Raw genomic sequence first — 56497 nt, forward strand, 5'->3', positions numbered from 1 at the left:
TTGAGGTTGGACTCGGGGCAATGCACCACGCTGACGCCGCGCTCGGCGCACAGGTGGATCTCGCCCTCGGTCAGCTGGGTCATGTGCACCGCGATCAGGCGGTCGTTGACCAGTCCCAGCCGGTCCAGCCGCGCCAGCGGGCGCTGGCCGTGCAGCCTGATCGAATCCTCGATCTCCTGCGCGGTCTCGTGGGTGTGCAGGTGCACCGGGATGTCCAGCTGGTCGGACAGCATCCGCACCCGCTCGAAATTGGCGTCGTTGACCGTGTACGGCGCATGCGGCGCGAACGCGGTGCCGATCAGCGGGTCGCCGCGCCACTGGTCGTGCAGCTCGCCGGCGCGGGCGAAGTATTCGTCGTCGCTCTTGGCCCAGGCGGTCGGGAAATCGATGATGACCGCGCCGACCAGGGCGCGGAAGCCGTGCTGCTTGTAGACCGCGGCCTGCACGTCCGGGAAGAAGTAGTTCTCGTTGGCGCAGGTGGTGCCGCCGCGCAGCATCTCGGCGATGGCCAGGGTGGTGCCGTCGGCCACGAACTCCGGCCCGATCACCGCCGCCTCCACCGGCCAGATGTGCTGCTGCAGCCACACCATCAGCGGCAGGTCGTCGGCCACGCCGCGCAGCAGCGTCATCGGGTTGTGGGTATGGGCGTTGACCAGGCCCGGCATCAGCGCCGCCTCCGGGCGCGACACGGTCTCCCGCGGCGCGAAGCGCGCGCGCGCCTCGGCGGTGGGCAGCAGCGCCACGATTTCACCGCCGCGCACGGCCACGGCATGGTCTTCCAGCACCACCGCATGCGGCTCGACCGGGACGACGCAACCGGCTTCGATCAGCAGGTCGACGGATTCCAGCACTGCCTCAGTCATGCATCACCACGGGTTGGAGGACCAGAAGAACAGAGTATCGAACGGATCGGTGGCGTAGGCATGTCCGTCGTAGCGGAGCACGCGCCTGGCACGGCGCTGGCTGGTCTCCGGATCGCCGTCGGCGTCGCTGGCCTCGCGCGTGACCGACGCGGTCAGCGCCAGATCGGCGAAACCGTGGCTGGCGCTGCGCTCGACCCCGATCGTCACCTGCGCACGCTCGGACACGGCACGCTGCGGCGCCCACGCACAGGCCGAGCCTTCGACCATTTCCCAGGTATCGAGCCAGGTCGCGAATACCGGGCGCAGCCCCTGGCCATCGCGGACCAGCAGGGTCAGTTCGCGGTCGAAGCCACGGTCCGGGCAACTCGGGCCACGCGCCGAGTTCGCCAGCACCACGCCGAAGGCGCGGGTGCCTGGCGCCAGGTCGTAGCGGGCGGTGTCCAGGCGAATGCCGCCCTCGCCCAGGGCGAAGGCCGCATCCTGCTCGAGCGTGCGCTCATGCCGGGCCAGCACCTGTCCCGTGGCGCGATCGAGCATCGCCGTCACCAGCAACAGCGGGTCGTCCTCCGCTCCATCCGCACCCTCGCCCGGCCAGGCTGCCGCGACCAGGCGGATCGCCGGATCGTAGGGCCAGTCGCGGCAGGCCGCGGCGATGGGCTCGTCCACGGCACCGCTCCCCAGCACGGCCAGGTTCGCCGCATCGCAGGGCTGCGGGGCGTCCTGTGCCTGTGCCGCCAAGGCGAAAGCCGAGACGGACAGCAGCCCGGACACGACCAACCCCCGCCATCCGCCTCCCTTCCGGAACACGGACCACGGGGCGCTGGAGACAACCGCCATCGGTTTACTTGACCCGGCTGACGTATTCGCCCGAGCGGGTATCGACCTTGATCACTTCGTCCTGGTTGACGAACAGCGGCACGCGCACCACTGCGCCGGTTTCCAGGGTGGCCGGCTTGCCGCCGCCGCCGGACGTGTCGCCGCGCACGCCCGGGTCGGTCTCGACGATCTTCAGCTCGACGAAGTTCGGCGGGGTCACCTGGATCGGGGTGCCGTTCCACAGCGTCACCACGCAGTCCTCCTCGCCCTTGAGCCACTTCTCGGCGCCGCCCATGCCGGTCTTGTCGGCCTGCACCTGCTCGAAGGTCTCCTGCTGCATGAAGTGCCAGTACTCGCCGTCGCTGTACAGGTACTGCATGTCGGTATCGACCACGTCGGCGGCATCGACCGAGTCGGTGGACTTCATGGTGATTTCCTGCACCCGGCCGGACTTGATCAGGCGGTAGCGCACGCGGGTGAAGGCCTGGCCCTTGCCCGGCTTGACGTAATCGGTCTCGGTGATGATCGCCGGTTCGTTGTTGACCAGGATCTTCATCCCGTTCTTGACGTCGTTCATGCCGTAAGTGGCCATGCTGTAACTCCTCGTGGGGCAAAACCGCCGCGGGGAGCGGTCGGCCGGATAGAATGGATGGCCCGCCGCAACCGGCGGGCGCTTGTTTTCTGACCGCCAATGATAACCGCAGCCCCCGCCGCCACTCCAGAAAAAGCCGTCTCCCACCTGCCCCGGCCGCGCTGGCAGCAGCTGTGGCGCGATGCGCTGCGCGACCCGGCGGAACTGCTGGCACGGCTGCGTCTGGAGCCGGCCGCGCTCGGCGTCTCGGCCGCGGCGCTGGCGCAGTTCCCGCTGCGGGTGCCGCAGGGCTTCGTGGCGCGCATGCGCGTGGGCGATGCCCGCGACCCGCTGCTGCGCCAGGTGCTGCCGGTGGACGAGGAAATGCGGCTGGTGCCCGGTTTTTCGCTGGACGCGGTCGGCGACGGCGCCGCCCGCAAGGCCACCGGCGTCATCCAGAAGTACCGCGGGCGCGCCCTGCTGGTGGCCACCGGCAGCTGCGCGGTGCACTGCCGCTACTGCTTCCGCCGGCACTTCGACTACGCCGGCGAGAACGCCGCGCGCGAGGGCTGGCGCGAAGCGGTGGCCGCCATCGCCGCCGATCCGGACATCGACGAGGTGATCCTGTCCGGCGGCGATCCGCTGTCGCTGGCGACCGCCAAGCTGGCCGAACTGACCGACGCGCTGGCCGCCATCCCGCACGTCCGCCGGCTGCGCATCCACAGCCGGCTGCCGGTGGTGCTGCCGGAACGGATCGACGACGAACTGCTGCGCTGGCTGGGCGCGCTGCCCTGGCCGGTCGCGTTCGTGGTCCACGCCAACCACGCCAATGAATTCGACGACAGCGTCGATGCCGCGATGGCACGCCTGCGCGGCACCGGCGCACAGATGCTGAACCAGGCGGTGCTGCTGCGCGGCGTCAACGACAGCGTGCAGGCGCTGTCGGACCTGAGCGAGCGCAGCTTCGCCGCCGGGGTGCTGCCCTATTACCTGCACCAGCTGGACCGGGTGCAGGGCGTGGCCCATTTCGAAGTCGACGACGCGCGCGCCCTGGCACTGCACGCGGGCCTGATGGCGCGCCTGTCCGGCTACCTGGTTCCCAAGCTGGTGCGCGAGCTGCCCGGCGACAGCAGCAAGCGCCCGCTCTGACGCCTGCCGGCGCTCCGCATCACTCCCGCGTAAGCAGGCGCACCAGATCGGTCGAGCTGAGCGGACGGCTCAGCCAGTAGCCCTGCCCCAGGTCGCAACCGCGCTGGCACAGCAGGTCGAACTGCGCTTCCTGCTCGATACCCTCGGCCACCACGGTGATCCCCAGCGCGTGCGCCATGGCGATGATGGCCGTGGTCAGCGCCAGGTCGTCGGGGTCGCGCTGCAGGTCGGCGACGAAGCTCTTGTCGATCTTCACCCCGTCCACCGGCACCTGCCGCAGGTGGCTCAGGCCGGAGAAGCCGGTACCGAAGTCGTCCAGCCACACCTTCACCCCGGTGCGGTGCAGCTTGTCCAGCAGCGAGGCGGCCAGCATCTCGTCGCCGATCACCGCGGTCTCGGTCAGCTCCAGGTGCAGGCGCGCGGCCGGCAGGCCGGAATCGCGCAGGCAATCGGCCACCACTTCGGCCAGGTCGCCGCTGCGCAGCTGCCGCGGCGAGACGTTCACCGAGACGAACAGGCCTTCGCCGCCGGCATACTGTTGCCATTGCCGCGCTTCCATGCAGGCCGCACGCAGCACCTTGGGGCCGATGCTCTCGATCAGCCCGCTCTGTTCGGCCACGTCGATGAACACCGACGGCGGTATCGCCCCCAGCACCGGGTGCTGCCAGCGCAGCAGCACCTCCACCCCCACCAGGCAGCGGTCGCGGGTGCGGTAGATCGGCTGGTACACCAGCCGCAGCTCGCCGCGCTCCCAGGCGCCGCGCAGCTCCTGCTCCATGTGCACGCGCCGCTCCACCGCATGGTCCATGGCACGGCTGTAGTAGCGGTAGCAGTTCTTGCCGGCCACCTTGGCCTGGTACATGGCGATGTCGCCGTTCTTAAGCAGCGTGGTGGCGTCGGCGGCGTCGTCCGGGAACAGGGTGATGCCGATCGAGGTGCCCAGGAACAGCTCGCGCCCCTGCACCGACAACGGCCGCCCCAGTTCCTTCACCAGCAGTTCGGCCAGCTGCATCGCCGCCCTGGCCACGTCGCCATCGCCGATCAGGATCACGAACTCGTCGCCGCCGAAACGCGCCAGCAACGCCTCGTCGCCGCCGGCCTGCGCCACCGCCGCGCCGATGCGCTGGGCGAACTGCAGCAGAGCCTCGTCGCCGGCCTCGTGGCCCAGGGTGTCGTTGACCCGCTTGAAATCGTCGATGTCGGCGAACAGCAGCGCCAGCCGCTGGCCGGAGGTGCGCGCGGCCATCATGCGGTGGTCCAGCGTCTCGCGGAACGCCAGGCGGTTGGTCAGCCCGGTCAGCGCGTCGGTGTAGGCCATCTGCCGCACTTCGCGGTCGTGCCGGGCGATGCTCTCGCTCATCCGCCCGAACGCGTGCACCAGCTCGCCGACCTCGTCGTTGCGGCGGCTCTGCAGCCGCTCGATCGCGTAGTTGCCCGCCTCGATCTGCCGCGCCGCGGCCGCCAGCCAGCGGATCGGCCGCACCAGCGTGCGCTGCACGTACAGGCCGAGCATCACCCCGATGCCGACCAGTGCGGCCAGCATCAACGCCAGCCAGCCCAGGTGGCGCTTGCCGACCTGTTCCAGGCGATCGCCCAGCAGCGCGTTGGCCCGGGTCTCCAGCGTCCTGACATCCTGCAGCGACATGCCCACCCGCACCCCGCCGATGCGCTGGTTGCCGATCATGATCGGCGCCGCGGCATCGAGGATCGTCGGCGATTCCTGCACCACCAGCTCGCGCGCGGCGACCGCCCCGGACGCCAGCGGGTCGCGCATCGGCTGCCCGTAGTCGGCCATGTCCACCGAACCGTCGTGGAGCAGCCGGCCCTCGGGGTCGAACACCTGCACGTAGCTCACCACCTGCTGCCCGGCGGTATTGCGCACCAGCACGCCGACCGCTTCCAGGTCGGAGTAGTACAGCGGGTTGGCCAGCGCATCGGCCAGCGCCCGCGCCAGCGACTCGCCGCGGCTGCGCACGCTGCGGTCGAACAGGTCGTGGATGACGCTGCCGCTGAGCTCGCGGACCTCGCGCTGCATCGCCGCCTGACGTCCCAGCATCATCGCCACGATCGACACCACCACCAGCAGCGCGGCGCCCATCCCCAGCAGGAACCGCGCCTGCAAGCCGAAACCCAGCATCTTCATTCCACTTCCATCCGTACTCGCACCAACCCCGCCTTCAAGCGCTCAAGCCTGTGCCGTGTGTCGGCATCCACCGGATGGAAACCGGAGGTGCCAAAGAATTTTTCCAGCGCCGGCGCCGCGTCCGGATCGCCGGCCGCCTGCAGCAGCACTTCCTGCAGCCGCTGCCGCACCCGCGGGTCGAGGTCGGCGCGCACCATCTCCACCCCGCGCGGATACAGGCCGGTGCGGTGGATGACGCGGAAGTCGCGCCGGAACGCCACCGGAACGCTGCGCTCCTGCTCCCAGTCGATGCTGCTGACCACCCCCGCATCGACCACGCCCTTGTGCACGTAGGTGGAGATGTTCAGCTCGCTGCGCGCGAACACGTAGCCGACCGATTCGGCGGACGGCTCATCCTGCGGGGTCAGCAGGATTTCCGGACGCAGGCCATGCTCCAGCAACTCCATCGCCGGCACCAGGTAGGCGCTGGTGGAGAGCACGCTCTGCATGGCCAGGGTACGGCCCCTGAGGTCGGACAGGTCGCGGATGCCGCTGTCGCGATGCACGAAGAACACGCTGCCGTACTCGCGCACGCCGCTGCGTTCGGTCAGCAGCAGCGGCTGCGCGCCGCTGCGCTGGCCCAGCGCCATCGCCGTCCCCGCGGTTTCGGTGAGCCAGTCGACCCGGCCCCGGCGCAGGTAGCTGGCCATCTGCTGGGCATCGCGCGCCATCAGGATGCGGCCCTCGCTGATGCCGACATCGCGCATGCGCGGAACCACGTAATCGAGCAGCGGCTGCAGCTGCTGGTAGTGCGCCTTCGGATCGTCGCTGATGCGTCCCAGCACCAATACCGACGACGCCCCACTGGCCATCCCCGGCACGAGCAAGAGCGACAGCAGCCACACCCCCCAAAGCCATCGCAACACACGCAAAACGGCATCCCCCCGGCTGACCGGGAAAGACTAACCGAAAACCGGCGCCATGGAGACGGCTCAGCCCTGCCCGCCGGCCGCCAACCGCGCCATGCGCTGGGCGTCGGAAAGGATGCCGCGCAGCAGCCGGACTTCCTGCTCGGTCAGCCCGGTGCGCAGGAACAGCCGGCGCAGCTTGCGCATCGCCGACTCGGGTGCGCGGCCCTTGTGGAAATCGATGTCGTCCAGGGCCTCGCCGAGCTGCCCGAACAGCCCTTCCAGCTGGGCGTGGCTGGCCGGATGCTCGCGGAACCCCGCCGCTGCCGGCGCCTGCGCCGGTTCCCCGGCAAGCGCCAGTTGCGCCATCCGTACCTCGTAGGCCAGCACCTGCACCGCGGCCGCCAGGTTCAGCGAACTGAAAGCCGGGTCGGACGGGATATGCACGGCCGCATGGCACAGCTGCAATTCCTCGTTGGTCAGGCCGGTGCGTTCGCGGCCGAACACCAGCGCCACCTCGGCCGGCCCGGCGGCCTGGGCAACGGCACGCTGCCCCGCGGCTTCGGGCAACAGCTCCTCCAGCGACACCCGCCGCGAACGTGCGGTGCAGCCCAGCACCAGCCGGCAGTCGGCCACCGCCTCGGCCAGGGTGGCGAACACCGGGGCATCGCCCAGCACGTCCTCGGCCCCGGCCGAGCGGCGGAAGGCATCCTCGTCCAGCGCCCGTTCCGGCGCCACCAGCACCAGCCGCGCCAGCCCCATGGTCTTCATCGCCCGGGCCGCGGCGCCGATGTTGCCGGGGTGCTGGGTACCGACCAGGACGAAACGGATATGCGCGGATACGGACATGAATGCGACGGGTAAGGAGCCAGACAGCCGTAGATGGTAAACTGCGCGGCCGGCCCGTGCGCCGGACCGCTCTTTTCCCCCGCCAATCCGATCTCTGCCTTCACGGGAGTCTTTCGCCATGCAGAAACCCGCCGTAACCGTCATGGTCAAGGCCGCCCGCCTCGCCGGCAACGTCCTGTTGCGCAACATCAACAAGCTCGAGGCGCTGAACGTGGTGCAGAAGGGCCGCATGGACTACGCCAGCGAGGTGGATGCGGACGCGGAGAAGGTGATCGTCAAGGAGCTCAAGCGCGCCTATCCCGAGTACGGGATCATCGGCGAGGAAGGCGGCGTGCAGGGCGCCAACCGCTTCATGTGGGTGATCGACCCGCTGGACGGCACCAGCAACTACCTGCGCGGCTTCCCCCACTACTGCGTGTCCATCGCCCTGGTCGAAAATGGCGAACCCCTGGACGCCGTGATCTTCGACCCGCTGCGCAACGAGCTGTTCACCGCCAGCCGCGGCGCCGGCGCCGTGCTCAACGACCGCCGCATCCGCGTGGCCGAGCGCAAGGACCTGTCCGGCGCCAGCGTGCATACCGGCTTCGCCCCGCGCGAACGCGCGCGCGCCAGCGCCCAGCTCAAATGCGTCGACGCGCTGCTGGTGCAGGCCGAGGACGTGCGCCGCACCGGCTCGGCCGCGCTGGACCTGGCCTACGTGGCCTGCGGCCGCGCCGACGCCTATTTCGAGGCCGGGGTGAAGGCCTGGGACATCGCCGCCGGCGTACTGCTGGTGCGCGAGGCCGGCGGCAGGGTCTGCGACTACAAGGGCGCCGCACCCGCACGGATGGACGCCCGCGGCCCGGAAACCCAGCAGATCGTGGCCGGCAACATCAAGGTCAGCGACGCGCTGCAGAAGATCATCGTCAACACCGGCTACGCCGCCGAGTTCGACGCCAAGTTCTGAGCGCGCCAGCAGCAAGCCATCTCCGGAACGGCACCCGCAAGGGTGCCGTTCTTGCATCTGCGGTTTTCATCACGATGCCATCGCGACAGCCCCAGTGCTGTTGCTGCCGATTCTGGCCTTCCCCACCGTAAAACGGGCCGGGCACCGCACTTGCCCTGTTCGAAGTAGCCATCACCGTCGGCCCCCACGCGAGCTCCAAGGTACCGGGTGTCCAGGAACACGCCGGGCATCAATGACGATCGCCCCATGATCGTGTCAAAGTGAAACGACGGCTCCTTGCGGCAAGGACGCCACGCCAACGCGCGCAGCGACAAGGAGGATCGCGCATGACACTTCCTTCCCCCATGGACACCACCCGCGACCTGCTTGCCCGGGCCGCGCAACACTCCCGCGACCGGCAAGACGAGCAGGCCCTTGCCCTCAACCGGCAGGCGCTGCGCCTGACCATGAGCGAGTTCCAGAACAGCGGCAATGGCGAACACCTGTACCTGGGCCTGACCGCATACCGCGGCATCGCCGTCAGCGCCCTGCTCACGGGGCGGTCGCAGGAAGCGGCGGCCGCCCTCGAAACCGGCCGGGCCCACGCCGCGCTGGCGTTGAAGCATTGGCCGGATGCGCCGCCCTTCATCGAGGAGCAAGCACAGCTCGCGGCCCTCAAGCAGAAAACGGGCCTTGATGGCGCCGTCCATATCCCGGTCGAGAACCTGGGCAGTTGGCCGTTCGATGACTGAGGGCGCCTACTGCCACCCAGGCTGCAACGCCGGCATCTGAGCAAGCAGTGCTTTTTGCCGCAAACCCGGTGCAACCGCAAACGGAAACGCCCGGCCAATGACCGGGCGTTTCCGCATCACAACTGACGGCGCTTCCGCGCCGGTCAGACCTGGGTGGAGGCCCGCAGCGCGGCGATGCGCTCCTCCAGCGGCGGATGGCTCATGAACAGCTTGCGGGTCATGCCGCCGGCGATGCCGAAGGCGGCGATCTGGGTCGGCAGCGTGCTCTGGCCATGGTTGAGCTTGAGCCGCTCCAGCGCGGCGATCATCTTCTGCCGGCCGGCCAGGTGCGCACCGCCGGCGTCGGCGCGGAACTCGCGGCGACGCGAGAACCACATCGCGATCATGGTCGCGAACAGGCCGAACACCATCTCCAGCGCGAACACGATGATGTAGTACGCAAAGCCGCGGCCGCCGCCCTCGCGGTTGCCCGACAGCGCGCTGTCGATCACGCCCCCCACGATCCGCGCCAGCACGATCACGAAGGTATTGAGCACGCCCTGCAGCAGGGCCATGGTGATCATGTCGCCATTGGCGACGTGGGCGATCTCGTGGCCCAGCACCGCCTCGGCCTCGTCCTCGCGCATGTTGTGCAGCAGGCCGGTGGACACCGCCACCAGCGCGTTGTTGCGGTTGGCGCCGGTGGCAAAGGCGTTGATCTCGGGCGCGTCGTACACGGCGACCTCCGGCATGCCGATGCCGGCCGCCTTGGCCTGGCGGGTCACGGTATCCAGCAGCCAACGTTCGGTGGCGTTGCGCGGCTCGCTGATGACCACCGCGCCGGTGGCACGCTTGGCCATGAACTTGGACAGCAGCAGCGAGATCAGCGAACCGCCGAAGCCGAAGATCGCCGCCATCACCAGCAGGCCGCTCATCTGGCTCGGGTTCACCCCCAGCAGCGACATCACGATGCTGGCCAGGATGAGTACCGCGAGGTTGGTGGCGAGGAACAGGGCGAGGCGACTGAACATGGAAGCAGGTCCGGGGATGGAGAATCACGCTGAATTTGTGGCTGGCGGAAGTTGAATTCAAGCGGCAACCTGACCGAGGATTCAGTTTCCCATGCCCGACCTTTCCTACCGCGGCCGCTTCGCGCCTTCGCCCACCGGCCCGCTCCATCCCGGTTCGCTGCTGGCCGCCTTCGGCAGCTGGCTGCTGGCGCGCCACGCCGGTGGCCAATGGCTGGTCCGGATCGAGGACATCGACCCGCCGCGGGCGGTGGCCGGTGCGGCGGAAGAGCAGCTGGCCACGCTCGCCGCCTTCGGCCTGCTGCCCGACCTGCCGCCGCAGTACCAGAGCCGTCGCGATGCGCTGTACCGGCAGGCGCTTACCCGGCTGCTGGACGCTGAGCTGGCCTTCGAATGCCATTGCAGCCGCACCGACCTGGCCGACCAGGGCGGCATCCACCACCGCTGCGTCGCCCGCGCCCGGCGCGCACAGCCGGCGATACGTCTGCGGGTGCCACCGGGCAGCCGCATCGTCTTCGACGATGGCCTGCAGGGCCGCATCGAACAGGACGTATACGCGCAGGTCGGCGATTTCGTGCTGCACCGTGCCGACGGCTACTGGGCGTACCAGCTGGCGGTAGTGGTGGACGATGCCGAACAGGGCATCACCGACGTGGTCCGCGGCGCCGACCTGCTCGACTCCACCCCACGCCAGATCCTGCTGCAACGGGCGCTGGGCCTGCCCACACCGCGCTACCTGCATCTGCCGCTGCTGCTGGGCGACGACGGCCGCAAGCTGTCCAAGTCGCTGGCGGCGCTGCCGGTGGATGCGCGCGAACCGCTGCCGGCACTGCGGCAGGCCTGGGCGATGCTCGGCCAGCCCGCGGCCGCGCTGGCCGATGCCGGCTCGCTGCCGGCGCTGCTGTCGGCGGCGCGCCGGCACTTCGACCCGGCCCGGTTGCGCGCCGGGCACATCCTGCCGGCACCCGACAGGGCCGACGGCCCGCAACCCCATTAGAATCCATTCCCCACTGCGATCCTGCCTGGAGCATCGAACCCATGACATCTCGCGTCGCACTGGTCACCGGCGGTACCGGCGGCATCGGCACCGCCATCTGCCAGCGCCTGGCCGATCAGGGCCACCGCGTGGCCACCAATTTCCGCAATGCCGAGAAGGCGCAGTCGTGGCAGCAGCGGATGCGCGAGCAGGGCTACGACATCGCGCTGTTCCCGGGCGACGTGTCGGCACCGGAAAGCGCCGAAGCGCTGGTCCGCGAGGTGGAAGCCGCGCTCGGCCCGGTGGAGATCCTGGTCAACAACGCCGGCATCACCCGCGACACCACCTTCCACCGCATGCGCGCCGACCAGTGGCACGACGTCATCAACACCAACCTCAACTCGGTGTTCAACGTCACCCGCCCGGTGATCGAAGGGATGCGCCGGCGCGGCTGGGGCCGGGTCATCCAGATCAGCTCGATCAACGGCCTCAAGGGCCAGTACGGCCAGGCCAACTACGCCGCGGCCAAGGCCGGCATGCATGGCTTCACCATCTCGCTGGCGCGCGAGAACGCCGGCTTCGGCATCACCGTGAATACGATCTCGCCCGGCTACGTCGCCACCGACATGGTGATGGCGGTGCCCGAGGAAGTGCGCGCCAAGATCATCGCCGACATCCCCACCGGGCGCCTGGGCAAGCCGGAGGAGATCGCCTACGCGGTGGCATTCCTGGTGGCCGAGGAAGCGTCGTGGATCACCGGCTCCAACCTGGACATCAACGGCGGCCACCACATGGGCTGGTAAGGCCCATCGCTTGCGCGCCCGGCCGTGCAACCCTTCCGCCCCGCTTCCGGGTTGCCGCGCCGGAACCGGCTTTCCCGACGGCGGCGCGACGCTGGATTGCCGGCGGCAACGGCAGCCGGCGCGTTGCCCTCCGGACCGGATGCTGCAGTCGGCGCCGATTCATGCTGCGCAGCATGCCGTCGCGGCCGCGCAGCCGGTCAATATGTACCTTTGACGGTTGCAACGCCTGTTGCACTGCGCCATGCTGCGCGCCTACCGTGACGAGTGACTGCTTAATGGCTGCTGCGACCCGCATCATCAAGAAGTATCCCAATCGCCGGCTGTACGACACCGAGATTTCCAGCTACATCACCATCGAGGATGTGCGCCAGCTGATCATCGACGGCGAGGATTTCGAAGTCCGCGACGCCAAGAGCGGCGAGGACCTGACCCGTTCGGTATTGCTGCAGATCATCGCCGACAAGGAACAGGACGGCGAACCGATGCTGTCGACCCAGTTGCTGAGCCAGTTGATCCGCTTCTACGGCGACTCGCTGCAGGGCTTCATGGGCAACTACCTGGAACGCAGCATGCAGGTGTTCCTGGACCAGCAGCAGCAGTTCCGCCAGCAGATGGGCAATCTGCTGGGGCAGACGCCGTGGACGATGATGAACCAGCTGACCGAGCGCAACCTGGAGCTGTGGCAGGAATTCCAGCGCAACCTCGGCGCCGGCTTCGGCGGCCGCCCGCCGGCCGGTGGCAAGCCCGGCGGCAGCACTCCGCCGCCGGCCTCGCCCGGCACCAAGACCCGCGGCAACCGCTGACGCCCGCCGGCCTGCGCCAGCGGCGCAGGCCCTGCCCGCTCACCTGCGGGCTTTCTTCTGGCAGGCCGAACAGATCCGCTCCACCGCGTAGCCGCGCGCGCGCAGCTTCTCCACCACGCCGTCGTCACCCAGCAGGTGCAAGGCGCCGACCACCACCAGCGTGGTGCCCTGTCCGTCCTTCAGCCGCTGCTCCAGCTGCGGCAGCCAGGCATCGTTGCGGTCGATGTTGATGCGCCGGTACAGCTGCGGATAGCCCTGCCGCATCTGCTGCGCCATGTCCTTCCACAGCATCGCGTCGTCGCCACGCCGCCAGGCGTCGTGCAGGCGGCGGCTCTGCTCGCCGTCCCCGGCCTGCTCCAGCGACTCGGCCAGCAGCTGGCGCTGTTCCAGCGGCTCCATGCCGTCGAGCATCGCGATCTGCCCGGCCGCATCCTCCAGCCCTGCCGTGGGCTTGTCGACCTCGGCCGCACGCGCCATCAGGTGCCGGTCCAGCCCGGCCTCCGGGTCCAGCCCCTGCTTGGTCATTTCGGCCAGGCCGATGGAAAGGCCCACGAACCACGGCTTCATCCCGGCCAGGCTGGCCAGCGGCAGGTTGTTGGCCGCGGCATAGGCCTGCAGTTTCTGCCAGGTGGCCTCGTCCAGATCGTCCTTGAGCTGCCGTCCGTCGCGGCGCATCGCCGCCTGCAGCATCTGCGCGCCCAGCGCGGGCGAGTTCATCTCGTCCGGCGCCAGTTCGAACAACAGCTGCTGCGACTGGGCGAACGCCTGGTCGACGTCGGCCGAAAGCGGGTAGTCGTCGGGCTTCAGCAGGTGGAACGAGCCGAGCAGGTACAGCGCGCTGTCGCCGCCTCCCTTCACCTTCCACAGCAGTGGCACCGGCGGCGCCTTCGCCGCCTCGGCCGGTTGCGCGCCGCGTGCGGCCACCGGCGCCGTGGGCAGCAGCAGCGCCAGTCCCAGCAGCGCCGCCCCCATCCATCGCGAGAACAAGCCCATCGCTCAGCCCTGCCCTTCGGGTTTGACGTAGACCTTCTCGCCGGCGTCCACGCGCAGGTCCAGCCGGTTCTCCGGCGGCGGCAGCGGACAGGTGGCGAACGGGGTGAAGGCGCACGGCGGGTTGTAGGCGCGGTTGAAGTCCAGCACCACCTCGCTGGCCGCGTCGGGCTGGGCGACATCGAGGTAGCGCCCGGCCGGATAGCTGCCGTGGCCGCTGGTGCGGTCGGCGAAGATCACGAACAGGTCGCGCCCCGGCTCGCCGATCGCCTCCAGCCGCCAGGTGCGGCCGTCGCGCTCGAACTCGATCGCGCCGGCGTTGGGCTGCTCGCTGCTCAGGCCGATGATGTCCACGATCGGCAGGGTCTTGCCGACCGCGTGCGGCACGAAGCGCGCCTTGATCTTCCAGGACGGATCGACCGGCCAGTAGTCCAGTCCAGCGAAGCCGGTCCGCGTCGGCGCGTCGGCATGCTTGACCCGCAGCGCGAAGCGGTCGCCGCGACGGATCAGGCTCAGCGCACCCTTGCCCTCGTCGAAACGGATCACGGTCGGCTCGGGGTCGCGGTCGCTGTGGAAGCGCACGCGCCCCTTCACCGGCGCCTCGTCGATCTCCAGCGCCACGCCGGCCTCGGGGGTGAACCAGACCTGGTCGCCATCGCGCGTGACCATGCCCATTTTTTCCGGCCCCACCGCCAGGCGCAGGCCGCTGGTGCTGCCGCTGCCGATGTAATGCGCCTTCCATTCGAGCCAGTGCAGGCCCATCAGGCTGGTCCAGCCATCGGGCTGCTGCAGCGCGTCCAGGCGCTGCTCGCGCCAGGCGTCGTTCTCGCGGCTGAACTGCGCGTCGACCGCCGGCGTCGCCGTGGCCGAGGCGGCGCGTTCGCCCGCATCCCCGCACCCCCCCAACATTGCCGCCAGCAACAGCGCGGCCCCTCCCCCAATCCGATTTGCCATCAGCGTCCCCGCAAGAACCAACGATCGATTTCAGCCAGTGAGAAGCGCGCCCACGTGGGACGGCCATGGTTGCATTGCCCCGAGCGCTCGGTGATCTCCATGTCGCGCAGCAGGGCATTCATTTCGGGAAGGGTCAGGCGCCGGTTGGCGCGCACCGCGCCGTGGCAGGCCATGGTCGACAGCAGCTCGTCGCGGGCGCTGGCCACGCGCCGGCTCTGGCCGTGTTCGCGCAGGTCGGTGAGCACGTCGCGCAGCAGCGACTCCGGCTCGGCATTGGCCAGCAGCGCCGGAATGCTGCGCACATGCAGCGAGCCGGGACCGGCGCGGGTGACCTCGAAACCCAGTTCGGTGAGCGTGTCGGCCTCGCGCTCGGCGGTGTCGGCATCGCGTTCGCCCACCGCCAGGGTGATCGGCACCAGCAGCGGCTGCGCGTGCAGGCCGATGCCGTCGTGCGCCGTCTTCAACCGTTCGTAGCCGATGCGTTCGTGCGCGGCATGCATGTCCACCACGATCAACCCTTCGGCGTTCTCGGCCAGGATGTAGATGCCGTGCAGCTGGGCGATGGCATAACCCAGCGGCGGCACTCCGCTGTCGGCGGACGTCGCCGGCAGGCCGCCCGACGCCACCGGCACGGTATCGGTCGTCGCTGACGGCGGTGCGTACAGCGCGGCGTAGGCCGACGGCGCATCGGCCACCTTCAGGCCCAGCGGCGATTGCTGCGGACGCCAGTCGCCGTACCCGGCCGAAGCCGGCCGCGCCAGCGCGTAGCCGCCGGCGCCCCAGCCCGTCGCCGGTGCAGCGGCGGCAGGCGCGGTTGCCTCGCCCATCGCCGCGCCCGGCACGATCCCCGCCGGGTCCAGGCCGGCGCGGGTCTCGGCCAACGCATCCTTGAGCGTGCGGTAGACGAAATCGTGGATCAGGCGCGCGTCGCGGAAGCGCACCTCGTGCTTGGCCGGGTGCACGTTGACGTCCACCCGGGTCGGGTCCAGCTCCAGGAACAGCACGTAGGCCGGCTGGCGGCCGTGGAAGAGCACGTCGCCGTAGGCCATCTTCACCGCGTGGGCGACGCTGCGGTCGCGCACCGCGCGGCCGTTGACGTACAGGTACTGCTGGTCGGCGCTGGCGCGCGAGTAGTGCGGTTGCGCGATCCAGCCGTGCAGGCGCAGGCCGGCGCCGCTGTGGTCCACGCGCAGCGCCTGGCGGGCGAAGTCCTCGCCCAGGGTTTCGCCCAGCCGTGCGTCGGAGTACAGGTCGCCCGGCTTGTAGCGGCGCGAGGGCTTGCCGTTGTGCGACACGCGCAGTTCCACGTCCGGCCGCGCCAGCGCCAGCGAGCGCAGCCACTCCTCGATGTGGCCCAGCTCGGTACGCTCGGCGCGCAGGAACTTGCGCCGCGCCGGCACGTTGTAGAACAGCTCGCGCACTTCCACCGTGGTACCGGGCGCATGCGCACGCGGCGTCACCTTGCCGACCTTGCCGCCTTCCACCTGCAGCGCGGAACCGTGTTCGTCGTCGGGGCGGCGCGAGGCCAGGGTGAAACGGCTGACCGAGGCGATGGACGGCAACGCCTCGCCGCGGAAGCCGAGGGTGGCCACGGCTTCGAGGTCGTCGAGCGAGGCGATCTTGCTGGTGGCATGGCGCGACACCGCCAGCGGCAGTTCCTCCGGCGCGATGCCGCCGCCGTCGTCGCGGATGCGGATCAACCGCACGCCGCCCTCCTCCAGGTCGATGTCCACCCGCCGGGCGCCGGCGTCGAGCGCGTTCTCGACCAGCTCCTTCACCACCGATGCAGGCCGTTCCACCACCTCGCCGGCGGCGATCTGGTTGATCAGGATATCGGGCAGCTGGCGGATGCTCATGCGCGGCCTCCGCGGGAAACGGCGGCGAGCGGCGGGACGGGCATGGGGGAACGACGGGTCATGTCATCAGGCACGATACCGGCACTGCGCCGGCGACGGAAACGATTCCCGATGATAGCCGAGGCGCCCCCTCGGCAACCCCATGGCACTGCATCGGCGAACGCATCGCCGCGCGCCTGCGGTTCCATGACCCACGCGCCATCGCCTGTTCCGTCCGACGATCCAGGAACCGCACGCCGACAGCTGCCGGCTATGCGCGAGCACGCGGAAGAAGCTCCACAACAGCGCAAAGCGCTGGCCGCCCGGCAGCTTCCACCGGGGAAATCCAAGCGCGGGATGGCTCGCCTGCCGGCTGTCGAAGAGCACGTCGCTGTCGAAAAGCATCCCGCGGGAATGATGAGTTCCGCGGATCCGGCGGACGCCCTTGAGACTTACTTGCTGCCGCCGGCCACGGTGGCGCTGGCATCCATTTCCGCCTGCGCGCGGGCGGCGAACAGCGTGCCCGGCGGCGGCTGCCGGGTGAAGAAGGTATTGACCCCGTCGAGCACCGCGCTGGCGATCTTGCGCTGGAATGCCGGGTCGATCAGGCGGCGCTCTTCCTCGGGATTGGAGATGAAGGCGGTCTCGACCAGCATCGCCGGCATGTCGGAGGTGCGCAGCACCGCGAAGTTGGCCCGCTCGATGTTGGGCTTGTGGTTCTTGCCGATCCGCTTCAGGCCGCCCAGCACATGCCCGGCCGCGTCTTCGGAAGCCTTCATGTAGCCGCTCTGCGCCAGGTCCAGCAGCACGTTGGCCAGGGTGCCCTCGGTCTGCTGCAGGCGCACGCCGCCGATCAGGTCGGCCGCGTTTTCCTTGTCGGCCAGCCAGCGCGCGCGTTGCGACGAGGCGCCCTTGGTCGACAGCACGTACACCGACGAGCCGGTGGCGGCGCGGTTTTCCGCGGCATCGGCGTGGATCGAGATGAAGATGTCGGCCTTGGCCGCGCGCGCCTTCTGCGCGCGCATCGGCAACGGGATGAACACGTCGCTGTCGCGGGTCAGGAACGCCTTGAGTCCCGGAGTCGCGTTGACCTGCCGCGCCAGCTCGCGCGCCACGGCCAGGGTGATGTCCTTCTCGCGCTTGCCGGTGGGGCCGACCGCTCCCGGATCCTGGCCGCCATGGCCCGGATCGATGGCCACGACCAGCGTCCGCATGCCGGGCTGCATCTTGATCCGCGACGCATCGCTGGGCATCGCCGGGCGCGGCACAGCCGGTACCGTCGTCGCCGGCTTGGCGTCCGCGACGGCGGGAGCCGGTGCGGGGTCCACGCGGGCCGCGGTGGGCTGGCCATTGAGGATGGCCGCCGGCGATGGGCCACCCGTGGCCGCATTGCCAGCGGCCGCGACGGCGACGGAAGTACTGCCGGCTGCCGGCGGAGGCGGGGCGGCAGGCGGCGTCGCGGCCGCCTGCTGGCTGACCGAGGCGGTCAATGCCGCGGTGGCGCGTGCGGCTTCGGCCCGCGCCTCGGCGCCGGTGGCCGCCGGAACCGGTGCCGGTCCGGATGGAAATGCGCTCGCCGGGGCAACAGCAGCGGGCGTCGGCGTCGGCGCAGTCGCCACCGCCGGCGCGGTTTCGCCCGGCCACTCGATGACCAGCCGCGAATCGGCGCCCTGCGTCTGCATCTGCGGTTTGAACGCGGCCACCGACTCGGCCAGGTCGAACACCACCCGGAAGGTGCCCGGCGTCGGATTGCCGGTACGCACGGCAGTGACCACGCCGGCAGCGGCCGGCAGCTTGAGGCCACGTGCCACCGTGGAATCGGGGAAATCCACCACCAGGCGGTTGGGCCCGGACAGCGACAGGGTCTTGTAGCCGCCGGCGCCGGCCAGCTGGATTTCGGCGCGGGTACCGGTCGCCCCACTGTCCAGCGCGATGCCGCGGATTTCGCCTGCCCACGCGCTCACGCTGCCCAGGCAGAGCCCGGCAACGGCGGCACAAATGGCGAGTAGACGGTTCCCCATGGGCATGGGTTCGGATTCAATCACCGCAATGCGCGGATTGCAACAGGTTTTTCCTTAATAATCCGCAACCTGCCGCCGCTTCCTATTGTCAGGCGACAGAAAGCCCCTGCAAGTGACCCGCCTGCTGCAGCCGCGACAGCCACGCCTCGCCCGCCCCGCTGCCCGCCAGCAACCGGGCCCGGCGGCCCTCGCCGGCCATGGCCAGCGCCACGGTGAGGTCGGCGGGCGGCAACGCGCCGGCCCCGCGCTCGGGCCATTCGACCAGCCACAGCGTGGCGGTCGCATCGTCCAACCCGAGGAAATCCAGCTCGCCGGCATCGCCAATCCGGTACAGATCCAGGTGCCACGCCTCGCCATCGGCCAGCGGATAACGCTCGACCAGGGTGTAGGTGGGACTGCGGATCGGCCCCTGCACGCCGAGCGCCCGCAGCAGCGCGCGCGCCAGCGTGGACTTGCCCGCGCCCAGGTCGCCGTGCAGCTGCACGACGGCCTGCGCCGGCCGGGTGGCCGCCAGCGCCTGCCCAAGGCGGTCGGTGGCGGCGCTGTCGGGAAGCTGGAACTCGATCATGCAGGACATCACGGATTGGCGAGCCGGCGCAGGTGCGGCAGCAGGTCGGAAGGCAACAGGCCGCGCTGACCGCCGCCGGCGGCGGCATCGCCGGCCAGCCCGTGCAGCAGCGCGCCGGTGGCGGCGGCATCGAACGCGGGCAGCCCCTGCGCGCGCAATGCGGCGATCACGCCGGTCAACAGGTCGCCCATGCCGCCGACCGCCATGCCCGGATTGCCGGCGGCGATCACCCGCGGCGACCGGCCCGGTGCGGCCACGACGGTACCGGCGCCCTTGAGCACCACCACGGCGGCATAGCGTTCGGCCAGCGCGCGGGCCGCGCCGAAGCGGTCGCGCTGGACCTCGACGGTGGTGGTCTCGAGCAGGCGTGCGGCCTCGCCCGGGTGCGGCGTCAGCACCGCACCGGGCAGCGCCTGCGGGGCGGCGGCAAGCAGGTTCAGGGCGTCGGCATCGACCACCAGCGGCTGTTCCGATGCCAGCGCCAGCCGCCACAGCTCCCGCGCCCAGTCGTCGCGGCCCAGGCCGGGACCGATCGCGACCACGTCCGCCCTTTCCAGCAACGGCCGCAGTGCCGCACCGTCGTCGATGGCCCGCGCCATCGCCTCCGGGCAGCGCGCCAGCAGCGGTGCCACGTGTTCCTGGCGGGTGGCGACGCTGGCCAGCCCGGCTCCGCTGCGCAACGCCGATTCGGCGCACAGCATCACCGCGCCGCCACTACCGGCATTGCCGCCGACGCACAACACATGGCCGGACTCGCCCTTGTGGGTGTTGAGCCGTCGCGGCGGCAGCCGTGTCGTCAGCTGCGTGGCATCCCAGCGCCGGGCGGCCGGTTCGATACCGTCGAACGCCGCCGGCGGCACGTCCAGATCGGCCAGCGCCCGTTCCTGGGCATATTCCAACGCATCGCCGGTATGCAGCCCCTGGTGGGCGACGATGAACTGCAGCACCAGATCGGCCCACACCGCGGCACCTGGCGCGCTGCCGCGCTGGGCATCCACGCCGCTGGGCACGTCCAGCGCCAGCACCGGCGCGCTTTCGGCGTTGATCGCCTCGATCAATGCCGCGGCGTCGGCATCCGGCGCGCGGTCCAGGCCGATCCCGAACAGCGCGTCGACCAGCACGTCGGCCGGCTCCAGTCCGCCACGGAAAATCTCCACCTGGCCGCCGCGCCCCAGGTACTCGGTACAGGCGCGCTGCGCCAGCTCCGTCCTCGGGCCGGCGCCGGGCAGGTGCACCACCCGTACCTGGCGGCCGGACTGCTGCGCCAGCCGTGCCAGCACGTAGCCGTCGCCGCCGTTGTTGCCGGTGCCGCACACCACCGCGATCCGCTGCGCCTGCGGCCAGCGTTCCAGCAGGCACTGCCAGGCCGCCTGCCCGGCCCGCTGCATCAGCACGTAGCCGTCGCCGCCCAGCAGGGCGGTGGCCTGCGCGTCGATGCGGCGCGCTGCCCGGGTATCGAAGAGGTCAGCAGGTTCTGGCATGGCCGCGATTCTATACTTGCGCGCATGTCCGCCGTTCCCGCCCCCGCCGATCCGGCGCAGCTCGCGCTGCGCATCCGCCAGCTGGCAGCCGGGTTCGGTTTCCAGCGCTGCGGCATCTCCGGCATCGAGCTGGGCGAGGACGAGGCCCACCTGCGCGACTGGCTGGCCCAGGGGCTGTACGGCACCATGGACTGGATGGCCCGCCACGGCGACATGCGCGCGCGCCCGGCCGAGCTGCTGCCCGGCACGCTGCGGGTGATCTCGGTGGGGCTGGACTACGGCCACAAGGACGACGCCGACGCCTGGGCCACGCTGGCCGCCGGCGAACGCGCCTACGTCGCCCGCTACGCGCTGGGCCGCGACTACCACAAGCTGATGCGCAACCGCCTGCAGAAGCTGGCCGAGCGCATCGCCGCGGAGATCGGCCCGTTCGGCTACCGCGCGTTCGTCGATTCGGCGCCGGTGCTGGAACGCGCCCTGGCGCGCAACGCCGGGCTGGGCTGGATCGGCAAGCACACCTGCCTGATCGACCGCAACGGCGGCTCCTGGTTCTTCCTCGGCGAGATCTACATCGACCTGCCGCTGCCGATCGACACGCCGGCCAGCGCCCACTGCGGCAGCTGCACCCGCTGCATCGACGTCTGCCCGACCCGCGCCATCGTCGCCCCGCACCGGCTGGACGCGCGGCGCTGCATTTCCTACCTGACCATCGAGCACGACGGCGCGATCCCGGAAGAGATGCGGCCGTTGCTGGGCAACCGCATCTACGGCTGCGACGACTGCCAGCTGGTGTGCCCCTGGAACAAGTTCGCCAGGCGCACCGACGAGCCGGATTTCCGCGCCCGCAACGACCTGGACCGCGCCACGCTGGCGCAGCTGTTCGCCTGGGAAGAGGACGAGTTCCTGCGCCGCACCGAGGGCAGCGCGATCCGCCGCAGCGGTCACGAGCGCTGGCTGCGCAACATCGCCGTGGCGCTGGGCAATGCGCCCACCACCCCGGCGGTGCTGCAGGCGCTGGACAGCCGCCGCGAACACCCATCCGCGCTGGTGCGCGAGCACGTGCAATGGGCGCTGGCCCGCCATGCCGGTGCCGCGCATCCGCAATAGCCGGCCGGTTGCCGGACGGCAACGTGCGACCATGCCCCTCTCCGTCACCGCCTTTCCCGCCCCCGCCCCATGAACGACCGCAACGCGCAGATCCTCACTCCCAGCCAGCTCAACACGCTGGCGCGCGACCTGCTGGAAGACACGTTCCCGCTGATCTGGGTGGAAGGCGAACTGGGCAACGTCACCCGTCCCGCTTCCGGCCACCTTTACTTCACCCTGAAGGACGCGCGCGCGCAGGTGCGCTGCGCGATGTTCAAACCCAAGAGCCAGTGGCTGAAGTTCGTCCCGCGCGAGGGACTGCGCGTGCTCGCCCGCGGCCGCCTGACCCTGTACGAGGCGCGCGGCGACTACCAGCTGGTGCTCGACCACCTGGAGGAAGCCGGCGAAGGCGCGCTGCGCCGCGCGTTCGAGCAGCTCAAGGCGCGGCTGGAGGCCGAGGGCCTGTTCGACCCCGCACGCAAACGCCCGCTGCCGGCGCACGTGCAGCGGCTGGCGGTGATCACCTCGCCTACCGGTGCGGCGGTGCGCGACGTGCTCAGCGTGCTGTCGCGGCGCTTCCCGATGCTGGAGGTCGACCTGCTGCCCAGCCTGGTGCAGGGCGACAGCGCCGCCGCGCAGATCGCCGCGCTGCTGCGCCGCGCCGACGCCAGCGGCCGCTACGACGCCATCCTGCTGGCCCGCGGCGGCGGCTCGCTGGAAGACCTGTGGGCGTTCAACGACGAACAGCTGGCCCGCGCCATCGCCGCCAGCGACACCCCGGTGGTGTCGGCGGTCGGCCACGAGACCGACTTCACCCTGGCCGACTTCGCCGCCGACCTGCGCGCGCCCACGCCCTCGGTGGCGGCCGAACTGCTGGTGCCCGACCAGCGCGACCTCGACGTGCGCCTGCGCCGGCTGCAGGCACGCCTGCTGCAGATGCAGCGCCATCGCCTTGGCCAGGCGATGCAGCGCGCCGACCGCGCCGCACTGCGGCTGCAGGCGCAGGGACCGCAATCGCGGCTGGCCTTGCTGCAAAGGCGCCAGCAGGACGCGGCGCGACGCCTGGCGGCGCTGTGGCGGCAACAGCACGAACGCCAGGCCGCCCGCCTGCGCCATGCCGCCGCGGTACTGCGCGCGGCGCAGCCGCAACGGCGGTTGTCGGTACTGCACGACCGCCTGCAGGCGCTGGCCTCGCGCCCGCAGGCGGCGATGGCGCGCCAGTTGCAACGCGACGCCCTGCGCCTGCGCGCCCTGGCCCGTTCGCTGGAAGCGGTGAGTCCGCTGGCGACCGTGGCCCGCGGCTATTCCATCCTCACCCGCGCCGACGACGGCGCGCTGGTCCGCTCCGTCGCCCAGGTGGAGCCGGGCGATGCGCTGCAGGCCCGCGTCGGCGATGGCACGCTGCGTCTGCGCGTGGAGCGAGCAACGGATGAGGGAAAGTAGGGAGAGACAGGACACCTTTCCCGTCGCACACGCTCCGCAACCTCCATCCCTGCCCGCAATAGCCGCGAGCTGTGGAGGGGTTCTCTCGACGCTGCTTCCCGTGATCCGCGCTGCTTCTGCCGAGGCATGGAGGCGCAGTCTGCGTGCAGCAGCGGCCACCCCGTTCTTCAAGTCCGACGGTCAAGGCGGCACCTCCGCCCACGACGCCCCGCGACCTGTCGCAGGGCAACGTTTCGTTCGCGCGGGTCGTTACGCCTGCATCGACAGCGGGCAACCAGGAGGAAGCCGCCGCATCAGCGAAGCACGCCTCTCCGCATGCGCCGCGATTCCCGACCGGACGGTTCAGCGCGCGGCGCTGTCGCAGAAACGCTGCCGGTACTCCATCGCCTTGGGCATCAGCGCCTGCAGGTTCTGGATGCGGGTGCCGGGATTGGGATGGGTGGAGGCGAACTCCGGCGGTGCCTGGCCGCCGCTGGCCGCACCCATGCGCTCCCACAACGGCACCGCCTCGCGCGGATCGAAACAGGCGGCCGCGGCCAGCATCAGCCCGACCTCGTCGGCCTGGGTCTCGTGGCTGCGCGCGTACGGCAACAGGTAGCCATAGCCCATCGCCGACATCATCATCTGCTGCTGTTGCGCATCCATGCCGCTGGCCGCACCGGCCATCTGCCCGATCTGCGTCAGCTTCTGCTGGGCCATGCGCTGGGCACCATGGCGCAGCAACGCATGGGCGATCTCGTGGCCCATCACCACCGCCACCGCGTCGGCGTTGCGCGCCACCGGCAGCAGCCCGGTATAGACCGCCATCTTGCCGCCGGGCAGGCAGAACGCATTGGCCTGGTCGGACTGGATGACGTTGACGTCCCAGTCGAAATCGCGCGAATAGTGGGTGGGCTGCAGGCCATGCTCCTGCGCCAGCGCCGTTTCCACCACGTCCACCTTGGCGATCAGGCGCCGCGCGATCTCGCGCACGTCGCGCGCCACCTGCGAATTCGGGTCCACCGGCCGTTCCTGCGACAGGATCTGCTGGTAGGCCTGCAGCCCCAGCGCTTTTTCCTCATCCACGCCCAGCGAGCTGTCGATCATCACCCTCTCGCCGGTATAGGGGTCGACGGTGCGGTTGGAGAACCAGTAGAACGCCGCATACCCGGCGAACGCGATCAGCACCCACCAACGCACGTTGCCGAACAGTCCCGGGCGCCGCCCGCCCCGCCCACGCTGCTGGCCACCGAACGGATCGTTTCGCATCTCGCTTCTTCCCTCGACTGGGCCGGCGCCCCCGGGGCGCGGCTACCGGCGCCATGCTAGCGCGGCCGGCGCCGGCATGGCGTGTCAGATACCGCGCACCAGGCGGAAACCGATGCGGGCGCTGGTGACGTCAGAATCCTGCGAAAGCCGCCACGCCGCCCGGGTCTGCTCCGGCGCGTTGGCCCAGTTGCCGCCACGCACCAATCGTTGCCGGCAGCCCGGGTTGTACCAGGCCGCGCCGTCGCCCGGCGCGCGCCGGTAGCTGGCGTGCCAGCAGTCGGCGACCCATTCGCTGACGTTGCCGGCCAGATCGTGCAGCCCCCAGGCATTGGCGCTGAAGCTGGCCACCGGCGCCGGCCCCCAGAAGCCGTCGCCATAGCCGACGAAGGCATTGTTCCAGCGCCGTCCGCTGGGCGAGACATCCTCGCCGCCGGTGAAATTTCCCGCGCCCGGTGGTGGCGTGCCGTCGTCCCCCCAAGGGTAGCGGCCGGTGCTGCCGGCCCGCAGCGCGTATTCGAACTCGGCTTCGCTCGGCAGGCGGTAGTGGCGCCCGGTCTGCTCCGACAGCCACGCCGCATAGGCCTCGGCGTCGCGCACGCTGACGTGCATCACCGGGCTGTTCGGCGCCGCCCGGGCGCCGTTGTAGTCCGACCGCCAGTCCACGCCACTGCGGCGCACGAAGTTGCCGCTGCGCTCGTCGTACACCACCGAATGCCCGCGCCGGGTGGCGCGCGGGCGGGCGTTGGCCGACTCGACGAAGCGCTCGAACTCGGCCACGGTCACCTCGGTGATCGACATGGCGAAACCACGGTCGAAGCGGACGTAGTGCACCGGCCGCTCGGCATCGCTGGAACCGGGCTCGCCCGACGCGGCCCCCATCTGGAAACCGCCGTGCGGGACCACGATCATCTGCGGCCCGCGACCGCCGTCGCGCAGGCCGTCGCTGAACACCTGCCCGGGGCGGAAACTGCCGTAGTGGGTGGCCAGGTCGATACGCTCGCGCAGCTGCGCCACCACCGGGTCGCCCGGGCGCGCGATGCGCAGCGCCGCTTCCAGCTTCTCGCGTGCCGGCTTGAGTCCGCGCGGCGTGGCCAGGTCACGCAGGCCGCTGTCGCGCAGGGCGGCCACCTGCGCCCGGCGCACCGCCTCCACCCGCGCCTGGGCATCGGCAATGGTCGGCGCGTCCTCGCGGATCCGCGCCGCCTGCTCCAGCCATCGTTCGGCCTGGACGAAATCGGCCGCGGCCGCGGCCAGTTCCGCGCGCCGGATCAACCCGCTTTCCACCGCAGCCATGCCCTGCAGCGCGCGGCCGTCGTCCGGCGCCAGCGCCAACGCGCTGCGGAAATTCGCCAGGGCGCCCCCACCCTCCTCCCCCAGGCGGCCGGCACGCAGTTCCGCCTCGCCGGCACGATTGAAGGCCAGGATCCGGCGGGCGGTTTCCACCCGCTGCTGCAGCTCGCGCACCGCCGCATCGTCCGGTGCCAACGCCACCGCGACACCCACCAGTTCGGCCGCGCGCGCCAATGCCTCGCGCTGCTGCTGCGGGCGCTGCAGCATCTCGATGATCCGCGCGCGCAACCGCTGCTGCGCACGCGCCAACCCGGCCTTGGCGACACGGTCCTGCGGCTCAAGCTGCAGGATGGCCAGGTACAACGGAATGGCGTCTTCCGGCTGCAGGTACAGGCGATCCTCGGCCAGCGCGGCGGCGGCATCGCGCCGCGCCTGGGCCAGGTCCTCGCGCTGCAGGGATACCGGCGGCGGTTGCCACGACGGGGCGGCCACGACCGCCTGCTGGGCGCCGAGGGTGACCTTCGGCAGCGCCGGGGCTTCCACCTTCTCGCGCTGCGGCGCGCCGGCCGCTTCCTGCGGTCCGGGCGAAGGCGTGCAACCGGCCATGGCCAGCGCCAGCAGCGTCGCCCTCAGCATCAGGTTGCCGGTCGTGCGCAAGATTCCTCCATCCCAAGACAGCCGCGGTACCGTGGGCCGGGCCGACGTTAGGCTATTCTCGCCTGCCTGGGCAAACCCTGCAGTTGACGGAAACCAAGTGGCTTACTGGATCACACATCCGGCGGAACTCGAACAACGCTACCAACAGCGCCCCGAACGGATCGGGCTGGACACGGAATTCATCCGCGAGCGCACCTATTGGCCGCAGCTGGCGCTGGTGCAGATGGCCGTCGGCGACGAGATCCTGCTGATCGACCCGCTCATCCCCGGCATGACCGATGCACTGGGGCCGTGGCTGACCGACCCGGACATCGTCAAGGTCATGCACAGCGCCAGCGAGGACCTGGTCGCGTTCAAGTGCGCGTGCGGCGCGTTGCCGCGGCCGCTGTTCGACACCCAGATCGGTGCTGCGCTGGCCGGCATCGGCGGCGGCATGGGTTACCAGAAACTGGTGGCCGCGGTCACCGGCGTGGCCCTGTCCAAGGGCGAGACGCGCTCGGACTGGATGCGGCGGCCACTGTCGCCGGCGCAGCTGGAATACGCCGCCGACGACGTGGTCCACCTGTTCGCCCTGCACGACGAGATCGAACGGCAGTTGCAGGCGCAGGACCGGCGTGCCTGGTTGCAGGAAGACTGCGAGCGGCTGCTGGCCGGCGTCGAGAACGACGAGGGCGAGCGCTGGCCGCATACCAGCATGCGCGCGGCGCAGTTCATGGAATCCGATGCCCAGCACCGCCTGCTGCGGCTGCTGCGCTGGCGCGATGTCCAGGCCCGGCAGAGCGACCGGCCGCGCAGCTGGATCCTCGACAACGAACTGGCCACCGCGCTGGCGCGCACGCCACCGGCCGATGTCGATGCCTTGCTGCGGCAGATGGAGAAGTTCCCCAAGGCGCCGCGCAAGCTGGCGCAACCGCTGTGGCAGGCGCTGACCACGCCGTTGCCCGACGAGGCCGAGGCGCCGCTGGCACTGCAGGCCAGCGACGGCAACAAAGCCACGCTCAAGCGCCTGCAGGACGCGGTCGCCCGCCGCAGCGCCGAACTGGCCCTGCCCGACGGCATCCTCGCCTCGCGCCGCCACCTGGAATCGTGGCTGGAAAGCGGCCAGTGGCCCCAGGCCCTGGGCAACTGGCGGCGCCAGGAACTGGAAGCGCGATTGCAGCCCCTCTTGGCGGAGGCCGCCGCGACCGGCTAGAATTGCCGGGTCGTGTGGGGCGGTAGCTCAGCTGGGAGAGCGTCGCGTTCGCAATGCGAAGGTCGGGAGTTCGATCCTCCTCCGCTCCACCACTTCATCGAAAGCGCGTCATGCCGGAAGGCGTGGCGCGTTTTTGTTTGGCCGCGATGCCACGCGAACGCCGCTCTTCCCCACGCATTACCCACGCCGGGATTCCAGTCCCGGGAACAGTGCGCCCGCCACGCGCGATGCCGAATGCATGCGGTGTTGTCCATCGGGAAACATGCGGGCACAAAAAAAGCCCGCATTTCTGCAGGCTTTTCTGGAGTGGTGGCCGGGGAGGGAATCGAACCCCCGACACGGGGATTTTCAATCCCCTGCTCTACCAACTGAGCTACCCGGCCACTTCATCGCGACGTTGTCGTCGGCGAGGACGCGCATGATACGGAGGTCTTCCGGATTCGGCAAGAGAAAATTACGGAGAATTTCACCGCCCCGGAAGCCGCGCGGACGGCATCGATCCGCCCCCTGTCCGCACCGCGCCGCAGGCCGCCGCCAGGCTGCGCACCGCGTGCCGCAACGCCGCCTTCGCCATGGCTTTCCAGCCTCTTCTCCCACCCTCAACAAAAGCTTTACTTCGCCCGCGACGACAACGCCTAACCTGCGCCGTCAGCCACGGAGTCCTGCCCATGCGCCACGCCCGGATGCTGCTTCTGCTGCTTGCGTCGATTCCCACCGGCCCGGCATTGGCCGCCGCGCCGGTGAGTTCGGTCGAGCAACTGCAGATGGACCGGTACGCAGGCCAGTGGCACGAGATCGCGCACCTGCCGGTGTCGTTCCAGAAGAAATGCACGGGCGAGATCGTCGCCGCCTACAGCCTGCGCAGCGATGGCCGCATCGGGGTGCGCAACAGCTGCCGCACGCAGGACGGCGAACGCATCGCCAGCGACGGCATCGCGCGTGCCGTGGCCGATCATCCCGGCCGGCTGCAGGTGCGCTTCGCACCGGACTGGTTGTCCTGGCTGCCGCTGGTGTGGGCCGACTACTGGGTGATCGCATTGGACCCGGACTACCAATGGGCGGTGGTCGGCGAACCCGACCGCAGGTACCTGTGGATCCTGTCGCGCTCGCCGGGCATGGACCGGGATCTGTTCGAACAGCTCAAGGCCAGGGCGACGGCCATGGGCTACGACCTGGACGAACTCAAGGTGATGGCGCCGCTGTACTGAGGCCGAGAGTGCCGATGGAACAACCCGCCGGTGTCCGCGACAGCACGGAAGACGAGGTCGCAACGACGCACCACATCGGGAGCCACGGCCACTTCCGGCATGGGGGTACGCAGCATCGCCGCGGATGGCAAAGCCCGCCCGCATCCGGAGGCGCACCCCGGTACCGGCGATGGCCGGATACGCTCCCGGCACCACGACTTGCTCCTGCTTCCCTGCCCGCCGCGCGCGCACCGGCCCGCCATACGCCGTAGTATCCTTTCACTGATCACACTCCAGAAACCAGAGGAATGCCCGGCATGCGCCAACGCATCCAGTACGCCCTGATCGCACTTTGCGTCCTCGCCCTGTCCGCCTGCGGTGGCGGCGTGGTCAAGCGCGTCTCCGAACCGGCCGCCAGCATCCAGCAGTTGACCGTGGGCGCCGATGGCAGCTGGGCGCTGGAACTGCGGCTGCGCAACTACAGCTCCATGCCGATGAGCTTCGACAACGTGACCCTGAAGCTCACCGTGGGCGACCAGGAAGCGGGCACGCTGCAGGCCTCGCCCGCCCTGTCGATCGGCCCCGAATCGGCCGACGTGGTGAGCGTGACCCTGCAGCCGGCCTCGGCGGCGCGCATCGTCGTGGCCGACACCCTGGCCGGCGGCCGTTCGCTGCCCTACCAGCTCGAAGGCAGCATCAGCGCCACCCCGCAGGAGCGGAAGCAGCGCAGCTTCGACGTCGAAGCGCGCAGCAGCCTGAGCCCGGCCCCGGGCCTGCCCGGCGTGCTGCGCTGACCCCTTTCCTTGCGTCCCGGCGGCGATCGCCGCCTCTTCCCACCGATCGAGGCAACACCCGATGAGCAGCTACAAAGCCCCCGTCTCCGACATCCGTTTCGCCCTGCACGACGTGCTCGAGGTCGAGCCGCTGTTCGCCCGCCTCGGCTTCGCCGATGCCACCGCCGACGTGGTGGATGCGGTGCTGGAGGAAGCCGCGCGCTTCTCCGGCACCGTGCTGGCGCCGCTGAACAGCGTCGGCGACGAGATCGGCTGCGTGCTCGACCAGGCCAGCGGCGAGGTCACCACCCCACCCGGCTTCAAGCAGGCCTACGAGCAGTTCGTCGAAGGCGGCTGGACCGGGCTGACCGCCGCGCCGGAGCACGGCGGCCAGGGCCTGCCGCATACGCTGGGCGTGCCGCTCAACGAGATGATCAACGCCGCCAACCTGGCCTGGGGCAACTTCCCGCTGCTGTCGCACGGCGCGGTGGAAGCGCTCAAGCAGCACGGCGAAGCCTGGCAGCAGGACGTGTTCCTCAAGCCGCTGATCGAAGGCCGCTGGACCGGCACCATGTGCCTGACCGAGCCGCACTGCGGCACCGACCTGGGCCTGCTCAAGACCAAGGCCGAGCCCAACGCCGACGGCAGCTATTCGATCACCGGCACCAAGATCTTCATCACCGCCGGCGAACACGACCTCACCGACAACATCGTCCACCTGGTGCTGGCCAAGCTGCCCGATGCCCCTGCCGGCGCCAAGGGCATCTCGCTGTTCGTGACGCCCAAGTTCAAGGTCGACCGCGACGGCAATGTCGGCGAGCGCAACGCGCTGCGCTGCGGCTCGATCGAGCACAAGATGGGCATCAAGGGCTCGGTCACCTGCGTGATGAACTTCGACGGTGCCCAGGGCTACCTGGTCGGCCAGCCGCACAAGGGCCTGCAGGCGATGTTCACCATGATGAACACCGCCCGCCTCGGCGTCGGCCTGCAGGGCATCGGCCTGTCCGAGCGCGCCTACCAGAACGCGCTGAAGTACGCGCGCGAACGCCTGCAGTCGCGTTCGCTCAGCGGCCCGAAGAACCCGGACAAGCCGGCCGATCCGATCCTGGTCCACCCGGACGTGCGGCGCATGCTGCTGACCATCAAGTCGCTGGTCGAAGGCAGCCGCCTGCTGGCGCTGCACGCGGCGACCCTGATCGACATCGCCCACCATGCCGAGGACCCGGCCGAGCGCGAGCGCGCCGATACCCTGGTGAGCTTCCTGACCCCGATCTCCAAGGCCTGCCAGACCGAATGGGGCATCGAGAACACCTACAACGCGCTGCAGTGCTTCGGCGGCCACGGCTACATCCGCGAGCACGGCATGGAGCAGCTGGCCCGCGATGCGCGCATCACCACGTTGTACGAAGGCACCACCGGCATCCAGGCGCTGGACCTGATCGGCCGCAAGACCGCCTCCAGCCAGGGCGCCGGCCTGAAGCTGTTCCTGGCCGAGATCGAGGCGTTCGCCAAGGCGCATGAAGGCGACGCGGCGCTGGCCGAATTCGTCGCTCCGCTGCGCGCCAAGGCCAGGGAATGGGGCGAGCTGACGATGGCGACCCTGCAGCGCGCCGCCGCCAACCCGGAGGAACTGGGCGCGGCCAGCTATGACTACCTGTTCTATTCGGGCTACGTGGTGCTGGCCTATTGGTGGGCGCGCAGCGTCGCCGCCGCCAATGCCTCCTCGCAGAGCGAGGCGTTCAAGCAGGCCAAGCGCGAGACCGCCCGCTTCTACTTCGCCCGCGTGCTGCCGCGCACCCTGACCCACGCCGCCGCCATCGCCGCCGGCGCCGAGCCGCTGATGGCAATGGACGACGCCCACTTCGGCGAAGCCTGAGACATTGCTGGCGAACAACCGCCCCAATGCCTGGAACAAAGCCCCCTGAGTCAGGGGGCGGCCGCGTAGCGGCGGGGGTGTGGGTGATGGTGAACGGGGCCCATGCTTCGCGAAGCGACGCATGGGGCGACAGCGCGAATGCGATGGCGCGTGCCCCCCTGAGTCAGGGGGCGGCCGCGTAGCGGCGGGGGTGTGGGTGATGGTGAACGGGGCCCATGCTTCGCGAAGCGACGCATGGGGCGACAGCGCGAATGCGATGGCGCGTGCCCCCCTGAGTCAGGGGGCGGCCGCGAAGCGGCGGGGGTGTGGGTGATGGTGAACGGGGCCCATGCTTCGCGAAGCGACGCATGGGGCGACAGCGCGAATGCGATGGCGCGTGCCCCCTGAGTCAGGGGGCGGCCGCGTAGCGGCGGGGGTATGGGTGGTGATGAAACGGGACCCATGCTTCGCAAAGCGATGCATGGAGCGGCAGCGCGAATGCGATGGCGCACACCCCCCAATACACAAAATGTCAACAATCGGGTATAAGCTGTCTTCCCGATGGAGACAGACACAACAACGCTTGGTCTGATCGATACCGGAGCCGTTCTGGCCCCGGCCGCCGAAGCATCGGCGCCTTCTTCCCCCCTGCATCGTCCCGGTTCCGTGCGGCTGTTGTCGCTCGATGCCCATGGCCGCGTGCTGGACTGGATCACCTGGCAGGACGCCGCCTGCCTGTACGCGCGCGATGCGGTGGCCTGGACCCTGGGCGATCCCTGCCTGCACATCCATGGCGGCACCTGCCGGCTCACCGGCCAGCGCAGCGGGCTGGACCTGCACCCGATCATCGCCGCGCGCGGACACGCGCGCTCGCGGGCGATCGATCCCACCCCCAACCTCACCAACACCGCGCTGTTCGCCCGCGACGCCCAGCTGTGCCTGTACTGCGGCCAGCAGTTCAGCCGCCCGCACCTGACCCGTGACCACGTGCTGCCGATTTCCAAGGGCGGCCGCGACATCTGGGAAAACGTGGTCAGCGCCTGCTTCCACTGCAACTCGCGCAAGAGCAACCGCACCCCGCAGCAGGCCGGCATGCCGCTGCTGGCCGTGCCCTACCGGCCCAGCTGGATCGAGCACCTGATCCTGTCCAACCGCAACATCCTGGCCGACCAGATGGCTTTCCTGAAGGCGCAACTGCCGCGGAAATCCCGGCGTCCGGCCAGCTGATCCGCCGCATCGGCATCGACGACCCGCCCCGAAGCTTCCTGGGCTGCAGCCGGCTGCCCTCTGACAGCCCACGCGCACCCAACGCCTCCCTGCCGATCAAGCGGTCTTTGCTGAACCGGGAGGCCGTATCAACACACCGCTGCTGCGCCGCCGGTTTCGACCAGCTCCCTCGCGTACCCCGAAGGCGCGCGAGCCAGGCTCCCGAGGGTTTCACTCCCGGATCCATGCCCCGGCCGCAACCGCCGGCCGTCATCGCACGCTCACGACAGGAGCGCTTTGCTTGCCCCACCCGGTAATGGGGGCGAAAATACCGTTTCAGCTGAAACGCCAAGACAATGATCGATCCTGCCCGCTATCCCCGCCTTGCCCGCATCCACACCCCGGATGACCTGCGCAAGTTCGACGAATCCGAACTTGTCGCGATCGCGGACGAGTTGCGCGCCTACCTGATCGAATCGGTCGGCAAGAGCGGTGGCCATTTCGCCGCCGGCCTTGGCGTGATCGAACTGACCGTCGCCCTGCACTACCTCTACCAGACGCCGGTGGACCAGCTGGTGTGGGACGTGGGCCACCAGACCTATCCGCACAAGATCCTCACCGGCCGCCGCGACCGCATCCACACCGTCAAGCAGAAGGATGGCGTGGCGCCGTTCCCCAAGCGCGAGGAGAGCGAATACGACACCTTCGGCGTCGGCCATTCCTCCACCTCGATCTCGGCGGCGCTGGGCATGGCCATCGCCCGCCAGCGCAATGGCGACGACCGCAAGGTGGTCGCGGTGATCGGCGACGGCGCGATGACCGCGGGCATGGTCTACGAGGCGCTCAACCATGCCGGGGGCATGGATCCGGAGCCCAACATGCTGGTGATCCTCAATGACAACCGCATGTCGATTTCCGAGGCCGTCGGCGGGCTGACCAAGATGCTCGGCCGCGCCACCGGCAGCCGCACGCTCAACGCGCTGCGCGAGGGCGGCAAGAAGATCCTTGGCGACAAGAAGAGCAACCCCACCGCGCGCTTCGTCAAGCGCTGGGAAGAACACTGGAAGGGCATGTTCGTGCCGTCCACGCTGTTCGAGGAAATGGGCTTCCACTACACCGGCCCGATCGACGGCCACGACCTGCCCGCGCTGCTGTCCACGCTCAAGACGCTCAAGGGCCTCAAGGGTCCCAAGCTGCTGCACGTGATCACCACCAAGGGCAAGGGCTACGAACTGGCCGAAGGCGACCAGATCGGCTACCACGCGGTGGGTCCGTTCGATCCGGAGAAGGGCCTGGTTTCCAAGCCCGGCGCGAAGAAGCCCACCTATACCGACATCTTCAGCGACTGGCTGTGCGATGCCGCCGCCGCCGAGCCGGAACTGCTGGCGATCACTCCGGCGATGCGCGAAGGCTCCGGGCTGGTGCGCTTCAGCAAGGAATACCCGCAGCGCTACTTCGACGTGGCCATCGCCGAACAGCACGCGGTGACGCTGGCCGCCGGCATGGCCACCCAGGGCGCCAAACCGGTGGTGGCGATCTATTCCACCTTCCTGCAGCGCGGCTACGACCAGCTGGTGCACGACGTGGCGGTGCAGAACCTGGACGTGCTGTTCGCCATCGACCGCGGCGGCGTGGTCGGCCCGGACGGCGCTACCCACGCCGGCAACCTCGACCTGAGCTTCCTGCGCTGCGTGCCCAACATGGTGGTGATGGCACCGGCCGACGAGGCCGAGTGCCGGCGGATGCTGAGCACCGGCCTGCAGTTCCGCGGCCCGGCCGCGGTGCGCTACCCGCGCGGCAGCGGCACCGGCGTGGCCGCCGGCAACGACCTGTCCACTCTGCCGGTCGGCAAGGCCGAACTGCGCCTGCAGGGTTCGCGCCTCGCCATCCTGGCCTTCGGCAGCACCGTGGCCGCGGCCGAGGAAGTCGGCCGCGAGCTGGGCCTGACCGTGGTCAACATGCGCTTCATCAAGCCGCTGGACCGCGATCTGGTCCTGGAACTGGCCAGCCGCCACGATGGTTTCGTCACCGTCGAGGACAACGTGGTGGCCGGCGGCGCCGGCTCCGGCGTGGCCGAACTGCTCAACGCCGAAGCCGTGCTGATGCCGATGCTGCATCTGGGCCTGCCCGACGCCTTCCAGCACCACGCCAGCCGCGAGGACCTGCTGGCCGAGGCCGGCATCGACGCGGCCGGCATCCGTGCCGCCGTGCTCAAGCGCTGGCCGCAGCTCGCAGGCGGCCCGACGCCGATCAGCGTCGCGGCCGGCTGAATCCGGATCCGGCCGGGCAACGCGCTGCCTGCGCAGGTTCCTGCCAGGCAGTTCCCAAGCCAACGATGGTCAGCGGGTGCCGGACTGCAACGCGGCCGGCACCGGATGTTGCCCGCCTTCCCCATACACCCTCGCGCTGTTCATTCCGGCGCTTCGACCGTATAGCCCTTGGCCCGCAGGTCGTCGATGATGCCGCCCTGCTCCAGCAACACGCCCATGCCGAGGGTGGAGAAGGTCACCGCATTGCGGGCGATGGCGGCCTCGGCCAGGCGCTGCCATTCCGTCAATGCACGCTCGCGCAGGTCGTCGATGCCCGGCTTGCGGGCGATGGCGCTCTGGCTGGCCGCGGCCATGCAACGGATGGCCGTCAGCAGTGGCCGTTCGCGACCGTTGTGCACCAGTCGCTCCTGCGCCTCATAGATGCGGCGGTAATGCCCGCCTTCCGGGTGCGGCGCCAGCCGGTGATGTGCGATGAGATCGGCTACGTGGGGATGCATGCGGAGCCCTGCAGCTCGCCAAATTTCCGCCATTTCCATCACAGAGGACGAAAGCTCCGGGCTGGTGCGCTTCAGCAAGGAGTACCCGCAGCGCTACTTCGACGTGGCCATCGCCGAACAGCACGCGGTGACGCTGGCCGCCGGCATGGTCACCCAGGGCGCCAAGCCGGTGGTGGCGATCTATTCCACCTTCCTACAACGCGGCTACGACCAACTGGTGCACGACGTGGCGGTGCAGAACCTGGACGTGCTGTTCGCCATCGACCGCGGCGGCGTGGTCGGCCCGGACGGCGCTACCCACGCCGGCAACCTCGACCTGAGCTTCCTGCGCTGCGTGCCCAACATGGTGGTGATGGCGCCGGCCGACGAGGCCGAGTGCCGGCGGATGCTGAGCACCGGCCTGCAGTTCCGCGGCCCGGCCGCGGTGCGCTACCCGCGCGGCAGCGGCACCGGCGTGGCCGCCGGCAACGACCTGTCCACTCTGCCGAACTGCGCCTGCAGGGTGCACGCCTCGCCATCCTGACCTTCGGCAGCATCGTGGACGGCATCCGTACAGCCGCGCTCAGGCGCTGGCCGCAGCTATATCCCGACACCACGCCGCTGAGTGCGATGGGCTAAGAGCGGTCAACAAAACCCATCAAGATGTCGCAGGCAGATGATGGAACAGGCAAGCGACAACCACGCCAGATGGCTATCGATGCGGCGTTCGAAACGCGTGCGCAGCTTGCCCATGCCCGCCAACCAGGCGTGGGTGCGTTCCACGACCCAGCGATGGCGCCCCAGTCGATCGTTGCGTTCGATCCCCATGCGGGCGATGCGCGGGAGGATGCCTCGCTGCTTGAGGTGATCGCGACAACGGTCGATGTCATGGGCCTTGTCGGCGTGCAGCTTGGCCGGCCGACGGCGTGGACGCCCCGCCTTGTCAGACACCGGCGGCAAGGCATCGACCAGTTCCTCGAACACCACCGAATCGTGCCGGTTGGCTCCTGTCACGCAACAAGAAGATCGCGTTGACCGAACGCAGGCTGATGCCGGTCAATTCGGCCGTGGTAGTGGCCGTCAGATCCAAGACAAAGCAGCGCACGAGGGCCCGGAACCGGGCCTCGCTGATTTTTGAATGGGCGAAGCATCTGTTTTTCTGAGTCACAACAGGAAGATAGCTGCTTCAGCGACAGCGTTTGCTTCCTAAGACCCAAACCGTTGCATGTGCTCGTACGCCGCCCCGCCGCCGACCGCCTGTGGCGTTTCCGAAGCGCCAGCGTTGCGCGTCTCGTCTCGCCTTGCTTCAGCAGGCTGCGATGCCGCCACCTTCGGCAACGTCAGTCATTGGGTGGATTGCTCAAACTTCCCCGATGTCGGCCAGTTCCGCGTCTCGTGCGTCAATATTGTGATGTTCTCCAGAAAATACCCACTTCGGCCAGATTGATTGTTGACAAGCATGAATAACTACGCCAATTCCGACGGCGTTGGTGAGTTGCTTGTTATCGAATTTGCGATCCAACCCGCGGTCTAGCTTTCATCGACAGCGGCGCGTAGATCGGCCCGCTCGTCTCGAACCAAATGGGATCTAAGGATGAGAGCTCGCGCTGTAGGGATTGCGTTTTCGATCGTCGTCGGCACGGCGTTTGGCGCCTGCGCAACTCCCCCCACCCAGACAGCTGACGTCGCCGTCGAACTGATCCGGTTAGCGCCGGACCCGTCAAGGATTTCGTTGACCGCCCGGATGGAAGGCGCGCTCGCCGTTCGCAACGGCTGCGTCCACATGGTTTCCTCTCGGGGCGGTCTGGCTCTACTCCCCGTATGGCCGCCGAGCTATCGGCTCTGGCGATCCAATGGAAAGGTGAAAGGGATCACGGACACCGCGACCGGGCGGACCTTGGCGTTTGGCGTCACGGCCGTGTTCGGCGGCGGAGAAGCGAAACACGTTTTGGCGTCGGAACTCGAAACGCCGATCCCGCCCGCGTGCGACGGTCCGACCGTCTACGCGGAGTTCTCATCGCTCTAAAAAGGACTTTGCTATGAAACGACACTATGCACGACTGGCCCGCATTGGCGGCCGGGCGATGGTCTTTTCTCTCCTCGCGGCAGCGCTCACCACGGCGTACGCACAGCCACCGGACGATATCGTCGCCGAATCCTATTCGCAGCTTTATCAGGTCGCAGTCCCCGAAGCAGAGCGGCGCCTGGCACTGGCTCGGGAGGCGGGGCGTCTCGGGCAACAGCTGGAACGAGAGCAGCCCGAGACGTTCGCAGGACTGTATATCGAGCACCGACCCGAGTTCCGGGTCGTCGTCCAGTTCACGGGAGATGCCCAAGCGGAGCTGGGAGCCTACACCCGCGACCCGACGTTCGTTGCAAGGTCCGCGCCGCGTTCGCTCGAACTGCTACTGGCCGTCCAGGCGGAAGTTGCCGAGCAATTGCAGAAGGCTGGGCTGGAGTTCGAGTCCGGTCTGGACATCAAGAACTCGGAGATCAACGTCTACGTGCTCGATCCGGCGTCCACCTCCCGACATCTGGCCCGGCTGCTCTCGGTCGCCGGATTCGTAAAGGTTCATAAGACGACTGGGTTCCCACAGACCACGGCGCTGACCGGCGGTCACCAGTTGACGGGGGCGGTGATCAGCTGCACGTCGGGCTTCAATGTGGTGGAGACGGCGACGCGAGAGCTGGGCCTGAGTACCGCCGGTCACTGCGACGACGCGCTGACCTACCAGAGCCCATCCGTCGCGCTGGTTTTTCAGGCCGAGCAAGACGCCGGCTCCTACGACATGCAGTGGCACAAGCAACCCACTGCCGGGACGCCCGAGCAGCAGTTGAACGACATCACCGTGGCCGGCGGCCAGGTGCTCATTACTAGTGCAACGGCGTCCGCCGCGTTGGCGCTCGGCGACGTCGCCTGCAAGAGCGGCATCACCACTGGCCATACATGCGGCGAGATCGCAGACAAGAACGCCATGTCGCTGTACAACGGGGTGATCGGAACGTACATCCGCGTGAGCGATCCGCTGGGCGGGGTCATGAACGACTTCGGCGACAGCGGTGGTCCGGTCTTCGGCACCAACAGCGCTTACGGGCTCGTTCATGGCAGGGGCGCCTCCGGGACACCGACGCACAACGACCTGTACTTCATGCCAGTAGATCACTTCTCGGTGCTCGGTATCGAAGTCCTCACCGAGCCGTTCGAGATCGACAGCATCCCGGACGTGTCCGGTTCGCCGCCGTCGATCCCAGTGGACGTCAATTTCAGCGGGTATCCGCGCTTCCCCGTCGATCTGACCGTCGAAATGGTGTCGTGCCCGGTCGGCTGGACGTGTACCGGCGGCACACTGCAATTCACGCCCCCCCAGCCGCCGCCGCTGAGCTTCGTGTGGGGTTGTCAGGGTAACGCGTCCAGTTTGCCCGTCACCTTCACAGTGCGAACGAGCTTGAAAGACGCGTCAGGCATCGCGCCGCCGCCGGTGGACCACAACATTACCTGCACGGCGACGGCCGCCGCAGCTGAGAAGATCGCTCCCGGCACGCCGCGCCGGGCGGGGCTGCTGAGGGCGAAGTAGAGGAAACCGCAGGCGATGGCGCCCGTGGGCTTGCGCACGCACCCGGCGTACCCGATCCCTCATCGGCGTGCCGGGTGCTTCTCGTGCGCGGTACTGGAGCCCTGGTTGGCGAATGCCCGCGCCTGTCCGACCGCGACGTCGTCAAGAGCCCATTGCCGCCGGATAACAAACAAGGACTTCAACGCGGTGACCGAGCGCTTCCTGGCCGAGCACGTGGGCGCGGCGAGGATCGCGAACTGCTGGCCAGTCAATCGAACCAACTTGCCGCCAAGCCGGCCGACCACCAGGGCGCTCGGGGACGGCTCAAACATGCCCTTCCGGGCCAGGTCGCGCGCGCTGGCGAAACGGGCCGCACCGTACAGGGATTACGCGCGCGACTTGAACAACGGTATCAGCAGGACAAGCCAAGCCATCAGCGGCACACCGAAGCCAATACCGCCGGCCAGCCGGACCTTGGCGGCATAGGGCACGAGTTCCGGGAGGCCGAGCGCCTGGTAGTAGGTTTCGTAGGCGCTCCAGTGCAGCGGCACGTCGAGCCCCAGCAGCCTCAGGGTCGAGTAGCCCGACAGGTAGAGCCCCTGCAGCCCGGTCGAGATGCCGAACTTGATCGTCACGCGCCCCATGATCTTCGCATCTCCTTTTGCTTGGATCGAGAGGGCCGCCAACGCAAGCCGCAACGGGCTGCCACGGCTGCCCGCTGCGGCTAACAGTAGGTCATCAACCGCGTGCATTGCGCACACAAAAACGAAAAGGCCCATGCATTCCTGCACGAGCCTTTCGCCTTCAATCAATATGGTCGGGACGGCCGGATTCGAACCGACGACCCTCTGCCCCCCAGGCAGATGCGCTACCAGGCTGCGCTACGCCCCGAACTCGATTGCAGTGCCCGCCTTGGCGGCGGGCCGGAAATTATAACCGGTTTGTCGCTGCAGTGGTTCGGCGACGAAGCAATTGCCGCACATCGTCCACTGCCATCCGCATCGTGCCGCCACATGCTGCGGCAACCGGTGCTTGCCGCATCAGCGCCGCAGCAGCTGCAGCACCTCTTCCAGCTCCATCCGCACCTGCTTGATGATCTGGTTGCTCAGCGCCGACTCCTGCCGGCCGCCCTCGCCTTCCAGGCGCAGGCGCGCGCCGCCGATGGTGTAGCCCTGCTCGTACAGCAGGCCGCGGATCTGCCGCACCATCAGCACGTCGTGGCGCTGGTAGTAACGGCGGTTGCCGCGGCGCTTGGCCGGCTCCAGGCTGGGAAACTCGGTCTCCCAGTAGCGCAGCACGTGCGGCTTGACGTCGCACAGCTCGCTGACCTCACCGATGGTGAAGTAGCGTTTCGCCGGAATCGGCGGAAGTTCGCGGTTACTGCCCGGATCCAGCATATGCCTCCACCCGCTCCTTGAGCTTCTGGCCCGGACGGAAGGTGACCACCGTGCGGGCCGAAATCGGAATCTCCTCGCCGGTCTTGGGATTGCGGCCCGGGCGCTGGTTCTTGCGCCGCAGGTCGAAATTGCCGAAGCCGGAAAGCTTCACCTGACGTCCCTGTTCCAATGCATCGCGCAACACATCGAAGAACGCGTCGACGAACTCCTTGGCCTCGCGCTTGTTCAGACCGACTTCGTCGAACAACCGGTCCGCCATCTCCGCCTTGGTCAATGCCATGCCTGCCTACCCCCTGTGCCTCCGCCTCAACCCCGGATCCGGGCGCGATGATCGCGCTCGATGGCGGCCACCACATCGGCAACCACGGCATCCACGTCGCGATCCGTGAGAGTGCGCGACTTGTCCTGCAAAATCAAGCCCATAGCGAGACTCTTGAATCCCGGCTCGACGCCCTGGCCGACGTAGCGGTCGAACAGCACGACGTCGCGCAGCAGCGGCCCGACCGACGCGCGGATCGTGGCCGACAGCGCGGCCCAGCTGACCTCCTCCGGCACCAGGAAGGCCAGGTCGCGGCGCACCGAGGGGAAGCGTGACAGCTCGCCGGCGCGCGGCACGGAGCGGGCCACCAGCGGCTCCAGGTCCAGCTCGAACGCCACCACGTCCACGTCGATCTCCAGCGCCCTGGCCAGGCGCGGGTGCAGCTGGCCGATCCAACCGATGCAGGCGCCGTCGCGCCAGACCTCGGCCGAGCGCGCCGGGTGCCCGAACGGGCGTTGCGATGGACGGAACTCCAGTACCGCGCCGGACGCGGCCGCCAGCGACTCCAGGTCTCCCTTCAGGTCGTGGAAATCGACCTTGCGCGATGCCACGCCCCACTGCAGGGCATCGGCATCGCCACAGACCGCGGCGGCCACGCGCCGGGTTTCCAGCGGCGCGGGCAGGCCGTCACCGGCCTGCGGGTGGAACACGCGGCCCAGTTCGAACAGGCGCACGCGCCCGGCCTGGCGGGCGGCGTTGCGGCCCAGCGCGGCCACCAGCCCCGGCAGCAGCTGCGGGCGCATCACCGCCAGCTCGGCCGACAGCGGATTGGCCAGCGGCACCTGCGCGTCCTGCAGGCTCCATTGCTGCAGCAGTGCGGCATCGACGAAGGCGTAGTTGATGGTTTCCAGCATCTCGCGCGCCACCAGCTGGCGGCGCACGCTGGCCTCGTCCAGGCGGGTCTCGCTCGGCATCGCGATGCGCGCCGCGCCGCCCGGCAGTGTGGTCGGGATCTGCTCGTAGCCGTGGATGCGCGCCAGTTCCTCGATCAGGTCTTCCTCGATGGCGATGTCGAAACGGCGGCTCGGCGCGGTGACCTGCCAGCCCTCGCCGGTGGCGACCACGCCCATGCCCAGCGCGCGCAGGATGCGCTCGACGTCGCCGTCGGCGATCTTGATGCCGAGCACGCGGCGGATGCGCGCGCGGCGCAGGCCGATGGTGGCCGGTTGCGGCAGGTCGGCCTCGCGCACCGCCTCGGTGACCGGCGAGGGACTGCCGCCGCCCAGTTCCAGCACCAGCCGGGTGGCGTATTCGATGGCAATGCGCGGCAGCGCCGGATCGACGCCGCGCTCGAAACGATGGCCGGCATCGGTGTGCAGGCCCAGCTTGCGGCCGCGGCCCATGATCGCGGCCGGCGCGAAGTGCGCCGCCTCGAGGAACACGTTGACGGTATCGTCGGTGACGCGGGTATCGAAGCCGCCCATCAGCCCGGCCAGGCCGACCGGGCGGTCGCCGTCGACGATCAGCAGGAAACTGTCGTCCAGCGCCGCGTCGCGACCATCGAGCAGCTTCAGCGATTCGCCCGCGCGCGACCGGCGCACGCCGATCGTGCCCTGCAGCTTGTCCAGGTCGTAGGCGTGCATCGGCTGGCCCAGCTCCAGCATCACGTACTGGGTGATGTCCACCAGCAGCGACACCGGGCGCACGCCGCTGCGGCGCAGGCGCTCGGCCATCCACAGCGGCGTGGCCGCACGCGCATCCACGCCTTCGATCACGCGGCCCAGGTAGCGCGGCGCCTCGGCGCCCGCGCCGAGTTCGATCTTCAGTTCGCGCGTGCCGGCGGCGGCCACCGGGGTGGCGTCGAACGGCACCACTTCGCTGGCGCAGGCGGCGGCCACGTCGAAGGCGATGCCGCGCACGCTGAAGCAGTCGGCGCGATTGGGGGTCAGCTTGATCTCGATGCTGGCGTCGGGCAGCCCCAGGTAATCGGCCAGCGGCTGGCCGACCGGAGCGTCGTCGGGCAGTTCGAACAGCCCGGACGCATCGCTGTCCAGACCCAGCTCCCTGGCCGAGCACAGCATGCCGTTGGACTCGACGCCGCGCAGCTTGGCCGGCTTGATCTTCAGCTCGCCGACCTGCGCACCGACCATCGCCAGCGGCGCGACCAGGCCGGCGCGCGCGTTGGGCGCGCCGCAGACGATCTGCAGCGGTTCGCCCTGCCCGGCATCGACCGTGCACACCTGCAGCCGGTCGGCCTCGGGATGGCGCACCGCCTCGACGATGCGCGCCACCACCACATGCTGCAGCGACTCGCCCAGCGCGGCCACTTCCTCCACTTCCAGGCCGATGGCGGTCAGCACCGCGCTCAGTTGTTCGCGCGTGGCGCTGGTCGGGACGTGGCTGCGCAGCCAGTTTTCGGAGAATTTCATGGTGTCACCCTGGTGGGAGGTGCGCCTCCCGTTGCGGTTTTGCGGTCACCCAGCGCATGCGCAGGGGCGCCCATCCAGAAAAGCAGCCGGGCATGGCCCGGCTCTACACGGTTATCGCTTACGCGAACTGTTTCAGGAAGCGCACGTCGTTCTCGAAGAACGCGCGCAGGTCGTTGACGCCGTAGCGCAGCATCGCGAAGCGCTCCACCCCCAGGCCGAAGGCGAAGCCGGTATAGCGCTCCGGGTCGATGCCGCAGTTGCGCAGCACGTTCGGGTGGACCATGCCGCAGCCCAGCACCTCCAGCCAGCGGGTGCTGCCATCGGGCTGCTGCCAGGCGATGTCCACTTCCGCGCCGGGCTCGACGAACGGGAAGTAGCTGGGGCGGAAACGCATCTCGAAGTCGCGCTCGAAGAACGCGCGCACGAATTCGCTCAGCGTGCCCTTGAGGTCGGCGAAGGTCGAGTGCTCGTCGACCAGCAGGCCTTCGACCTGGTGGAACATCGGCGAGTGGGTCTGGTCGCTGTCGCTGCGGTAGACCTTGCCGGCGGCGATCATGCGCAGCGGCGGCGCGTGATCGCCCATGTAGCGCACCTGCACGCCGGAAGTATGGGTGCGCAGCAGGCGCCCGTCGCCGAAGTAGAAGGTGTCGTGCATGGCCCGCGCCGGATGGTGCGGCGGGAAGTTCAGCGCCTCGAAGTTGTGCCAGTCGTCCTCGATCTCCGGGCCCTCGGACAGTTCGTAGCCGAGGCGGCCGAAGATCTCGGTGATGCGCTCCAGCGTGCGTGTGACCGGGTGCAGGCCGCCGCGCTCGCCGCGTCGTCCCGGCAGGGTGATGTCGATGGACTCGGCGGCCAGGCGCGCGTCCAGCGCGGCGTCCTCCAACAGCGCCTTGCGCTCGCCCAGCGCGGTGGACACGGCATCGCGGGCGCGGTTGATGGCTTCGCCCGCCGCCTTGCGCTCTTCCGCCGGCAGGGTGCCGAGCTGCTTGAGCTGGGCGGTGATGCTGCCGCTTTTGCCGAGCAGCGCCACGCGCAGGCCTTCCAGCGCTTCCGGGGTCTGCGCCGCGGCCACATCGGCCAGCGCCTGGGCGGTCAGGGATTGGATGTCACTCATGGATCGACGGAACCTCGAGTCGGTGTGCCATCGCGATGCGCGAAGGGCCGACCCCCGTCGCCATCGCTGCCCGCGCGTCGTCCCGAAGGAGTGCGCCCGGGCCAAAAAAGAATGGGGAAGGACTTGCGCCCTTCCCCATGCATTGCCTTACCCACAGCCGTTGCGCGTGAACGGCAACGGCAGGGGAATGGACTTATGCCGCCAGCGCGCCCTTGGCCTTCTCGGCCAGCGCGGCAAAACCGGCCGCGTCGTGCACGGCGATGTCCGCCAGCACCTTGCGGTCCAGGGTGATGCCGGCCTTGAGCAGGCCGTTCATGAAACGGCTGTAGCTCAGGCCGTTGATGCGGGCAGCCGCGTTGATGCGGGTGATCCACAGCGAACGGAAATTGCGCTTCTTCTGCTTGCGGCCGATGTAGGCGTACTGCTGCGCCTTGATGACCGCCTGCTTGGCGACGCGGAAGACCTTGCGACGGGCGTTGTAGTAGCCCTTGGCCAGGGTCAGGATTTTCTTGTGGCGGCGGCGCGCCTGCACACCACGCTTTACTCGTGCCATGGTTCAGTCCTCAGAGATAGGGAAGCATGCGGTCCAGACGGCCTGCGTCTTCTGCGCGGACGTGATTCGTCTGACGCAGGTTACGCTTCCGCTTGGTCGCTTTCTTCGTGAGGATGTGGCTACGGTTGGCGTGGCCAGCCTTGTACTTGCCGGAGGCGGTCTTGCGGAAACGCTTGGCCGCCGCCCGGTTGGTCTTGATCTTGGGCATTGCTATGTCCTTGATGGTGTTTTGTCACTGACCAGGGCGGTGGCTGCGCCACACTTTCCGTCCGTGCCCTTGCCTGCTTGTAAGCCCGCGGTTCCATGGGGAACCCGGGCCGGTCCTGTTGCCGTTCGCACAGCACCCGGCAATACCGGGCCGCGCATTATGCCTGCGAAGCGAGGGCGTTGCAAACCCTTGATTGTCCCGGACTTTGCCGGCCGGCCCCGGGATGGCGCCTTGCAGACGCGCGAAAAGGCAGAAGGCGCCTGACGGCGCCCCTGCCAAAACCGGTTGCAGCTGCCGGCGACCCGGGGGTCGCCCGGCTCACTTCTTCTTCGGCGCGATCATCATGACCATCTGCCGGCCTTCCAGGCGCGGCCGGGACTCGATCACGATGTCCTCGCCCAGATCGGCCTCGATCCGGTTGGCCATCTCGCGCCCCAGTTCCTGATGGCTCATCTCGCGGCCACGGAAGCGGATGTTGACCTTGATCTTGTCGCCCTCTTCGAGGAAACCGCGCATCTTGCGCAGCTTGATCTGGTAGTCGCCCTCGTCCGTGACCGGACGGAACTTCACTTCCTTGATCTCGACCTGCTTGGTCCTCTTCTTGGCCTCGTTGGCCTTCTTCTGCATTTCGAACTTGAACTTGCCAAAGTCCATGATCTTGCAGACCGGCGGATCCGCCTGCGGCTGGATCTCGACCAGGTCGAGGCCTTCGTCCTCGGCCATCGACAGCGCTTCGTCGCGCGACAACACGCCAACCATCTCTCCGTCGCTGCCGATCACGCGTACGCGCGGCACCCGGATTTCCTGGTTCTTGCGGTTCTGTTTGTTGTCAGGGGTACTGATATTGCAATCTCCCAGTGGAATCGAACCGACCCCGGCGGAGCATTCCGCGGGGTCGGGCTTGCTTACTGCGCCTGATCGGCCTGCAGGCGCTCGATGAAGGCCTGGACCGACATCGTCCCCAGGTCCTCGCCCGATCGCGTGCGCACGGCCACGGCACCATTTTCCTTCTCGCGGTCTCCGACCACCAGCAGATACGGCACCCGCTGCAGCGTATGCTCGCGAATCTTATAGCCGATCTTCTCGTTCCGCAAATCGGCGCTCACCCGGAAGCCTTGATCTGCAAGGGTTTTGCGAACTTCCGCCACGTATTCAGCCTGGGCGTCGGTGATATTGGCCACCACCGCCTGCACCGGGGCCAGCCAGACCGGGAATGCACCGGCATGGTGTTCGATCAAAATGCCGATGAAACGCTCCATCGAACCGACGATGGCGCGGTGCAGCATGACCGGGTGCCGCTTCTGGCTGTTCTCGTCCACGTACTCGGCGCCGAGGCGGCCGGGCATCATGAAATCCACCTGCATGGTGCCCAGCTGCCAGGTGCGGCCGATGGCGTCCTTGAGGTGGTACTCGATCTTCGGGCCGTAGAAGGCGCCCTCGCCCGGCAGCTCCTGCCATTCCACGCCGCAGCTGGACAGCGCCGAGCGCAGCGCGCCCTCGGCCTTGTCCCAGGTGGCGTCGTCGCCCAGGCGCTTTTCCGGACGCAGCGCGATCTTGATCTGGATGTCCTCGAAACCGAACGCGGTGTACACCGCCAGCGCCTGCTGGTGAAAGGCGGTGACCTCGGCCTCGATCTGGTTCTCGGTGCAGAAGATGTGGCCATCGTCCTGGGTGAAGCCGCGCACGCGCAGGATGCCGTGCAGCGCGCCGGACGGCTCGTTGCGGTGGCAGGAGCCGAACTCGCCGTAGCGGATCGGCAGGTCGCGGTAGCTGTGCAGGCCCTGGTTGAACACCTGCACGTGGCCCGGGCAGTTCATCGGCTTGACCGCGTAGGTGCGCTTCTCCGACTCGGTGAAGAACATGTTCTCCTGGTAGTTGTCCCAGTGGCCGGACTTCTGCCACAGCGACACGTCCAGGATCTGCGGGCAGCGCACCTCGCCGTAACCGCTGTCGCGGTAGACCTTGCGCATGTACTGCTCGACCACCTGCCAGATCGACCAGCCCTTGGGGTGCCAGAACACCAGGCCCGGGGCCTCTTCCTGCAGGTGGAACAGGTCCTGCTGCTTGCCGATGCGGCGGTGGTCGCGCATCTCGGCTTCCTCGATGCGCTTGATGTAGGCGTCGAGCTGTTTCTTGTCGGCCCAGGCGGTGCCGTAGATGCGCTGCAGCTGCTCGTTCTTGGCGTCGCCGCGCCAGTAGGCGCCGGAGATGCGGGTCAGCTTGAACGCCTTGAGGAAGCGCGTGTTGGGCACGTGCGGGCCGCGGCACATGTCCACGTATTCCTGGTGGTAGTACAGGCCCATCGCGGTGACGTCGTCGGACATGTCCTCGATCAGGCGCAGCTTGTAGTCCTCACCGCGGGCCTTGAACACTTCGATGACCTCGGCGCGCGGGGTCATCTTCTTGACCACGTCGTAGTCCTGCGCGATCAGCTCGCCCATGCGCTTCTCGATCGCGGCCAGGTCGTCCGGGGTGAACGGGCGTTCGGAATAGATGTCGTAGTAGAAGCCTTCGGCGATGACCGGGCCGATCACCATCTTCACGTCCGGATACAGCTGCTTGACCGCATGGCCGACCAGGTGGGCGCAGGAGTGGCGGATGATCTCCACGCCCTCCTCGTCCTTGGCGGTGATGATGCGCAGGCTGGCGTCGTGGTCGATGACGTCGCTGGCGTCCACCAGCACGCCGTCGACCGAACCGGCGATGGTGGCCTTGGCCAGGCCGGCGCCGATGGACTGGGCCACCTCCATGACGCTGACGGGGTTTTCGAATTCGCGGCGGCTGCCGTCGGGAAGGGTGATGTTGATCATGCGGTTTGGCGTCTGCGTTTCTTGTAGGAGCGGCGCGGGCCGCGATGGGGCTTTCCCGGGAAGGCCGGGTCGCGGCTTGCCCCGCTCCTGCACGTGAAAAATCGAAAGGCGCCGCAAGGGCGCCTTTTCGGAGGGCCTGCGGAAGCGGTCAGCAGTGGGCGGTGGTAGTGCTCATGTCGCACGCTCGGCCGGCGTTTCCGCGGGCCACCTGGTCCGGGGCGGTGGGATGACGGCGATCTTAAACCAAACCGCGCCTGTGTGCCCCGCCCCGCGCGGCAGGGAGGCCCGGCGGGCCGTGGCATGATAGGCGCCACCGCCAGCCCCGGCCGCTCCATGACGATCAAAGGCAAAGCCACCTCCCTCGACATCGCCTATCTGGCCGGGGTATCCCAGCCGACGGTGTCGCGGGCGCTGCGCGGCAGCCCGATGGTCAACGAGCAGACCCGGCGCAAGATCCTGGCCATCGCCCGCGAGCTGAACTACAAGGTCGACAAGAACGCCTCCAGCCTGCGCTGCCAGCAGTCCGGCACGCTGGCGCTGCTGTTCTTCGAGGACCCGACCCCGGACGACTCGCTGATCAACCCGTTCTTCCACTCGATGCTGGGCTCGATCACCCGCGCCTGCGCGCTGAAGGGCTACGACCTGCTGGTGTCGTTCCAGCAGCTGTCCAGCGACTGGCATGCGGATTTCGAGGACAGCAACAAGGCCGACGGCCTGATCCTGCTGGGCTACGGCGACTACCTGGAGTCCGAGCACCGGCTGCAGCGCCTGGTCCGGCAGGGCACGCATTTCGTCCGCTGGGGCGCCGCCCTGCCCGGCCAGCCCGGGGTCTCGATCGGTTGCGACAACTTCCAGGGCGGCTTCGACATCACCGGCCACCTGCTCGAACAGGGGCGGCGCGACATCGCCTTCCTCGGCCACGCTTCCGACCACTACCCGGAGTTCCTGGAACGCTACCGCGGCCACGCCGAGGCGTTGCGCCGGGCCGGCATCGAGCCGGTCCCGGGCCTGCAGGCGGACGCGATCACCACCGAACAGTCCGGCTACGAGGCCGCCATGGCCCTGCTGCAGCGCGACGTGCGTTTCGACGCGGTGTTCGCGGCCAGCGACCTGATCGCCATCGGCGCGATGCGGGCGCTGCGCGAGCATGGCCTGCAGATTCCGCGGGACGTGGCGATGGCCGGCTTCGACGACATCCCCGCCGCCAGCTCCGCGGTGCCGCCGCTGTCCACGGTGCAGCAGGACACCAAGCTGGCCGGCACCCTGCTGGTGGACAGCCTGATCGCCCTGATCGACGGGCGGCCGGCGGAAAGCCGCAGTATCCCGGTACGGCTGGCGATCCGCGGGTCGTCGGTTGCCGCCTGACCCCCGCCACCGCGGCACCAGCGGGCGATGGCCGGTACATTTCCGTGGCGGCCACAAACGGGAATGATTAACATCTGCGGATCCACCGGCCATTGCCGGTACGTCTCCGCCCCCCCAAGGTATCGCCCCCATGTCCTCCTCCCGCCCGGTCCGCAGCCTCGCCGTGGCCATCCATTTCGCCCTGCTCGCCACCCCGGCGGCAGCGTTGGCCGACAATGCGGCGGACCCGCAGACGCTGGATGCGGTGCAGGTGACCGCACCGATCGCCACCGACAGCGGCAGCGCCACCAAGACCAGCACGCCCATCGCCGAGATCCCGCAGTCGATCTCGGTCATCACCGACCGGCAGATGCGCGACCGCGGGATCCATGGCGTCGAAGAGGCGGTGTGGTTCACCGCCGGCGCCCAGGGCGGGCAGTACGGGGAGGACAGCCGCAGCGACTGGATGATCGTCCGCGGCTTCAGCCCGGCGCGTTACCAGGACGGACTGGCGGTGGTCGAAGGCGCCTGGACCGGCGGCGGCCGGATGGAGCCGTACGGCCTGGAGCGGATCGACGTGCTCAAGGGCCCGGCCTCGGTCAACTACGGCGCGATGCCGCCCGGCGGACTGGTCAATTTCGTCAGCAAGCGCCCGCGTGCCGGGCAGCTGCAGGAAGTGGAACTGCAGGTCGGCAACTACGACCTGAAACAGGCCGCGTTCGACATCGGCGGCGAACTCAATGGCAGCGGCACCCTGCTCTACCGCCTGACCGCGCTGGCCCGCAACAGCGACCACATCATCGATCAGGTCCACGACGACCGTTACTACCTCGCCCCGGCCCTGACCTGGATCCCGGACGAGAACAACAGCCTGACCGTGCTGGCGCACTACCAGAAAGCCGACACGGTGGAAGCCGGCGGCTTCCTGCCGCTGGAAGGCACGCTGGAACCGGGGGCGAACGGGCGCAGGATCCCGCGCAGCTTCTTCGGCGGCGAACCCGGTGCCAACGATTACGTGCGCACCAACAAGGCGCTGGGTTACGAGTTCGAACACGACTTCGGCGCCGGTACCCGCTTCCGCCAGAACGCGCGTTACACCTGGTCGAAGGTGGACGCCAGCAAGGGCGGCATCGGCCTGTTCGGCCTGCAGGACGACTTCATCCCCGGCAGCGACCCGGGCCGTACCCTGGTGGCGCGCTACTACTACCCGCGGCTGGACGATTCGCGCAGCTTCGCCATCGACAACAGCCTGCAGTTCGAATTCGGCGGCGAGCGGATCAGGCACACCCTGTTGGCCGGCATCGACTACCGGCGTTCCAGCGACGACTACGCGGTCGCCTTCGCCTTCGGCGTGCCGCCGCTGGACCTGTACGACCCGGTCCATGGCGCACCGCTGGATGTGCCCGACTACGCCACCCGCACCCTGCAGACGCAAGGCCAGCTGGGCCTGTACGTGCAGGACCAGATACGGGTGGAGCGCTGGTTGTTCACCGTCGGCGGCCGCCAGGACTGGGTGGGCACCGACACCCACGAGCGCGTCGGCGGCAGCGTCGGGCACCAGAGCGACGACAAGTTCTCCGGCCGCGTGGGCATCAACTACCTGTTCGACAACGGCGTGACCCCGTACGTGAGCTGGTCGCAGTCGTTCCAGCCGACCATCGGCACCGATTTCGACGGCAAGGCCTTCGTGCCCACCACCGGCGAACAGGTCGAAGCCGGCGTGAAGTACCAGCCGGCCGGCGGCAAGCTGCTGGCTACCCTGGCCACCTACGAGATCACCCAGCAGAACACCCTGACGGTCGACCCGGACCATACCCTCTACTCCGTGCAGCAGGGCGAAACCCGGGTCCGCGGGGTGGAGCTGGAAGGCCGCTGGAACGTGGGCCAGGGCCTGAGCGTGTACGGCGCCTGGACCTGGAACGACTCGGAGGTGACGCGGAGCACCGATGCGGCCACGTTGGGCAAGCGCATCGCCCTGCTGCCGAAGCAGAGCGCCTCGCTGGGCGCGGACTACACCCTCACCTCCGGCGTACTGAGCGGCCTGGGCTTCGGTGCCGGCGTGCGCCATGTCGGCGGCGTCTACGGCGACATCTACAATCTCTGGCATACCGGTTCCTACACGCTGTTCGACGCGGCCGTGCACTACGACACCGGGCCGTGGCGGATGCAGGTCAACGCCAGCAACGTCAGCGACAAGAACTACATCACCGCGTGCAACAGCGCCGCCTGGTGCTACTACGGCTACCCGCGGATCGTCACCGCCAGCGTGCGTTACCAATGGTGACGCCGACGCGAGCACGGCCATGAGCGACGGCATCGGACTGGCGGCCGCGGTGGCGGCCAGCGCGCTGTCCGCATTGGCGCTCTATGCCGGCTCCCGGCATTGCCGCTGGGATTGGCTGCGGCCGCGCGGCCGCGCCGGCAGCGGGCTCGGCCTGCTGCTCGCCGCACTGGCGCTGGCGCTGTGGATCGCCCGGCTCGGCACCGGTGCCGGGTTGTGCGCCCTGCTGGCGTGCTGGTCGCTGGCGGCGATGCTGCTGCCGGCGCTGGCCGCGCTCGGCGGCACGTCCGCCCCTGCCAGACACGGTGGCCGCTGATGTGGATGCGCGCATGGGCCGGGATCTTCGCCGGCTTTTTCCTGGCCGCGGCAATCGCCGGGCTGGCCTGCTGGTTGCCGCCCGGCCCCTGGCAGAGCGCGCTGGTCCCGTCGCTGATCGCGTTCATCCCGCTGTGGATGATGGCGGCCACCTGCGCCTTCGCCTTCCGCACCGGGCGAGGCGCCTGGTGCGGGTTGGGCCTGGCCGCGCTCGCCGGCTTCGCCCTGTTGTGGCTGTTGCGCGCCAGTGGCGCGGTGCAATGAGAATCCAGGCATGAAGTTCAGTTCACAGACCCTGCGCACCTTCACCACCGTGCACACCTGGGTGGGCCTGGTCGCCGGCCTCGCGCTGTTCGTTGCGTTCTACGCCGGTGCCATCACCCTGTTCCACCACGACGTGCCGCTATGGCAGTCGCCGCATGCGATCGATGCGCCCCCGCAATCGCTGGACGACGCGCAACGCCTGCTCGACGGCGTGCTCGAACGCCATCCGGCCGCACGCACGCATGTCGGCATGACCTTTCCGGGGATGGAAACACCGACGTCGGTCGCCTACTGGCAGGACGCCCGGGGCACCTGGCTGTTTGCCTGGGACGGCCAGCTGGAAGGCAGCCCGACCCCACCGCAGGCAGGCCTGGCCGAACTGGTCAACGAACTGCACTACAGCCTTGGCCTGCCGGTGGCCGGTACCTACCTGATGGGCGTCGTCAGCCTGCTGTATGGCGTCGCCCTGCTGTCCGGGCTGGTGATTCACCTGCCGCACCTGTTCCGGGACCTGTTCGCGCTGCGGCCCGGGCGCAACCTCAAGCAGCTGTGGCAGGACGCGCACAACGTGATCGGGGTGCTCAGCCTGCCGTTCCACCTGATGTTCGCGGTCACCGGCGCCCTCCTGTGCCTGGTGTTCCTGCAGATGGCTGCGCTCAATCCGCTGATCTTCGACAACAAACTGATGGAAGCCCTGCCGGGAGCGATGGACACCGCGCCGGTGCGTGCCAGCGCGGGCACGCCCGCCCCCGCCGGTTCGTTGGCGATGTGGCACCAGCGCGCGATCGAGGTCGCCGCCGAACAGGGAATCGCGCAGTTCGAACCGGCCTATCTGAAGCTGGCGCACGCCGGCGACGCCAACGCCACCATCGAGATCACCGGCGAATCGCCGCGTTCGCTCGGGCCCCTTGGCGCGGTGGCGATGGAAGCAGGCACCGGCGAGGTACTGGCCACCCAGCTGCCGGGCCGGCGCGATGCCAACCACGCCACCCTGTCCTCGGCCTATGCGCTGCATTTCGGCGAATTCGGCAACGCGCTGGTGCCATGGCTGTACTTCCTGCTCGGGATCGGCGGCGCCTTCCTGTTCTATTCGGGCAACCTGCTGTGGATCGAGTCGCGGCGCAAGCGTCGCCAGGTGCAGCAGGGCCGCGCGCAGATCAACATGGCACGAGCCACGGTGGGCGTGTGCATCGGCCTGTGCGTGGCGGTCTCGGCGGCGTTCGTCGCTGCCCAGGTACTGGAGTCGTTGGCGCCGGCGCAGGCCGATGCCGGCATCCGCCGGGCCTGCTTCCTGACCTGGGCGGCCTGCGTGCTCTGGGCTGCGCTGCGCCATCCGGCACAGGCGGCGCGCGAACTGCTGTGGCTGGCCGCGCTGGTCACCGCGCTGGTACCGCTGAGCCACGGCCTGATGACCGGTCGCTGGCCCTGGAACACGGCCATTGCCGGGCACTGGCCGCTGTTCTGGATCGACGGTGTCGCCCTGGCGATGGCGCTGGGCTTCGCCGTGCTGGCACGGGCCACGGCGCGGCGTGCGCGCCATGGCGATCCGCACAGCGTCTGGGCCGAGCCGGCGAAGGTGGGTTGAGGCGGCCCCGGCCGAAGCGCCTTCCCGGCTTCGTCCGTCCCTTGCGTGCCGCCCCTGCGGCCTGCTTCGCTCCACCGTTGCCGCCCGCCTCGGCATCCTGTCTCGCGGGCGGAGCATCCACAGGCGCCGATGGTCCATCAGGGGACAAGCTTCAGGCGAAATCCTTGAGGATTTCGCCCACGCCCGGCGGCGAGATCTCGAAGCCCAGCGTGGTGCCGGGATTGACCACCACGCCATAGCCGCCCGGCACCCGCCGCAGCACCTCCAGCATCGGCCAGCGGATCGCATGCGGCGCCTGCTGCGAATGGATGCCCACGCGCGCCATGCCGGTGAACACCGCCACGTGCAGCACGCCCCGTTTGTCGAACAGCAGCGGGTCGAAACCGCTGCCGTCGGGCGTGACCAGGCTGCCGGTCAACAGCACCACCTCGGAGGCGACGAAGGCCTGCATGAACGTGCGGATCGGCAGCGTGCCTTCCATCGCCGACTGCAGCAGCGTCTCGACGGGGGTCTGCGGGGGAAGCGTGTCCATTGGCGGGAGGAGACCGGCGGGGCGACGATTGTACCGTTGTGGTGCCGCCCGGCCGTGGCGCCCCCGTAGGAGCGACGTGAGTCGCGAGCGGGCATTACCGGGAAAGCCCCGTCGCGACTCACGTCGCTCCTACAGAAAAGCGGGGCCGGCAGACCCTGCGCGGTGCATCACCGCGCAAGGAGCGCATCGCGTGCCCGCTGGTCGGCCATGGCGCGATCCAGCTCGCGCCGCAGGGCCTTCTGCTTCACCGGCGCGTCGAGCACGAACACCTTGGCGCCATGCGCCGGCACTTCGGCCTGCAACACGCCCTTCGCCGTCACAGTGCCGCCGTCCAGCGCGTCGCGCCAGTCGCCGGCCTGCAGATAGCGGCGTACTTCGAAGGAGTGCGCGGCATCGCCCTTGTTGAGCAGCACCAGCGCCGTCTGCGCCACGCCGTCGTGCTGCAGCACCCGGTAGAACGCCGCGGTATCGCCCTGCAGTTCCACCTCGACCTGCAGGCCGCGCTGCAGCGCCGGGGTGGCTTCGCGCAGCTTGGCGATCCGCTGCAGCTGCTGGTAGATGCGACTGCGCGGCGCGGCATCCACCCGCGCCTGGCCGAAGTAGGCGCGGTTGCCGGCATGTTCGGCGCGCCCGCGCATGAAGCCGGTTTCCGAGCCGTAGTAGACCACCGGGATGCCGCGTGCGGTGAACAGCCAGTTGTGGGCGTCGATGAAACCGTCGTCGCTGGCGTCCAGCCGCGGCATGTCGTGGTTGTCGTAGAACGTCATCAGCTCGTACGGATTGGCGTACGGCCCGCCTTCCAGGTGCAGCGGCTCGCGCAGGCGCTCGAAACCGGCCCGCTCGTGGCCAAATACCGCCTCCAACCCCTGCTTGAGCGGGAAGTCGAGCACGCTGACATCGGCGTTCTGCGGCCAGGTGTGCTCGGCGATGCTGGCGGCGTCGTAGTCGAACGCCTCGCCGAACATGAACATGCCCGGATGCTCGGCGCGGATGCGGCGCACGAATTCGTGCCACCACGGGTGCGGCAGCCAGCCGATGGTGTCGATGCGCAGGGCGTCGGCGCCCTGCCCCAGCCATTGCAGGTAGGCGCCCACCAGGTAGTCCATGACCGCCGGGTTGTCCTGGTCGAAGTCGGCCAGCTCGGCCAGGTTGCCGTCGAAGATCGAGCCTTCGCTGGCGTCGACCACGCCCACATTGTTGTAGAACGCATGCAGCGGATTGCGCTTCGGCTCCAGCTGCTGCGGCGGCAGGTTCTGGTGGTCGGCGATCAGCTTGCCGTCCTTGTCGAACAACTGGCCGAACTGCGGCTGCCGCCTGGGCATGGTCCATGCCGGCGAACCGTGGTTGCCGACGATGTCCAGCACCACCTTGAGCTGCTGCGCGTGCATGCCGCGGGTGAAACCGGCGAAATCCAGACCCGCGCTGGGCAGGTGCTCGTCCAGCTCGTAGAAGTTCACGCCCCAGTAGCCGTGGTAGCCGGTCTTGCCGCGGTCGGTGAGCGAGCTGTCGCAGCTGACCGGCTTGCCGCCGGTGAAGGCCTGGTCCGGGTTGTCGACGATGGGCGTGATCCACACCGCGCCGAAGCCGAGATCGCGGATGTAGCCGGCGTTGTCGAGCACGCCCTTGAAGTCGCCGCCGAGGTAGCCGATGTTGCCGTCGATGCCGTCCGGGCAATGCACCGGGATGTCGAAGGTGCGGTGTTCCCCGCCCTGGTCGCGATGGTCGTTGCCGGTGTCGCCATTGACGAAGCGGTCGGTGACCACGAAGTACACCGCGTTGCCGGCGAACGGTTCCAGCGTGCCGTAGTAGTCGTCGGCCGCCAACGCGGAGGCGCCGCCGGCCAGGCCGAGGCCCAGTACCAGCGGCCGCAGGATCGGACGGGGATTCGGTCGTTTCATCAGTGTCCCTGGAGTTGCGGAAGGGAGGCTTCGGCCGGCGTGGTCTCACTGACCCGAAGCAGCGACAGTGCCGCCAGCAGCAGGCTCGCGCCGCTGATCACCAGCGCGAAGATCGGCTGGTTGCCGAAGAACGCGCGCAGCGCCGGGCCGAGCAGGGTCGCGGCGACGATCTGCGGGATCACGATGAACATGTTGAAGATGCCCATGTAGATGCCCATGCGCTCGGACGGCACGTGGCTGGACAGCAGCGCGTAGGGCATCGACAGGATGCTGGCCCAGGCCACGCCCACCAGCGCAAACGAAGCGATCAGCCACGCCGGCTGCGGCACGAACCACATCGACAGGAAGCCGATGCCGCCCAGCGCCAGGGAAACGCCGTGCACCAGACGGCGGTTGAGCGGCCTGCGCGCGGCGTAGAAGCTCAGCAGCAGCGCGACCAGCATCGACGACAGCCCGTAGTAGCCCATGTAGGAACCGACCAGGTCGGCGGCGTTCTGGAACGCGGCATTGGCCGACTGGAACGCGGCGGCCTGCGCCGGCACGCCCATGTCGAACGCGGCCGGGTCCGGCGCCGGCGCCTTGAACACGTGCTCGGTCAGTGCCGGGGTGGCCATGCTCCACATCGCGAAGAACGCCAGCCAGCTGAAGAACTGCACCATGCCCAGCCGCCGCATCTGCACCGGCATGTGCGCGACGTGTTTCACGATGCCGGCGACGAAGTTGCCCTGGCCGCGGTTTTCCTCGCGGAAACGCTCGATGTCCTCCGGCGGATACTCGCGGGTGGTCAGCACCGTCACCAGGATGCTGGCGATGAACACGAAGGCGCCGATGGCGAAGGCGATCTTCACCGACGGCGGCACCACCCCGGGACCGGCTTC

At 69.1% G+C, this 56497-nt stretch carries 49 protein-coding genes, 3 tRNA genes and 3 pseudogenes (2 of these 55 cut by a window edge); 22 read left to right on the plus strand and 33 right to left on the minus strand.

From position 1 onward, the window contains the following. The 3 genes from OK345_RS00760 to efp all read right to left on the minus strand — a co-directional run. Positions 1-863: the 5' portion of a TRZ/ATZ family hydrolase gene (locus tag OK345_RS00760; protein ID WP_265125323.1), read on the minus strand. The gene continues 475 nt to the left of window position 1, outside the view; only the first 863 of its 1338 coding nucleotides appear in the window; its start codon is at positions 861-863; the stop codon falls past the left edge of the window. 3 nt (positions 864-866) lie between these two features. Further along, the gene (locus tag OK345_RS00765; RefSeq protein ID WP_265125325.1) at positions 867-1529 is read right to left on the minus strand and encodes a PA3715 family protein; all 663 of its coding nucleotides are present in this window, start codon (positions 1527-1529) and stop codon (positions 867-869) included. A 175-nt stretch (positions 1530-1704) separates the two neighbouring features. Further along, a complete protein-coding gene (gene efp, locus OK345_RS00770; RefSeq protein WP_265125327.1) occupies positions 1705-2271 on the minus strand; it encodes an elongation factor P in 567 nt (188 codons plus the stop codon). A gap of 99 nt (positions 2272-2370) precedes the next feature. On the opposite strand from efp, the gene epmB reads away from it, so the two are divergent. After that, positions 2371-3399, plus strand: coding sequence for an EF-P beta-lysylation protein EpmB (gene epmB, locus OK345_RS00775; RefSeq protein WP_265125329.1), 1029 nt, complete (start codon positions 2371-2373; stop codon positions 3397-3399). Between the two features lie 19 nt (positions 3400-3418). On the opposite strand, the gene OK345_RS00780 is transcribed toward epmB, so the two are convergent. From OK345_RS00780 to OK345_RS00790, 3 genes are all read right to left on the minus strand, one after another. Further along, positions 3419-5542 carry a putative bifunctional diguanylate cyclase/phosphodiesterase gene (locus OK345_RS00780; RefSeq protein ID WP_265125331.1) on the minus strand — a complete coding sequence of 708 codons (2124 nt, stop codon included), beginning with the start codon at positions 5540-5542 and terminating at the stop codon, positions 3419-3421. After that, on the minus strand, positions 5539-6393 hold the full coding sequence (locus tag OK345_RS00785) for a phosphate/phosphite/phosphonate ABC transporter substrate-binding protein (RefSeq protein WP_265125333.1): 855 nt from the start codon (positions 6391-6393) through the stop codon (positions 5539-5541). The genes OK345_RS00780 and OK345_RS00785 overlap by 4 nt, the downstream gene beginning before the upstream one ends. Before the next feature lie 120 nt (positions 6394-6513). Next, a complete protein-coding gene (locus OK345_RS00790; protein ID WP_265125335.1) occupies positions 6514-7278 on the minus strand; it encodes an RNA methyltransferase in 765 nt (254 codons plus the stop codon). Between the two features lie 118 nt (positions 7279-7396). Here OK345_RS00790 and OK345_RS00795 point away from each other — a divergent pair, with 118 nt between their 5' ends. Then, complete coding sequence (locus tag OK345_RS00795; protein ID WP_265125337.1) at positions 7397-8224, plus strand: inositol monophosphatase family protein; 828 nt, start codon at positions 7397-7399, stop codon at positions 8222-8224. Between the two features lie 326 nt (positions 8225-8550). Further along, positions 8551-8955: a hypothetical protein gene (locus OK345_RS00800; protein ID WP_265125339.1), complete on the plus strand. Its 405-nt coding sequence runs from the start codon at positions 8551-8553 to the stop codon at positions 8953-8955. Positions 8956-9098: 143 nt separating this feature from the next. Here OK345_RS00800 and htpX read toward each other — a convergent pair whose 3' ends face one another. Further along, positions 9099-9965, minus strand: coding sequence for a protease HtpX (gene htpX / locus OK345_RS00805; protein ID WP_265125340.1), 867 nt, complete (start codon positions 9963-9965; stop codon positions 9099-9101). Between the two features lie 91 nt (positions 9966-10056). Here htpX and gluQRS point away from each other — a divergent pair, with 91 nt between their 5' ends. From gluQRS to phaR, 3 genes are all read left to right on the plus strand, one after another. Further along, the gene (gluQRS, locus tag OK345_RS00810) at positions 10057-10959 is read left to right on the plus strand and encodes a tRNA glutamyl-Q(34) synthetase GluQRS (protein ID WP_265125343.1); all 903 of its coding nucleotides are present in this window, start codon (positions 10057-10059) and stop codon (positions 10957-10959) included. A gap of 41 nt (positions 10960-11000) precedes the next feature. Further along, positions 11001-11741, plus strand: a complete 741-nt coding sequence (locus OK345_RS00815; RefSeq protein ID WP_265125345.1) for a beta-ketoacyl-ACP reductase — start codon at positions 11001-11003, stop codon at positions 11739-11741. 275 nt (positions 11742-12016) lie between these two features. Then, the gene (gene phaR / locus OK345_RS00820; RefSeq protein WP_265154845.1) at positions 12017-12544 is read left to right on the plus strand and encodes a polyhydroxyalkanoate synthesis repressor PhaR; all 528 of its coding nucleotides are present in this window, start codon (positions 12017-12019) and stop codon (positions 12542-12544) included. A 39-nt stretch (positions 12545-12583) separates the two neighbouring features. On the opposite strand, the gene OK345_RS00825 is transcribed toward phaR, so the two are convergent. From OK345_RS00825 to OK345_RS00850, 6 genes are all read right to left on the minus strand, one after another. Continuing rightward, positions 12584-13537 carry a TraB/GumN family protein gene (locus tag OK345_RS00825; RefSeq protein WP_425510930.1) on the minus strand — a complete coding sequence of 318 codons (954 nt, stop codon included), beginning with the start codon at positions 13535-13537 and terminating at the stop codon, positions 12584-12586. Positions 13538-13540: 3 nt separating this feature from the next. After that, positions 13541-14488 (minus strand): DUF1684 domain-containing protein, encoded by a 948-nt coding sequence (locus tag OK345_RS00830; protein ID WP_265125347.1) that lies wholly within the window; start codon positions 14486-14488, stop codon positions 13541-13543. Then, positions 14488-16344, minus strand: coding sequence for a DNA mismatch repair endonuclease MutL (gene mutL, locus OK345_RS00835; protein ID WP_265125349.1), 1857 nt, complete (start codon positions 16342-16344; stop codon positions 14488-14490). Before mutL ends, OK345_RS00830 begins: the two co-directional genes overlap by 1 nt. A gap of 431 nt (positions 16345-16775) precedes the next feature. Then, positions 16776-18350 carry an N-acetylmuramoyl-L-alanine amidase gene (locus OK345_RS00840; RefSeq protein ID WP_265125350.1) on the minus strand — a complete coding sequence of 525 codons (1575 nt, stop codon included), beginning with the start codon at positions 18348-18350 and terminating at the stop codon, positions 16776-16778. An 82-nt stretch (positions 18351-18432) separates the two neighbouring features. Further along, positions 18433-18912, minus strand: coding sequence for a tRNA (adenosine(37)-N6)-threonylcarbamoyltransferase complex ATPase subunit type 1 TsaE (tsaE, locus tag OK345_RS00845; protein WP_265125352.1), 480 nt, complete (start codon positions 18910-18912; stop codon positions 18433-18435). A gap of 8 nt (positions 18913-18920) precedes the next feature. Beyond that, positions 18921-20393, minus strand: coding sequence for an NAD(P)H-hydrate dehydratase (locus OK345_RS00850; protein ID WP_265125354.1), 1473 nt, complete (start codon positions 20391-20393; stop codon positions 18921-18923). Positions 20394-20417: 24 nt separating this feature from the next. On the opposite strand from OK345_RS00850, the gene queG reads away from it, so the two are divergent. Together queG and xseA are read left to right on the plus strand one after the other, a co-directional pair. Next, entirely contained in the window at positions 20418-21500 is a 1083-nt protein-coding gene (gene queG, locus OK345_RS00855) for a tRNA epoxyqueuosine(34) reductase QueG (RefSeq protein ID WP_265125356.1), read from the plus strand. Positions 21501-21569: 69 nt separating this feature from the next. After that, the gene (gene xseA / locus OK345_RS00860) at positions 21570-22922 is read left to right on the plus strand and encodes an exodeoxyribonuclease VII large subunit (protein ID WP_265125358.1); all 1353 of its coding nucleotides are present in this window, start codon (positions 21570-21572) and stop codon (positions 22920-22922) included. Between the two features lie 342 nt (positions 22923-23264). On the opposite strand, the gene OK345_RS00865 is transcribed toward xseA, so the two are convergent. Next, the gene (locus OK345_RS00865) at positions 23265-24170 is read right to left on the minus strand and encodes a M48 family metallopeptidase (RefSeq protein ID WP_265125360.1); all 906 of its coding nucleotides are present in this window, start codon (positions 24168-24170) and stop codon (positions 23265-23267) included. A gap of 84 nt (positions 24171-24254) precedes the next feature. Continuing rightward, positions 24255-26096 (minus strand): formylglycine-generating enzyme family protein, encoded by a 1842-nt coding sequence (locus tag OK345_RS00870; protein WP_265126242.1) that lies wholly within the window; start codon positions 26094-26096, stop codon positions 24255-24257. 118 nt (positions 26097-26214) lie between these two features. Here OK345_RS00870 and rnd point away from each other — a divergent pair, with 118 nt between their 5' ends. Both rnd and OK345_RS00880 read left to right on the plus strand, forming a co-directional pair. Further along, entirely contained in the window at positions 26215-27309 is a 1095-nt protein-coding gene (gene rnd / locus OK345_RS00875; RefSeq protein ID WP_265125362.1) for a ribonuclease D, read from the plus strand. 16 nt (positions 27310-27325) lie between these two features. Then, a tRNA-Ala gene (locus tag OK345_RS00880) sits at positions 27326-27401 on the plus strand. A 215-nt stretch (positions 27402-27616) separates the two neighbouring features. Here the strand turns inward: OK345_RS00880 and OK345_RS00885 are convergent. Beyond that, a tRNA-Phe gene (locus tag OK345_RS00885) sits at positions 27617-27692 on the minus strand. A gap of 285 nt (positions 27693-27977) precedes the next feature. On the opposite strand from OK345_RS00885, the gene OK345_RS00890 reads away from it, so the two are divergent. The 5 genes from OK345_RS00890 to dxs all read left to right on the plus strand — a co-directional run bounded on the left by OK345_RS00890 (position 27978) and on the right by dxs (position 34600). Beyond that, on the plus strand, positions 27978-28517 hold the full coding sequence (locus OK345_RS00890; RefSeq protein WP_265125364.1) for a lipocalin family protein: 540 nt from the start codon (positions 27978-27980) through the stop codon (positions 28515-28517). A 296-nt stretch (positions 28518-28813) separates the two neighbouring features. Beyond that, on the plus strand, positions 28814-29290 hold the full coding sequence (locus OK345_RS00895; RefSeq protein WP_265125366.1) for an LEA/WHy family protein: 477 nt from the start codon (positions 28814-28816) through the stop codon (positions 29288-29290). A gap of 61 nt (positions 29291-29351) precedes the next feature. Next, positions 29352-31145, plus strand: a complete 1794-nt coding sequence (locus tag OK345_RS00900; protein ID WP_265125368.1) for an acyl-CoA dehydrogenase C-terminal domain-containing protein — start codon at positions 29352-29354, stop codon at positions 31143-31145. A 540-nt stretch (positions 31146-31685) separates the two neighbouring features. Further along, positions 31686-32351: an HNH endonuclease gene (locus OK345_RS00905; protein WP_265125370.1), complete on the plus strand. Its 666-nt coding sequence runs from the start codon at positions 31686-31688 to the stop codon at positions 32349-32351. Positions 32352-32686: 335 nt separating this feature from the next. Then, positions 32687-34600: a 1-deoxy-D-xylulose-5-phosphate synthase gene (gene dxs / locus OK345_RS00910; RefSeq protein WP_265125372.1), complete on the plus strand. Its 1914-nt coding sequence runs from the start codon at positions 32687-32689 to the stop codon at positions 34598-34600. Between the two features lie 140 nt (positions 34601-34740). On the opposite strand, the gene OK345_RS00915 is transcribed toward dxs, so the two are convergent. Next, a complete protein-coding gene (locus tag OK345_RS00915; protein ID WP_265125375.1) occupies positions 34741-35097 on the minus strand; it encodes a cupin domain-containing protein in 357 nt (118 codons plus the stop codon). Here OK345_RS00915 and OK345_RS00920 point away from each other — a divergent pair. Next, positions 35072-35640: pseudogene (locus OK345_RS00920) on the plus strand (1-deoxy-D-xylulose-5-phosphate synthase); the annotation flags it as partial. The gene OK345_RS00915 and the pseudogene OK345_RS00920 sit on opposite strands and share 26 nt — an antisense overlap. Positions 35641-35721: 81 nt before the next feature. Here the strand turns inward: OK345_RS00920 and OK345_RS00925 are convergent. Further along, positions 35722-36090, minus strand: a pseudogene (locus OK345_RS00925) (transposase); the annotation flags it as partial. 4 nt (positions 36091-36094) lie between these two features. Continuing rightward, positions 36095-36244 (minus strand): annotated as a pseudogene (locus OK345_RS00930) (IS1595 family transposase); the annotation flags it as partial. Positions 36245-37115: 871 nt separating this feature from the next. Here OK345_RS00930 and OK345_RS00935 point away from each other — a divergent pair. Continuing rightward, positions 37116-38651, plus strand: a complete 1536-nt coding sequence (locus OK345_RS00935) for a S1 family peptidase (protein WP_265125377.1) — start codon at positions 37116-37118, stop codon at positions 38649-38651. A gap of 59 nt (positions 38652-38710) precedes the next feature. Here OK345_RS00935 and OK345_RS00940 read toward each other — a convergent pair whose 3' ends face one another. From OK345_RS00940 to thrS, 11 genes are all read right to left on the minus strand, one after another. Then, positions 38711-38962: a hypothetical protein gene (locus OK345_RS00940; protein ID WP_265125379.1), complete on the minus strand. Its 252-nt coding sequence runs from the start codon at positions 38960-38962 to the stop codon at positions 38711-38713. A 54-nt stretch (positions 38963-39016) separates the two neighbouring features. Beyond that, a complete protein-coding gene (locus OK345_RS00945) occupies positions 39017-39409 on the minus strand; it encodes a hypothetical protein (protein ID WP_265125380.1) in 393 nt (130 codons plus the stop codon). Between the two features lie 35 nt (positions 39410-39444). Beyond that, a tRNA-Pro gene (locus tag OK345_RS00950) sits at positions 39445-39521 on the minus strand. A gap of 149 nt (positions 39522-39670) precedes the next feature. After that, positions 39671-40027: a MerR family transcriptional regulator gene (locus OK345_RS00955; RefSeq protein ID WP_265125382.1), complete on the minus strand. Its 357-nt coding sequence runs from the start codon at positions 40025-40027 to the stop codon at positions 39671-39673. Beyond that, entirely contained in the window at positions 40008-40307 is a 300-nt protein-coding gene (locus OK345_RS00960; RefSeq protein WP_054657702.1) for an integration host factor subunit alpha, read from the minus strand. The genes OK345_RS00955 and OK345_RS00960 overlap by 20 nt, the downstream gene beginning before the upstream one ends. A 26-nt stretch (positions 40308-40333) precedes the next feature. Next, a complete protein-coding gene (gene pheT, locus OK345_RS00965) occupies positions 40334-42715 on the minus strand; it encodes a phenylalanine--tRNA ligase subunit beta (protein WP_265125395.1) in 2382 nt (793 codons plus the stop codon). Between the two features lie 118 nt (positions 42716-42833). Continuing rightward, complete coding sequence (gene pheS, locus OK345_RS00970; protein WP_265125397.1) at positions 42834-43829, minus strand: phenylalanine--tRNA ligase subunit alpha; 996 nt, start codon at positions 43827-43829, stop codon at positions 42834-42836. Positions 43830-44022: 193 nt separating this feature from the next. Further along, on the minus strand, positions 44023-44382 hold the full coding sequence (gene rplT, locus OK345_RS00975) for a 50S ribosomal protein L20 (protein WP_003484828.1): 360 nt from the start codon (positions 44380-44382) through the stop codon (positions 44023-44025). A gap of 10 nt (positions 44383-44392) precedes the next feature. After that, on the minus strand, positions 44393-44590 hold the full coding sequence (gene rpmI, locus OK345_RS00980; protein WP_010342861.1) for a 50S ribosomal protein L35: 198 nt from the start codon (positions 44588-44590) through the stop codon (positions 44393-44395). A 318-nt stretch (positions 44591-44908) separates the two neighbouring features. Then, positions 44909-45448 (minus strand): translation initiation factor IF-3, encoded by a 540-nt coding sequence (gene infC, locus OK345_RS00985; RefSeq protein WP_265126243.1) that lies wholly within the window; start codon positions 45446-45448, stop codon positions 44909-44911. A 47-nt stretch (positions 45449-45495) separates the two neighbouring features. Continuing rightward, positions 45496-47400, minus strand: coding sequence for a threonine--tRNA ligase (thrS, locus tag OK345_RS00990; protein WP_265126033.1), 1905 nt, complete (start codon positions 47398-47400; stop codon positions 45496-45498). A 333-nt stretch (positions 47401-47733) separates the two neighbouring features. On the opposite strand from thrS, the gene OK345_RS00995 reads away from it, so the two are divergent. The 5 genes from OK345_RS00995 (at position 47734) to OK345_RS01015 (ending at position 53189) form a co-directional block, all read left to right on the plus strand. After that, entirely contained in the window at positions 47734-48765 is a 1032-nt protein-coding gene (locus OK345_RS00995) for a LacI family DNA-binding transcriptional regulator (RefSeq protein ID WP_265126034.1), read from the plus strand. Positions 48766-48895: 130 nt separating this feature from the next. Further along, on the plus strand, positions 48896-51028 hold the full coding sequence (locus OK345_RS01000; RefSeq protein WP_265126035.1) for a TonB-dependent siderophore receptor: 2133 nt from the start codon (positions 48896-48898) through the stop codon (positions 51026-51028). 19 nt (positions 51029-51047) lie between these two features. After that, positions 51048-51341 carry a hypothetical protein gene (locus OK345_RS01005; protein WP_265126036.1) on the plus strand — a complete coding sequence of 98 codons (294 nt, stop codon included), beginning with the start codon at positions 51048-51050 and terminating at the stop codon, positions 51339-51341. After that, positions 51341-51604, plus strand: coding sequence for a hypothetical protein (locus OK345_RS01010; RefSeq protein ID WP_265126037.1), 264 nt, complete (start codon positions 51341-51343; stop codon positions 51602-51604). The genes OK345_RS01005 and OK345_RS01010 overlap by 1 nt, the downstream gene beginning before the upstream one ends. A gap of 10 nt (positions 51605-51614) precedes the next feature. Next, positions 51615-53189, plus strand: coding sequence for a PepSY-associated TM helix domain-containing protein (locus OK345_RS01015; protein WP_265126038.1), 1575 nt, complete (start codon positions 51615-51617; stop codon positions 53187-53189). A 151-nt stretch (positions 53190-53340) separates the two neighbouring features. On the opposite strand, the gene OK345_RS01020 is transcribed toward OK345_RS01015, so the two are convergent. The 3 genes from OK345_RS01020 to OK345_RS01030 all read right to left on the minus strand — a co-directional run. Further along, the gene (locus OK345_RS01020; protein ID WP_265126039.1) at positions 53341-53721 is read right to left on the minus strand and encodes an SseB family protein; all 381 of its coding nucleotides are present in this window, start codon (positions 53719-53721) and stop codon (positions 53341-53343) included. 167 nt (positions 53722-53888) lie between these two features. After that, the gene (locus OK345_RS01025; RefSeq protein ID WP_265126040.1) at positions 53889-55619 is read right to left on the minus strand and encodes an alpha-amylase family glycosyl hydrolase; all 1731 of its coding nucleotides are present in this window, start codon (positions 55617-55619) and stop codon (positions 53889-53891) included. Then, on the minus strand, positions 55619-56497 hold the 3' portion of the coding sequence (locus OK345_RS01030; protein WP_265126041.1) for an MFS transporter. It continues 510 nt past the right edge of the window; only the last 879 of its 1389 coding nucleotides appear in the window; its start codon lies beyond the right edge, outside the window; its stop codon occupies positions 55619-55621. Before OK345_RS01030 ends, OK345_RS01025 begins: the two co-directional genes overlap by 1 nt.

Origin of the sequence: Xanthomonas chitinilytica (genome assembly GCF_026107455.2) — a bacterium.
GTDB classification, from domain to species: domain Bacteria; phylum Pseudomonadota; class Gammaproteobacteria; order Xanthomonadales; family Xanthomonadaceae; genus Stenotrophomonas; species Stenotrophomonas chitinilytica.

Excerpts from the sequence above, each read along its gene's own strand:
- rpmI (WP_010342861.1), bottom strand. The coding sequence starts at position 44,590 with ATGCCCAAGATCAAGACCAACCGGGCGGCGGCCAAGCGTTTCCGCAAG.
- OK345_RS00895 (WP_265125366.1), top strand. The coding sequence starts at position 28,814 with ATGCGCCAACGCATCCAGTACGCCCTGATCGCACTTTGCGTCCTCGCC.
- OK345_RS00795 (WP_265125337.1), top strand. The coding sequence starts at position 7,397 with ATGCAGAAACCCGCCGTAACCGTCATGGTCAAGGCCGCCCGCCTCGCC.
- htpX (WP_265125340.1), bottom strand. The coding sequence starts at position 9,965 with ATGTTCAGTCGCCTCGCCCTGTTCCTCGCCACCAACCTCGCGGTACTC.
- OK345_RS00955 (WP_265125382.1), bottom strand. The coding sequence starts at position 40,027 with ATGCTGGATCCGGGCAGTAACCGCGAACTTCCGCCGATTCCGGCGAAA.
- OK345_RS01020 (WP_265126039.1), bottom strand. The coding sequence starts at position 53,721 with ATGGACACGCTTCCCCCGCAGACCCCCGTCGAGACGCTGCTGCAGTCG.
- thrS (WP_265126033.1), bottom strand. The coding sequence starts at position 47,400 with ATGATCAACATCACCCTTCCCGACGGCAGCCGCCGCGAATTCGAAAAC.
- OK345_RS00840 (WP_265125350.1), bottom strand. The coding sequence starts at position 18,350 with ATGCCCATGGGGAACCGTCTACTCGCCATTTGTGCCGCCGTTGCCGGG.
- OK345_RS00935 (WP_265125377.1), top strand. The coding sequence starts at position 37,116 with ATGAAACGACACTATGCACGACTGGCCCGCATTGGCGGCCGGGCGATG.
- tsaE (WP_265125352.1), bottom strand. The coding sequence starts at position 18,912 with ATGATCGAGTTCCAGCTTCCCGACAGCGCCGCCACCGACCGCCTTGGG.
- queG (WP_265125356.1), top strand. The coding sequence starts at position 20,418 with ATGTCCGCCGTTCCCGCCCCCGCCGATCCGGCGCAGCTCGCGCTGCGC.
- OK345_RS00780 (WP_265125331.1), bottom strand. The coding sequence starts at position 5,542 with ATGAAGATGCTGGGTTTCGGCTTGCAGGCGCGGTTCCTGCTGGGGATG.
- OK345_RS00830 (WP_265125347.1), bottom strand. The coding sequence starts at position 14,488 with ATGGCAAATCGGATTGGGGGAGGGGCCGCGCTGTTGCTGGCGGCAATG.
- OK345_RS00995 (WP_265126034.1), top strand. The coding sequence starts at position 47,734 with ATGACGATCAAAGGCAAAGCCACCTCCCTCGACATCGCCTATCTGGCC.
- OK345_RS00790 (WP_265125335.1), bottom strand. The coding sequence starts at position 7,278 with ATGTCCGTATCCGCGCATATCCGTTTCGTCCTGGTCGGTACCCAGCAC.
- OK345_RS00785 (WP_265125333.1), bottom strand. The coding sequence starts at position 6,393 with ATGGCCAGTGGGGCGTCGTCGGTATTGGTGCTGGGACGCATCAGCGAC.
- OK345_RS00915 (WP_265125375.1), bottom strand. The coding sequence starts at position 35,097 with ATGCATCCCCACGTAGCCGATCTCATCGCACATCACCGGCTGGCGCCG.
- OK345_RS01025 (WP_265126040.1), bottom strand. The coding sequence starts at position 55,619 with ATGAAACGACCGAATCCCCGTCCGATCCTGCGGCCGCTGGTACTGGGC.
- OK345_RS00960 (WP_054657702.1), bottom strand. The coding sequence starts at position 40,307 with ATGGCATTGACCAAGGCGGAGATGGCGGACCGGTTGTTCGACGAAGTC.
- xseA (WP_265125358.1), top strand. The coding sequence starts at position 21,570 with ATGAACGACCGCAACGCGCAGATCCTCACTCCCAGCCAGCTCAACACG.
- OK345_RS01000 (WP_265126035.1), top strand. The coding sequence starts at position 48,896 with ATGTCCTCCTCCCGCCCGGTCCGCAGCCTCGCCGTGGCCATCCATTTC.
- gluQRS (WP_265125343.1), top strand. The coding sequence starts at position 10,057 with ATGCCCGACCTTTCCTACCGCGGCCGCTTCGCGCCTTCGCCCACCGGC.
- epmB (WP_265125329.1), top strand. The coding sequence starts at position 2,371 with ATGATAACCGCAGCCCCCGCCGCCACTCCAGAAAAAGCCGTCTCCCAC.
- phaR (WP_265154845.1), top strand. The coding sequence starts at position 12,017 with ATGGCTGCTGCGACCCGCATCATCAAGAAGTATCCCAATCGCCGGCTG.
- OK345_RS00800 (WP_265125339.1), top strand. The coding sequence starts at position 8,551 with ATGACACTTCCTTCCCCCATGGACACCACCCGCGACCTGCTTGCCCGG.
- OK345_RS00815 (WP_265125345.1), top strand. The coding sequence starts at position 11,001 with ATGACATCTCGCGTCGCACTGGTCACCGGCGGTACCGGCGGCATCGGC.
- OK345_RS00825 (WP_425510930.1), bottom strand. The coding sequence starts at position 13,537 with ATGGGCTTGTTCTCGCGATGGATGGGGGCGGCGCTGCTGGGACTGGCG.
- rplT (WP_003484828.1), bottom strand. The coding sequence starts at position 44,382 with ATGGCACGAGTAAAGCGTGGTGTGCAGGCGCGCCGCCGCCACAAGAAA.
- pheS (WP_265125397.1), bottom strand. The coding sequence starts at position 43,829 with ATGAGTGACATCCAATCCCTGACCGCCCAGGCGCTGGCCGATGTGGCC.
- dxs (WP_265125372.1), top strand. The coding sequence starts at position 32,687 with ATGATCGATCCTGCCCGCTATCCCCGCCTTGCCCGCATCCACACCCCG.
- OK345_RS00900 (WP_265125368.1), top strand. The coding sequence starts at position 29,352 with ATGAGCAGCTACAAAGCCCCCGTCTCCGACATCCGTTTCGCCCTGCAC.
- OK345_RS00940 (WP_265125379.1), bottom strand. The coding sequence starts at position 38,962 with ATGTTTGAGCCGTCCCCGAGCGCCCTGGTGGTCGGCCGGCTTGGCGGC.
- OK345_RS01005 (WP_265126036.1), top strand. The coding sequence starts at position 51,048 with ATGAGCGACGGCATCGGACTGGCGGCCGCGGTGGCGGCCAGCGCGCTG.
- mutL (WP_265125349.1), bottom strand. The coding sequence starts at position 16,344 with ATGAGCATCCGCCAGCTGCCCGATATCCTGATCAACCAGATCGCCGCC.
- OK345_RS01010 (WP_265126037.1), top strand. The coding sequence starts at position 51,341 with ATGTGGATGCGCGCATGGGCCGGGATCTTCGCCGGCTTTTTCCTGGCC.
- OK345_RS00870 (WP_265126242.1), bottom strand. The coding sequence starts at position 26,096 with ATGCTGAGGGCGACGCTGCTGGCGCTGGCCATGGCCGGTTGCACGCCT.
- OK345_RS00890 (WP_265125364.1), top strand. The coding sequence starts at position 27,978 with ATGCGCCACGCCCGGATGCTGCTTCTGCTGCTTGCGTCGATTCCCACC.
- efp (WP_265125327.1), bottom strand. The coding sequence starts at position 2,271 with ATGGCCACTTACGGCATGAACGACGTCAAGAACGGGATGAAGATCCTG.
- OK345_RS01015 (WP_265126038.1), top strand. The coding sequence starts at position 51,615 with ATGAAGTTCAGTTCACAGACCCTGCGCACCTTCACCACCGTGCACACC.
- OK345_RS00945 (WP_265125380.1), bottom strand. The coding sequence starts at position 39,409 with ATGGGCCTTTTCGTTTTTGTGTGCGCAATGCACGCGGTTGATGACCTA.
- pheT (WP_265125395.1), bottom strand. The coding sequence starts at position 42,715 with ATGAAATTCTCCGAAAACTGGCTGCGCAGCCACGTCCCGACCAGCGCC.
- OK345_RS00850 (WP_265125354.1), bottom strand. The coding sequence starts at position 20,393 with ATGCCAGAACCTGCTGACCTCTTCGATACCCGGGCAGCGCGCCGCATC.
- OK345_RS00865 (WP_265125360.1), bottom strand. The coding sequence starts at position 24,170 with ATGCGAAACGATCCGTTCGGTGGCCAGCAGCGTGGGCGGGGCGGGCGG.
- OK345_RS00905 (WP_265125370.1), top strand. The coding sequence starts at position 31,686 with ATGGAGACAGACACAACAACGCTTGGTCTGATCGATACCGGAGCCGTT.